This is a genomic window from Pseudochelatococcus lubricantis, assembly GCF_042432495.1.
GTDB classification, from domain to species: domain Bacteria; phylum Pseudomonadota; class Alphaproteobacteria; order Rhizobiales; family Beijerinckiaceae; genus Pseudochelatococcus; species Pseudochelatococcus lubricantis.
Genome location: NZ_JBHLXC010000002.1, coordinates 685,550 through 742,138, shown reverse-complemented (window position 1 = coordinate 742,138; position 56,589 = coordinate 685,550). Strand labels below are relative to the sequence as shown.

50 protein-coding genes (1 of these 50 running past the window's edge) are annotated in these 56,589 nt (G+C 67.0%); 25 read left to right on the top strand and 25 right to left on the bottom strand.

Annotation, left to right across the window (positions count from 1 at the left end; all coding sequences use genetic code 11):
• Positions 1-140 precede the first annotated feature (140 nt).
• Genes dnaN through recQ form a run of 4 tightly spaced genes read left to right on the top strand, consistent with a single transcriptional unit; the run spans position 141 to position 4,939 of the window.
• Entirely contained in the window at positions 141-1,259 is a 1,119-nt protein-coding gene (dnaN, locus tag ACFFJ7_RS06255; RefSeq protein WP_377591207.1) for a DNA polymerase III subunit beta, read from the top strand.
• Positions 1,252-2,397 (top strand): DNA replication/repair protein RecF, encoded by a 1,146-nt coding sequence (gene recF, locus ACFFJ7_RS06250; RefSeq protein WP_377591205.1) that lies wholly within the window; start codon positions 1,252-1,254, stop codon positions 2,395-2,397. The genes dnaN and recF overlap by 8 nt, the downstream gene beginning before the upstream one ends.
• Before the next feature lie 56 nt (positions 2,398-2,453).
• Positions 2,454-3,080, top strand: coding sequence for a LysE family translocator (locus ACFFJ7_RS06245; RefSeq protein ID WP_343042480.1), 627 nt, complete (start codon positions 2,454-2,456; stop codon positions 3,078-3,080).
• Positions 3,077-4,939: a DNA helicase RecQ gene (recQ, locus tag ACFFJ7_RS06240; protein ID WP_166948163.1), complete on the top strand. Its 1,863-nt coding sequence runs from the start codon at positions 3,077-3,079 to the stop codon at positions 4,937-4,939. The genes ACFFJ7_RS06245 and recQ overlap by 4 nt, the downstream gene beginning before the upstream one ends.
• 95 nt (positions 4,940-5,034) lie before the next feature.
• Here recQ and rdgB read toward each other — a convergent pair whose 3' ends face one another.
• Positions 5,035-5,661, bottom strand: a complete 627-nt coding sequence (rdgB, locus tag ACFFJ7_RS06235) for an RdgB/HAM1 family non-canonical purine NTP pyrophosphatase (RefSeq protein ID WP_166948161.1) — start codon at positions 5,659-5,661, stop codon at positions 5,035-5,037.
• Positions 5,661-6,374, bottom strand: a complete 714-nt coding sequence (gene rph, locus ACFFJ7_RS06230) for a ribonuclease PH (protein WP_377592098.1) — start codon at positions 6,372-6,374, stop codon at positions 5,661-5,663. Before rph ends, rdgB begins: the two co-directional genes overlap by 1 nt.
• 188 nt (positions 6,375-6,562) lie before the next feature.
• Between rph and hrcA the strand changes: the two genes are divergently transcribed.
• Entirely contained in the window at positions 6,563-7,657 is a 1,095-nt protein-coding gene (hrcA, locus tag ACFFJ7_RS06225; RefSeq protein WP_166948159.1) for a heat-inducible transcriptional repressor HrcA, read from the top strand.
• A 34-nt stretch (positions 7,658-7,691) separates the two neighbouring features.
• Here the strand turns inward: hrcA and olsB are convergent, their stop codons facing one another.
• Entirely contained in the window at positions 7,692-8,711 is a 1,020-nt protein-coding gene (gene olsB, locus ACFFJ7_RS06220) for a l-ornithine N(alpha)-acyltransferase (RefSeq protein ID WP_377591201.1), read from the bottom strand.
• Positions 8,712-8,912: 201 nt separating this feature from the next.
• On the opposite strand from olsB, the gene hrpB reads away from it, so the two are divergent.
• Positions 8,913-11,411 (top strand): ATP-dependent helicase HrpB, encoded by a 2,499-nt coding sequence (gene hrpB, locus ACFFJ7_RS06215; RefSeq protein ID WP_377592097.1) that lies wholly within the window; start codon positions 8,913-8,915, stop codon positions 11,409-11,411.
• A 118-nt stretch (positions 11,412-11,529) separates the two neighbouring features.
• Here the strand turns inward: hrpB and rpoC are convergent, their stop codons facing one another.
• From rpoC to secE, 8 genes are all read right to left on the bottom strand, one after another.
• On the bottom strand, positions 11,530-15,756 hold the full coding sequence (gene rpoC / locus ACFFJ7_RS06210; RefSeq protein ID WP_377591199.1) for a DNA-directed RNA polymerase subunit beta': 4,227 nt from the start codon (positions 15,754-15,756) through the stop codon (positions 11,530-11,532).
• Between the two features lie 180 nt (positions 15,757-15,936).
• Positions 15,937-20,058 (bottom strand): DNA-directed RNA polymerase subunit beta, encoded by a 4,122-nt coding sequence (gene rpoB / locus ACFFJ7_RS06205; protein ID WP_166948153.1) that lies wholly within the window; start codon positions 20,056-20,058, stop codon positions 15,937-15,939.
• Between the two features lie 355 nt (positions 20,059-20,413).
• Complete coding sequence (rplL, locus tag ACFFJ7_RS06200) at positions 20,414-20,794, bottom strand: 50S ribosomal protein L7/L12 (RefSeq protein WP_166948151.1); 381 nt, start codon at positions 20,792-20,794, stop codon at positions 20,414-20,416.
• A gap of 45 nt (positions 20,795-20,839) precedes the next feature.
• The gene (gene rplJ, locus ACFFJ7_RS06195) at positions 20,840-21,355 is read right to left on the bottom strand and encodes a 50S ribosomal protein L10 (RefSeq protein ID WP_166948902.1); all 516 of its coding nucleotides are present in this window, start codon (positions 21,353-21,355) and stop codon (positions 20,840-20,842) included.
• A 482-nt stretch (positions 21,356-21,837) separates the two neighbouring features.
• Entirely contained in the window at positions 21,838-22,548 is a 711-nt protein-coding gene (gene rplA / locus ACFFJ7_RS06190) for a 50S ribosomal protein L1 (RefSeq protein ID WP_166948149.1), read from the bottom strand.
• Between the two features lie 11 nt (positions 22,549-22,559).
• Positions 22,560-22,991, bottom strand: coding sequence for a 50S ribosomal protein L11 (rplK, locus tag ACFFJ7_RS06185; RefSeq protein WP_166948147.1), 432 nt, complete (start codon positions 22,989-22,991; stop codon positions 22,560-22,562).
• Positions 22,992-23,230: 239 nt separating this feature from the next.
• Positions 23,231-23,764, bottom strand: coding sequence for a transcription termination/antitermination protein NusG (gene nusG / locus ACFFJ7_RS06180; protein ID WP_166948145.1), 534 nt, complete (start codon positions 23,762-23,764; stop codon positions 23,231-23,233).
• Positions 23,765-23,861: 97 nt separating this feature from the next.
• Complete coding sequence (gene secE / locus ACFFJ7_RS06175) at positions 23,862-24,056, bottom strand: preprotein translocase subunit SecE (RefSeq protein WP_166948143.1); 195 nt, start codon at positions 24,054-24,056, stop codon at positions 23,862-23,864.
• Between the two features lie 320 nt (positions 24,057-24,376).
• On the opposite strand from secE, the gene ACFFJ7_RS06170 reads away from it, so the two are divergent.
• Positions 24,377-26,326 carry an AsmA family protein gene (locus tag ACFFJ7_RS06170; protein ID WP_377591194.1) on the top strand — a complete coding sequence of 650 codons (1,950 nt, stop codon included), beginning with the start codon at positions 24,377-24,379 and terminating at the stop codon, positions 26,324-26,326.
• A gap of 115 nt (positions 26,327-26,441) precedes the next feature.
• Here ACFFJ7_RS06170 and ACFFJ7_RS06165 read toward each other — a convergent pair whose 3' ends face one another.
• Entirely contained in the window at positions 26,442-27,173 is a 732-nt protein-coding gene (locus ACFFJ7_RS06165; protein ID WP_166948139.1) for an invasion associated locus B family protein, read from the bottom strand.
• A 550-nt stretch (positions 27,174-27,723) separates the two neighbouring features.
• Here ACFFJ7_RS06165 and ACFFJ7_RS06160 point away from each other — a divergent pair.
• The 3 genes from ACFFJ7_RS06160 to ACFFJ7_RS06150 are packed head-to-tail and all read left to right on the top strand — an operon-like array spanning position 27,724 to position 31,439.
• Positions 27,724-29,565 (top strand): extracellular solute-binding protein, encoded by a 1,842-nt coding sequence (locus tag ACFFJ7_RS06160; RefSeq protein ID WP_377591192.1) that lies wholly within the window; start codon positions 27,724-27,726, stop codon positions 29,563-29,565.
• A gap of 42 nt (positions 29,566-29,607) precedes the next feature.
• Positions 29,608-30,330, top strand: coding sequence for a DsbA family oxidoreductase (locus ACFFJ7_RS06155; RefSeq protein ID WP_377591190.1), 723 nt, complete (start codon positions 29,608-29,610; stop codon positions 30,328-30,330).
• Positions 30,331-30,335: 5 nt separating this feature from the next.
• Complete coding sequence (locus ACFFJ7_RS06150; RefSeq protein ID WP_377591189.1) at positions 30,336-31,439, top strand: hypothetical protein; 1,104 nt, start codon at positions 30,336-30,338, stop codon at positions 31,437-31,439.
• Here ACFFJ7_RS06150 and tgt read toward each other — a convergent pair.
• The 6 genes from tgt to ACFFJ7_RS06120 form a co-directional block, all read right to left on the bottom strand.
• A complete protein-coding gene (tgt, locus tag ACFFJ7_RS06145; protein ID WP_377591187.1) occupies positions 31,396-32,529 on the bottom strand; it encodes a tRNA guanosine(34) transglycosylase Tgt in 1,134 nt (377 codons plus the stop codon). The two genes, ACFFJ7_RS06150 and tgt, sit on opposite strands and share 44 nt — an antisense overlap.
• Entirely contained in the window at positions 32,529-33,629 is a 1,101-nt protein-coding gene (gene queA / locus ACFFJ7_RS06140) for a tRNA preQ1(34) S-adenosylmethionine ribosyltransferase-isomerase QueA (RefSeq protein ID WP_377591184.1), read from the bottom strand. The genes tgt and queA overlap by 1 nt, the downstream gene beginning before the upstream one ends.
• 12 nt (positions 33,630-33,641) lie before the next feature.
• Positions 33,642-34,121, bottom strand: coding sequence for a peptidylprolyl isomerase (locus ACFFJ7_RS06135; protein ID WP_166948129.1), 480 nt, complete (start codon positions 34,119-34,121; stop codon positions 33,642-33,644).
• 125 nt (positions 34,122-34,246) lie between these two features.
• Positions 34,247-34,843, bottom strand: coding sequence for a peptidylprolyl isomerase (locus ACFFJ7_RS06130; RefSeq protein WP_246224966.1), 597 nt, complete (start codon positions 34,841-34,843; stop codon positions 34,247-34,249).
• 187 nt (positions 34,844-35,030) lie between these two features.
• Positions 35,031-35,675: a glutathione S-transferase family protein gene (locus ACFFJ7_RS06125; protein WP_166948127.1), complete on the bottom strand. Its 645-nt coding sequence runs from the start codon at positions 35,673-35,675 to the stop codon at positions 35,031-35,033.
• Positions 35,676-35,679: 4 nt separating this feature from the next.
• A complete protein-coding gene (locus tag ACFFJ7_RS06120) occupies positions 35,680-36,984 on the bottom strand; it encodes a peptide ABC transporter permease (protein ID WP_166948124.1) in 1,305 nt (434 codons plus the stop codon).
• A gap of 290 nt (positions 36,985-37,274) precedes the next feature.
• Here ACFFJ7_RS06120 and ACFFJ7_RS06115 point away from each other — a divergent pair, with 290 nt between their 5' ends.
• A complete protein-coding gene (locus tag ACFFJ7_RS06115) occupies positions 37,275-38,342 on the top strand; it encodes an ABC transporter ATP-binding protein (RefSeq protein ID WP_377591181.1) in 1,068 nt (355 codons plus the stop codon).
• On the opposite strand, the gene ACFFJ7_RS06110 is transcribed toward ACFFJ7_RS06115, so the two are convergent.
• The gene (locus tag ACFFJ7_RS06110) at positions 38,296-40,032 is read right to left on the bottom strand and encodes an ABC transporter permease (protein WP_377591179.1); all 1,737 of its coding nucleotides are present in this window, start codon (positions 40,030-40,032) and stop codon (positions 38,296-38,298) included. The two genes, ACFFJ7_RS06115 and ACFFJ7_RS06110, sit on opposite strands and share 47 nt — an antisense overlap.
• A gap of 12 nt (positions 40,033-40,044) precedes the next feature.
• Positions 40,045-41,025 carry an ABC transporter substrate-binding protein gene (locus ACFFJ7_RS06105; RefSeq protein WP_377591177.1) on the bottom strand — a complete coding sequence of 327 codons (981 nt, stop codon included), beginning with the start codon at positions 41,023-41,025 and terminating at the stop codon, positions 40,045-40,047.
• Between the two features lie 319 nt (positions 41,026-41,344).
• On the opposite strand from ACFFJ7_RS06105, the gene tal reads away from it, so the two are divergent.
• The 4 genes from tal to ACFFJ7_RS06085 are packed head-to-tail and all read left to right on the top strand — an operon-like array spanning position 41,345 to position 45,871.
• The gene (gene tal, locus ACFFJ7_RS06100; RefSeq protein ID WP_377591175.1) at positions 41,345-42,316 is read left to right on the top strand and encodes a transaldolase; all 972 of its coding nucleotides are present in this window, start codon (positions 41,345-41,347) and stop codon (positions 42,314-42,316) included.
• A complete protein-coding gene (gene pncB, locus ACFFJ7_RS06095) occupies positions 42,313-43,605 on the top strand; it encodes a nicotinate phosphoribosyltransferase (RefSeq protein ID WP_166948114.1) in 1,293 nt (430 codons plus the stop codon). The genes tal and pncB overlap by 4 nt, the downstream gene beginning before the upstream one ends.
• On the top strand, positions 43,605-45,008 hold the full coding sequence (gene argH / locus ACFFJ7_RS06090; RefSeq protein ID WP_377591173.1) for an argininosuccinate lyase: 1,404 nt from the start codon (positions 43,605-43,607) through the stop codon (positions 45,006-45,008). The genes pncB and argH overlap by 1 nt, the downstream gene beginning before the upstream one ends.
• Positions 45,005-45,871 (top strand): DMT family transporter, encoded by an 867-nt coding sequence (locus ACFFJ7_RS06085; RefSeq protein ID WP_377591171.1) that lies wholly within the window; start codon positions 45,005-45,007, stop codon positions 45,869-45,871. Before argH ends, ACFFJ7_RS06085 begins: the two co-directional genes overlap by 4 nt.
• Before the next feature lie 118 nt (positions 45,872-45,989).
• On the opposite strand, the gene ACFFJ7_RS06080 is transcribed toward ACFFJ7_RS06085, so the two are convergent.
• Positions 45,990-46,436, bottom strand: coding sequence for an outer membrane protein assembly factor BamE (locus ACFFJ7_RS06080; protein WP_166948897.1), 447 nt, complete (start codon positions 46,434-46,436; stop codon positions 45,990-45,992).
• Between the two features lie 336 nt (positions 46,437-46,772).
• Between ACFFJ7_RS06080 and ACFFJ7_RS06075 the strand changes: the two genes are divergently transcribed.
• The 4 genes from ACFFJ7_RS06075 (at position 46,773) to ACFFJ7_RS06060 (ending at position 50,216) form a co-directional block, all read left to right on the top strand.
• Positions 46,773-47,318, top strand: a complete 546-nt coding sequence (locus tag ACFFJ7_RS06075; protein ID WP_246224965.1) for a ubiquinol-cytochrome C chaperone family protein — start codon at positions 46,773-46,775, stop codon at positions 47,316-47,318.
• 69 nt (positions 47,319-47,387) lie between these two features.
• Entirely contained in the window at positions 47,388-47,927 is a 540-nt protein-coding gene (locus ACFFJ7_RS06070) for a YceD family protein (protein WP_166948108.1), read from the top strand.
• A 126-nt stretch (positions 47,928-48,053) separates the two neighbouring features.
• A complete protein-coding gene (gene plsX / locus ACFFJ7_RS06065; protein WP_166948106.1) occupies positions 48,054-49,115 on the top strand; it encodes a phosphate acyltransferase PlsX in 1,062 nt (353 codons plus the stop codon).
• A gap of 144 nt (positions 49,116-49,259) precedes the next feature.
• Positions 49,260-50,216, top strand: a complete 957-nt coding sequence (locus tag ACFFJ7_RS06060) for a beta-ketoacyl-ACP synthase III (RefSeq protein ID WP_377592096.1) — start codon at positions 49,260-49,262, stop codon at positions 50,214-50,216.
• A gap of 63 nt (positions 50,217-50,279) precedes the next feature.
• Here the strand turns inward: ACFFJ7_RS06060 and ACFFJ7_RS06055 are convergent, their stop codons facing one another.
• Positions 50,280-50,534, bottom strand: a complete 255-nt coding sequence (locus ACFFJ7_RS06055) for a hypothetical protein (protein WP_377591168.1) — start codon at positions 50,532-50,534, stop codon at positions 50,280-50,282.
• 33 nt (positions 50,535-50,567) lie between these two features.
• On the opposite strand from ACFFJ7_RS06055, the gene ACFFJ7_RS06050 reads away from it, so the two are divergent.
• The 5 genes from ACFFJ7_RS06050 to ACFFJ7_RS06030 all read left to right on the top strand — a co-directional run bounded on the left by ACFFJ7_RS06050 (position 50,568) and on the right by ACFFJ7_RS06030 (position 53,983).
• A complete protein-coding gene (locus tag ACFFJ7_RS06050; protein ID WP_166948102.1) occupies positions 50,568-50,885 on the top strand; it encodes an integration host factor subunit alpha in 318 nt (105 codons plus the stop codon).
• A gap of 184 nt (positions 50,886-51,069) precedes the next feature.
• Positions 51,070-51,870 (top strand): MerR family transcriptional regulator, encoded by an 801-nt coding sequence (locus ACFFJ7_RS06045; RefSeq protein WP_377591166.1) that lies wholly within the window; start codon positions 51,070-51,072, stop codon positions 51,868-51,870.
• Positions 51,871-52,080: 210 nt separating this feature from the next.
• Entirely contained in the window at positions 52,081-52,527 is a 447-nt protein-coding gene (locus ACFFJ7_RS06040) for an RDD family protein (RefSeq protein ID WP_166948100.1), read from the top strand.
• Positions 52,528-52,679: 152 nt separating this feature from the next.
• On the top strand, positions 52,680-53,402 hold the full coding sequence (locus ACFFJ7_RS06035; RefSeq protein ID WP_166948098.1) for an arginyltransferase: 723 nt from the start codon (positions 52,680-52,682) through the stop codon (positions 53,400-53,402).
• 140 nt (positions 53,403-53,542) lie between these two features.
• Positions 53,543-53,983 carry a DUF2852 domain-containing protein gene (locus tag ACFFJ7_RS06030; RefSeq protein ID WP_166948096.1) on the top strand — a complete coding sequence of 147 codons (441 nt, stop codon included), beginning with the start codon at positions 53,543-53,545 and terminating at the stop codon, positions 53,981-53,983.
• Between the two features lie 114 nt (positions 53,984-54,097).
• Here ACFFJ7_RS06030 and ACFFJ7_RS06025 read toward each other — a convergent pair whose 3' ends face one another.
• Positions 54,098-54,595: a DUF192 domain-containing protein gene (locus ACFFJ7_RS06025; protein ID WP_377591162.1), complete on the bottom strand. Its 498-nt coding sequence runs from the start codon at positions 54,593-54,595 to the stop codon at positions 54,098-54,100.
• A gap of 130 nt (positions 54,596-54,725) precedes the next feature.
• Positions 54,726-55,307, bottom strand: coding sequence for a cold-shock protein (locus tag ACFFJ7_RS06020; RefSeq protein WP_166948092.1), 582 nt, complete (start codon positions 55,305-55,307; stop codon positions 54,726-54,728).
• A 328-nt stretch (positions 55,308-55,635) separates the two neighbouring features.
• Here ACFFJ7_RS06020 and ACFFJ7_RS06015 point away from each other — a divergent pair, with 328 nt between their 5' ends.
• Positions 55,636-56,406 (top strand): heparan-alpha-glucosaminide N-acetyltransferase, encoded by a 771-nt coding sequence (locus ACFFJ7_RS06015; RefSeq protein WP_377591160.1) that lies wholly within the window; start codon positions 55,636-55,638, stop codon positions 56,404-56,406.
• On the opposite strand, the gene mfd is transcribed toward ACFFJ7_RS06015, so the two are convergent.
• A protein-coding gene (mfd, locus tag ACFFJ7_RS06010) for a transcription-repair coupling factor (RefSeq protein ID WP_377591158.1) crosses the window boundary here: on the bottom strand, positions 56,393-56,589 show its final stretch. 3,334 nt of this gene lie beyond the right edge of the window; 197 of the gene's 3,531 nt are visible here — the last part of the coding sequence; its start codon lies off the right edge, out of view; its stop codon occupies positions 56,393-56,395. The two genes, ACFFJ7_RS06015 and mfd, sit on opposite strands and share 14 nt — an antisense overlap.

The window sequence follows — 56,589 nt, the reverse complement described above, 5'->3', positions numbered from 1 at the left end:
TCCCCAGGGTGGCGGGGAAAGTGCGTGTCAGGGCGGCTCCCCTCTTGCGCTTCAGCGCGTTAAACGCCATTGTGCCGTCCCTGCCTGTCGGATCATGCCGGGCGGGGCGTGTGTGGCGTTGCAGTTGAATGGAAGTGTCGATGAAGGTTACCGTCGAGCGGGCCGCGCTCCTGAAATCGCTCGGCCATGTCCACCGGGTCGTGGAACGGCGCAATACGATCCCGATCCTGTCCAACGTGCTCCTGCGGGCCGAGGGCGGGACGCTGCGGCTGCGCGCCACCGACCTCGATCTGGAGGTGACGGAAACGCTTCCCGCCGACGTCGCGCTCGAAGGCGCGACCACCGTGCCGGCCTACGTTATCTATGACATCATCCGCAAACTGCCGGACGGCGCGCAGATATCGCTCGAATCGGCGCAGGACGGCGCGCAGGTCGTCATCCGGGCCGGGCGTTCGCGCTTCACGCTGCAGGCGCTGCCCGAAAGCGATTTCCCGGACCTCGCCGCCGGCGAGCTGCCGCACACGTTCACCGTGCAGGCGGCCGAATTCAAGAAGCTGATCGACAAGACCCAGTTCGCGATCTCCACCGAGGAGACGCGCTATTACCTGAACGGCATCTACTTCCACGCCTTCGAGAACGACGGCACCGTCAAGCTGCGCGCCGTGGCGACCGATGGCCACCGCCTCGCGCGCGTCGAAATGGATTCGCCCTCCGGCGCGCAGGACATCCCCGGCGTGATCGTGCCGCGCAAGGCGGTGACCGAAATCCACAAACTGCTCGACGGCATCGATGGCGAGGCGCAGGTCGAACTGTCCGCGAACAAAATCCGCCTCACCGCCGGCACCGTGGTGCTGACGTCGAAGCTGATCGACGGCACCTTCCCGGACTACCAGCGCGTCATTCCGCAGGGCAACGACAAGCGCCTCGTGGTCGACCGTGCCGAGTTCGCCACCGCCGTCGACCGCGTGTCCACCATCTCGTCGGAACGCGGGCGCGCCGTCAAGCTCTCGCTGACCGAAGGCCGCATGACGCTTTCCGTCACCAATCCGGATTCCGGCAGCGCGACGGAAGAGCTTGAGGTGGAGTACGATTCGGCGCCGCTCGATATCGGTTTCAACGCCCGCTATCTGCTCGACATCGCCGCCCAGCTCGATGGCGACACCGCCGTGCTGCTGCTCGCCGACCCGGGATCGCCGACCCTCATCCAGGACCGCGAGGGCGCGGCCGCGCTCTATGTCCTGATGCCGATGCGTGTCTGACTCACTGCCCGCGCCGCGCCGGGTGACGCGGCTTTCGTTCGCGGATTTTCGCAGCTACGCGGCGCTCGACCTCGATACCGATGCGCGGATCGTGGCGCTCGTGGGCGAAAACGGCGCCGGCAAGACCAACCTGCTCGAAGCGCTGTCGCTGTTCACGCCGGGGCGCGGCCTGCGCCGTGCGCCGTTCGCGGACATGGCGCGCAAGGGCGGCAGCGGTGGCTTTGCCGTATCCGTTACGCTCGATCGGGCAACCGGCGGCGCGCGGCTCGGCACGGGGCTGGAGCCGTCCGCGACGGGCCGCAAATGCCGGATCGACGGCGCGCCCGTCCCCTCTCCCGCGGCATTTGCCGAATATCTGCGCATCGTCTGGCTGACGCCGGCGCTCGACGGGTTGTTCCTCGGCCCGGCCGGCGACCGACGCCGGTTTCTCGACCGTCTGGTGCTCGCCATCGATGCCGCTCACGGCACACGCACCAGCGCCTACGAACGGGCGCTGTCGTCGCGCAACCGCATCCTCGACGAGGCGCCCACGAATGCCCGCTGGCTCGATTCCATCGAGCACGAGGTCGCGGAACTCGGCGTCGCCGTGGCTGCCGCGCGCCTTGAAACGGTGGCGCGGCTGCAGGCGTTGATCGACGCCGGCCACGACAGCGCCTCGCCGTTTCCCTCCGCGCGGATCGCCCTCGCCGGCACACTGGAGGACGAACTCGGCGCGCTGCCCGCCGTGGAGGTGGAGGACCGTTTCCGCCGCGGGCTGCGCGAGGGCCGCGCGCGCGATCGCGCCGCCGGCCGCGCGCTCGCCGGCCCGCAGACCAGCGACCTCGCCATCCGCCATGCGGCGAAGGACATGGCCGCCGCCCTGTGCTCCACGGGCGAGCAGAAGGCGCTGCTGATCGGCCTCGTGCTTGCGCATGCGCGCCTCGTCGCGGACATGAGCGGCATCGCGCCGCTCGTCCTGCTCGACGAGGTCGCCGCCCATCTCGATCCGCGCCGACGTGCGGCGCTGTTCGCGGCGCTGGAGCGGCTCGGGAGCCAGATCTTCATGACCGGCGCCGACCCTGCGCTGTTCGCGGACCTGCCCGCCTCGGCCGTCACTTGCCTCGTCACGCCCGGACAGGCTATCCATTTCAACGCATGATTTCCCGGCGCGGGCGGATTCGCGCCGCGTATTCTTTTCGCTGTCAGGAGCCTCCCGTGCATGGCATCGACATCACCGCGCTCGCGATATTCGCCAGCGCGCTCGCCATTGCCGCCGCCGTGCCGGGGCCGGCCGTCGCCGCCATCGTGGCGCGGGTGCTGGCACGCGGCACGCGGGGGCTCGCGCCCTTCCTGCTCGGCATCATCATCAGCGATGTCCTCTGGCTGACGGTCGCCGTTTCCGGCCTCGCCGTGCTGGCGCAGACCTTCCAGGGCGTGTTCATCGTCATCAAATACCTCGGCGCCGCCTATCTGCTCTGGCTGGCGTGGCATTTCTGGACGGCACCGGCGACGTCTATCGCCTCCGCACCGCTGGAGGTGGGCGAGGGCGGGCCCGCTGCCTTCCTCGGCGGCCTGATGGTCGGCCTGTCGAACCCGAAGGCGATGATGTTCTATCTGGCGCTGCTGCCGGGCTTCATCCCGCTCGACGCCGTCACACCCGTGACCTTCGCGGAGCTTGCGGCAGTCACCTTCGCCGTGCTGGCGGTGATCTTCTCGGCCTACGTCCTCGCCGCCGCCCGCGCGCGCCGCCTTTTCTCCAGCCCGCGGGCGCTCGCCTTCATCAACCGCGCCACCGGGACGGTGATGGTGGGCACGGCGGTCGCGGTCGCCACCCGCTCATGACACAGGCCGGCGCAGCACAGGTTCAGCCGGTCAGCCCCGCACTCGCGCAGCGTGCGCGGGCTGTGCTGAAGTCGGTGTTCGGCTACGACGATTTCCGCCCGGGGCAGGACGAGGTGATCGCCGCCGTGCTCAACGGCGAGAACGTCTTCGCGGTGATGCCGACCGGCAGCGGCAAATCGATGTGCTACCAGTTGCCCGCCATGACGGACGATGGCGGCATGACCTTGGTCGTCTCGCCGCTGGTCGCGCTGATGCGCGACCAGGTCGGGCAGCTCACGGCCCTCGGCGTGCCGGCGGCCACCATCAATTCCGCCAACACCGACGACGGGAATCGCGAGGCGTGGCGGATGATGCGCCGCGGCGAGCTGAAGCTTCTGTTCGTCTCACCCGAGAAACTCGCGGGCGACAACATGCTGTCAGCCCTGCGCGACATCGGCATTCGCCGCCTCGCCATCGATGAGGCGCATTGCGTATCGCAATGGGGCCACGATTTCCGCCCCGATTACCGCAATCTGCGGCAGGTGCGCGAGCAACTGGGCTCACCGCAGACCATCGCGCTCACCGCCACCGCCGACCGCACCACCCGCGCCGACATCGTTCAGCAGCTTTTTCCGGAGGAGCCGCGCGTCGTCGTGCACAGCTTCGACCGGCCCAACCTCGATCTGCGTTTCGCGGCGAAGGAGCGTCCCGCGAGCCAGCTTGCGGAATTCGTCCTCTCGCACAAGGGGGCGAGCGGCATTATCTACACCTCGGCCCGCAAGCGCACGGAAGAAATCGCGGAAAGCCTGTCGCAAAAGGGCGTGCGCGCGCTCGCCTACCATGCCGGGCTCGATCAGGCGCTGCGCGGCGAGCGGCAGGACCGCTTCCTGCAGGAAAACGACATCGTCATGGTGGCCACGGTCGCCTTCGGCATGGGCATCAACAAGCCGGACGTGCGCTTCGTCGCCCATGCCGACATGCCCGGCAGCATCGAGGGCTACTATCAGGAGATCGGCCGCGCCGGGCGCGACGGCCTGCCGGCGTGGACGCTCACGCTCTACGGCGCCTCCGACATGGCGCTGCGCAGGCGGCAGATCGACGAGAAGGACATCGACGACGAGCGCCGCCGCATCGAGCACCGCAGGCTCAATGCCATGATCGAGCTGTGCGAAACCGCGACCTGCCGGCGGCAGGCGCTGCTCGCCTATTTCGGTGAGGCGAGCGAGCCCTGCGGCGGCTGCGACCTTTGCCGGGGTGGCGTCAGCCTCTACGACGCCACCATCGATGCGCAGAAGGTGCTGTCCGCCATCGCCCGCACCGGCCAGCGCTTCGGCGCGGCGCATATCGCCGACATCCTCACCGGCACGGAGAACGAGGCGGTGTCCCGCCTTGGCCACGACAAGCTCAAGACATTCGGCGTTGGCGCGGACAAGGGCAAGCGGACGTGGCTCACCATCATCCGGCAGTTGTTCGCCACCGGCGCCGTCGGCGAGACGGGCGAAGCCTATTCGGGCTACCGTCTGACACAGAAGGGCGAGGACATCCTGTTCGGCCGCGAGAAGCTGACGCTGCGCGCCGTCGCGGAGGAACCGCGTCGCAGGCGCGACAGCCCGCGCACAGGGGAGGCGGCGTCCCTGCTCACGGAGGCGGAAAACGCCCTGTTCCAGCATCTGCGCAGCCTGCGCCTCGAACTCGCGAAGGCCGAGAACGCCGCCGCCTACATGGTTTTCCCCGACCGCACCCTGGTCGACATGGCCCGCCTCAAACCAACCGACCTGTATGCCATGCGCATGGTGCAGGGCGTGGGCGAGCACAAGCTGGAACGCTACGGCCAGACCTTCGCGGACGCCATCGCCGCCTTCCTGCGCGAGAACCGCTGACTGATACCGGCGCTCCCGTTCTGCGGCCACTCACGTGCGTGCCTTGCCAGGCCCCGCATGGGCTTGACCATCTCCCGATGAGTGGGGCTCAGGTATCAGCCCAGCAGCGCCGCCGCGAGACGGCGGAACGCCCGGGCGCGGTGAGACAATCCTTGCGGATGCGACCAGCCGTGCTTCTGCTCCGACGACATCTCGCCGAAAGTGATGTCGTACCCTTCCGGCTGGAAGATCGGATCGTAGCCGAAACCCCTGTCGCCACGCGCGGGAAACACCAGCTTGCCGAATACGCGGCCTTCGAACAGTTCCTCGTGCCCGTCCGGCCATGCCACCACGAGCGCGGAAACGAAATGCGCCCGGCGCCCGGCGTCGTCCAGCGCGCCGCGCCGTTCGAGTTCCCGCTCGATGCGAGCGATAGCGGCGGGGAAGTCCTTGTCGGGGCCGGCCCAGCGGGCGGAAAAGATACCCGGCGCACCGTCGAGCGCCTCGACGCACAGGCCGGAATCGTCGGCAAAGGCGGGCAGGCCGGTGGCCGTCGCCGCAGCATGCGCCTTCAGCGCCGCGTTCTCGGCGAAGGTGGTTCCGGTCTCGTCCGGCTCCGGCAGGTGGAGTTCACCCGCCGACACGGCCTCGATGTGATAGGGCGCGAGCAGCTCACGCATCTCGCGCAACTTGCCCGGGTTGTGCGAGGCGACGACGAGCCGCCCTTCCAGCTTGCGCACCATCACGATACCGCCAGTTTCTGCAGGCTGACGAGCTTTTCCGTCCCGGCCCTTGCCAGTGCCAGCAGGCGCAGCAGCTCCTCCTCGCTGAAGGGAGCGCCCTCCGCCGTGCCCTGCACCTCGACGATGCCGCCCGTGCCGGTCAGCACAAAATTGGCATCGGTCTCGGCCGCCGAGTCCTCGGCGTAATCGAGGTCGAGCACCGGCGTGCCTCTGTAGATGCCGCAGGAGACAGCGGCGACGTGGTCCTTCAGCGCCTTGGCAGACAGCATGGAGCGCGCCTGCATCCATTGCAGGCAATCGTGCAGCGCGACCCACGCGCCGGTGATGGCGGCGGTGCGCGTGCCGCCGTCCGCCTGCAGCACGTCGCAGTCGACCACGATCTGCCGTTCGCCGATCGCATGCAGGTCCACGACCGCGCGCAGGCTGCGCCCGATGAGGCGCTGGATTTCCTGCGTGCGGCCGGAGGGTTTGCCGGATGTCACCTCGCGGCGCGTGCGCTCCAGCGTGGCGCGCGGCAGCATGGCGTATTCCGCTGTCACCCAGCCGCGGCCCTGTCCGCGCAGCCACGGCGGCGGCCTGTCTTCCAGCGAGGCCGTGCACAGCACGTGCGTCTCGCCGAATTTCACCAGGCAGGAGCCTTCCGCGTAACGCGCCACGGCGCGTTCGAGGGTTACCTTGCGCAGCTCTTCCGGAGCGCGCCCTGAGGGGCGGATGGAGGTATTCACCGAACTTGTCCCTGGAATAATGATCGTCCTGCGCGGCTTGTAGCATCTCGCGCGCCGCCGACAAGCCGATTCCGCAAGGCCTGCCTGCTCCCCCTCTTGAAGCAGCCCCCCCTGTTGCCCTAATCAGGGAGAGGCAAGTCAGGAGCCAAAAACCATACCGTGATGACTGTTTTCTGATGACCATGCCGTATCGAACCGTCCCGACTGCGGACAGCGCGCGCCTCTTTGCGGACCTTGACGAGCGGTCGCGCGAGGTTTTCCGCCATGTGGTAGAGGGTTATCTCGCCACGGGCGAGCCCGTCGGCTCGCGCAATCTCGCGCGCCTTCTCTCCATGCCGCTCTCGCCCGCCTCCGTGCGCAACGTGATGGCGGACCTTGAGCTGGCGGGCCTGCTTTACGCACCCCACATCAGCGCCGGGCGCATGCCAACCGAGCGCGGCCTGCGCTTCTTCGTCGATGCAATGCTGGAAATCGGCGACCTCGATTCGGAAGAGACCAGCCGCATCGAATCGCAGGTGGCCGCGGCGGCCACGGGCACCTCGCTCGACAGCCTGCTGTCGGAGGCCACCGTGATGCTGTCGGGCCTCACGCGCGGCGCGGGCGTCGTCGTCACCGGCAAGCAGAACCCGCCGCTGAAGCACATCGAATTCGTTCGCCTCGATGCCGCGAAGGCGCTCGTGGTGCTGGTGGGCGAGGACGGCGCAGTCGAGAACCGCCTGCTCGACCTGCCGCCCGGCCTGCCGTCGAGTGCCCTGATCGAGGCCGGCAACTACCTCAACGCGCATTTGCGCGGCCTCACCCTGGCGGAGCTGCGCGCGCAGGTTGAGCAGCGCCGCGCCAGTATGGAGCAGGAACTCGACGCGCTCGTCACCGGCCTCATCGACGCGGGCCTCGCCGTCAGCGTCGGCCCCTCGGACGGGCGCCAGCTCATCGTGCGCGGACAGGCGAACCTTCTCGACGATCTCAAGGCGGCGGAGGACGTCGAGCGCATCCGCCTGCTGTTCGCCGATCTGGAGACGCAGAAGGACGTCATCGACCTGCTGTCGCGCGCCGAGGGCGGCGAGGGCGTGCGCATCTTCATCGGCTCGGAAAACAAGCTGTTCTCGCTGTCCGGCTCGTCGATGATCGCCGCGCCCTTCCGCGACTCGCGCCAGACGATCCTCGGGGTCGTCGGCGTCATCGGCCCGACGCGGCTCAACTATTCGCGCATCGTGCCCATGGTGGACTACACCGCCCGCGTCGTCTCGCGCATTCTGGAACGCAAGCGCTGAAGCACGGGCGGAGCGGGATCGAATAGCCCGGGGATCAGGCGGCGTGCCGGTCGGCGGTGGCGCCGAAGTGACCGATGTACCGCGGGTTGATCGCCTTCACCGGCAGCATCACCAGCACGTCCGTGGTGCCGAACTGCCGATCGATCACCGCGCCCTCGCCCACGGTGCCGCCAAGACGCAGATAGCCCTTGATCAGCGGCGGCAGGCTGTGCAGCGCGGCGCGGGCATCGATGCCCTCCTTGCTCATCAGGTCCATGCGCACGAAACGGTCCGGCAGGGCCTTCACGTTCCATTCCTCGGGCGCGCGGGCATAGTGATGCAGGAAGCTCAGCGGCAGCGCCATCTTCGCGGGGTCGGTGCCCTCAAGGCTCGCGCAGCCGAACATCACGTCGATGCGGTGATGCAGCACATAGGTCCAGATGCCATGCCAGAGCAGTTCGACGGTGCGCTTGTTGCGGTAGGGCTTGAGCACGCAGGAGCGGCCGAGTTCCAGAAAGCGCAGTTGCGGGTTGGCGTCGATCACCGGCTGCACGTCGAATTCGCCGGCCGTGTAGAAGCCGAAGGAGCGATCCGCCACCTCCTGCCGCAGCAGCCGGTAGGTGCCCACCACCTTCGGCTTGTTGGGGCGGAACGGCTTGCGCGGCGCGTCGTGATCGAGCACCAGCAGATGGTCGCAGATGGCGTCGTATTCGTCCATGTCGCGCTGCGCGAGCATGCAGGCGGCGTTGGGCACCGCCGACATCTCGTTGTAGAACACGCGGTAGCGCAGGCGCTGCGCCCGGCGAATATCGCGCTTGGTGGTCGCGAGCCGCACTTCGAGGGAGCCGATGCGGCCGAGAACGGGGTCGAGGCCGCCGGTGTCGAGCGGCAGGCCGAACTTGAAGCCGCCGCCGAACTTGCCGTTCTGCACCCAGTTCCACGCCTTGGGGTTGCCCCAGACCTTGGGCTGCAGGAATGCAGGCATCCGCCCGCCCCGCGCCCCGATGAACGCATCCTCCCCGAAAATTCTGGCGCCGGCCGCACTCTTGGCACCCGTATGATTCCTGGCACCCATATAAATTCCCACCCCCGCCCCTCGCGTGACGAACCCGGGCGCACCGCGCGCACCTTGCTCTTTGGCTTCAGGGCCTTACGGATTCGCCCGCCTTATCATCCCGCAAGCAGAGCATAGGCTTTCAACAGTTCGATGACAATGGTGACGTACGGGCGGGAGATGCGCAAGATGTCACCGGAACGAATCACGCAAGCCAGCCGCATGACCGACACCCCGCCTGCCCTGCCCATCGACGAAGTGCTCGCGCCCCTGCGCGGGACGTTGGCGCGCGGCCGCAACGCTGTGCTCGTCGCCCCGCCCGGCGCGGGCAAGACGACGCGCGTGCCGCTCGCCCTGCTCGGCGAGCCCTGGGTCGGCGGGCGCAGGATCGTCATGCTGGAGCCCCGCCGCCTCGCCGCCCAGGGCGCCGCCGCGCGCATGGCGGAAACCCTGTCGGAGCCGGTCGGCGAGACCGTGGGCCTGCGCGTGCGTCTCGGTTCGAAAGTGAGCGCGCGCACGCGCATCGAGGTCGTGACGGAAGGCGTTTTCGCCCGCATGATCCTCGACGATCCGGAACTCGCCGGCATAGCCGTCGTCATCTTCGACGAGTTTCACGAGCGCTCGCTCGACGCCGATTTCGCACTCGCCCTCGCACTCGACGCGCAGGCGGGCCTGCGCGAGGACTTGCGCATCCTCGTCATGTCCGCCACCCTTGATGGCGCGCGCGTCGCCGGCCTGCTCGGCGCGCCGGGCGCTCCAGCTCCCGTCATCGAATCCGAAGGCCGCGCCTTCCCGGTCGAGACGCGCTATCGCGGCCGCGATCCCGCCCGCCGGCTGGAGGAGGAGGTGGCCGCCGCCGTGCGCACGGCGCTCGCGTCGGAGCCCGGCTCCATCCTCGTTTTCCTGCCCGGGCAGGGCGAGATCCGCCGCACGGAGGCGCTGCTGGAGGAGCGGTTCAGCCAGGCGTCCGCCGGTGGACAGGCTGTGGATATCGCCCCCCTCTACGGCCAGCTCGACCGCGCCGCGCAGAACCTCGCCATCCGGCCGAGCCCCGCCGGGCGGCGCAAGGTGGTGCTCGCCACCTCCATCGCCGAAACCTCGCTCACCATCGATGGCGTGCGCGTGGTGATCGATTCGGGTCTTGCTCGCGTACCGCGTTTCGAGCCCGACATCGGTATCACGCGCCTTGAAACGGTGCGCGCCTCGCGCGCCGCCGCGGACCAGCGCCGGGGCCGCGCCGGGCGCACGGAGCCGGGCGTGTGCATCCGCCTGTGGGAGGAAGCCGCCACCGGCGCGCTGGCGCCCTTTTCTACGCCCGAAATCCTCTCCGCCGACCTCGCGCCCCTGCTGCTCGACTGCGCCGCCTGGGGTATCGACGATCCGGCCCGCCTCCCCTTTCTCGATCCGCCGCCGGCCGCCGCCGTGATCGAGGCGCGCAAGCTCCTGCAAGGCATCGGCGCACTCGATGCCCGCCATCGCCTCACCGATACCGGCCGGGCGCTGCAGGCACTGCCGCTGCCGCCACGCCTCGCCCGCATGGTGGTCGAGGCGCGTCGCGGCGGTCGTGGCGCCGAAGCCGCCGAGATCGCCGCCGTGCTGGTGGAGCGGGGGTTGGGCGGCAACGCCGTCGACATCACGGAGCGCGTCGGCCAGTTCCGCCGCGACCGCTCGCCGCGCGCCGGCGACATGCGCAGGCTGGCGCGCAACTGGGCAGGCCCCGCCGCCGACGCGACGCGCGCCCCGGACCCCGGCCCCCTGCTCGCGCTCGCCTTTCCGGACCGCATCGCCCGTGCCCGCGCGGGCGACGGCGCGCGAGACGGCATCTATGTCCTTGCCAACGGCCGCGGCGCGACGCTCGATCCCGCCGATCCTCTTGCGCGTGAAACTTGGCTTGCGGTCGCTGAAATCACCGGCTCGGCCGCATCGGCACGCATCGTCTCCGCCGCCCCCCTCACGCCCGAGGATGTGGAGACGCTTGCCGGTGATATGATCGTCGAGGCGGCGGAGACGACTTTCGACACCAGCGCAAAGGCGCTGCGCAGCCGTCGCACGCGCCGGCTCGGCGCCATCGTGCTCGACCGGCAGCCGCTGCCGGTGAAGCCCGATGAAGCGGCCGCCACCATCCTCGCGCGGGGCATCGCGGGGCTCGGCGTCGCCGCCCTGCCGTGGACGAAGGCGCTCACGCAATGGCGCACGCGCGTCGCCTTTCTGCGCAAGGCGGAAGGCGCGGACTTCTGGCCCGACCTTTCGGACGAGGCGCTCGCGGCCACGGTCGAGACATGGCTCACGCCCCATCTCGTCGGCCTCACCGGCCTCGCGCAGATCGATACCGGCACGCTCGACGCGGCGCTCAAGGCCCTGCTGCCGTGGGATCGGCAGCAGCAGCTCGAACGCGACGCTCCGACCCACTTCACCGCCTCGACGGGATCGCGCATTCCTGTGGATTATAGCGGGGATAACCCTTCCGTCGCCGTGCGGGTGCAGGAACTGTTCGGCCACGCCGGACACCCGGCCATCGCGAACGGCCGATTGCCGCTCACGCTCGAACTGCTGTCCCCGGCGCACCGCCCGATCCAGATCACGCGCGATCTCCCCGGCTTCTGGCGCGGCTCATGGACCGCGGTGCGCGCCGAGATGCGCGGGCGCTATCCCAGGCACGTCTGGCCCGAGGACCCTGCCAGTGCCACCGCCACCACGCGCGCCAAACCGCGCGGGACATGAGGTCAAAATAGCCCTGTGTCAGCCACCTGATTGCTCTCCCCGGTCATGTACCCGGAAAGCCAAGAAAAAACCCGCAGCCGTGAAGCTGCGGGTTTTGCTTTTCGCTCGTTTCAGCGGATCATACATCCGGCTGGGATGTTTCCGAAAACGACGGCGTGGACGCCAGCGGTTCCGGCAGCCCCTGCCCCACGGCCTTCGCCGCCTGCGCGCTTTCGCGCGCACGCTGGCCGAGGATGAGTTCGTCGCGCCGCACCGCGATCTCGCGCAGCTTGGCGGCGACCGCGCCCGTGCCGGCCGGGATCAGGCTGCCGACGATGACGTTCTCCTTCAGCCCTTCCAGGGTGTCCGACTTGCCGTTGACGGCTGCTTCCGTCAGCACGCGCGTCGTCTCCTGGAAGGATGCCGCCGAAATGAACGACTTCGTCTGCAGGCTCGCCTTGGTGATGCCGAGCAGCACCGGCGTGCCCTGCGCGGGACGCTTGTTCTCCGCGATGAGCCGGTCGTTGGCGTCGCGGAAGTCCGTGCGGTCGACCTGCTCGCCATGCAGGAACTCGGAGTCGCCCGGGTCCGTTATATCGACCTTCTGCAGCATCTGGCGAACGATCACCTCGATGTGCTTGTCGTTGATATGCACGCCCTGCAGACGGTAGACCTCCTGAATCTCGTTGACGAGATAGGCGGCCAGTTCCTCCACGCCCTTGATGGCGAGGATGTCGTGCGGCGCGGGGTTGCCGTCGACGATGAAGTCACCGACCTCGATGACGTCGCCATCCTGCAGATGGATGTGCTTGCCCTTCGGGATCAGGTACTCCACCGGCTCCGAGCCGTCGTGCGGCGCCAGCGTCAGCCGGCGCTTGTTCTTGTAGTCGCGCCCGAACTGGATCGTGCCAGACTTCTCGGCGATGATCGCGGCGTCCTTCGGACGGCGGGCCTCGAAAAGTTCCGCCACGCGCGGCAGACCGCCGGTGATGTCGCGCGTCTTGGCGCTTTCCAGCGGGATACGCGCCAGCGCGTCGCCGGCCTTCACCTTCGCGCCCGGATCGACGGCGATGATGCCCTCCACCGGCAGCAGGTAGCGCGCGTCGCCACCGCGCGGCAGCTTGGCGACCTTGCCGTCCGGACCGAGAATGACGATCGCCGGGCGCAGATCGGCCGTGCGGGCGGAGCCGCGCCAGTCGATCACCACGCGCTTGGCGATGCCGGTCGCCTCGTCGATGGTTTCCGACATCGACATGTTCTCGATCAGGTCCTCGAAGCCGATGGTGCCATCGATCTCGGTCAGCACCGGACGGGTATAGGGGTCCCATTCCGCCACACGCTGGCCGCGCTTGATCTGGTCGCCGTCGTCCACCTTCAGCCGCGCACCGTACTGCACGCGGTGCACCGCGCGCTCCTTGCCATCCGGCCCCAGGATGATGACGCCGACGTTGCGGCCCATGACCACGAGATCGCCGTCGGAGTTGCGCGCCACGTTGCGGTTGCGCAGCTTCACCTCGCCCTCGAAGTTGGTTTCGAGGAACGACTGGTCGGCGATGGTCGCCGCGCCGCCGATGTGGAACGTGCGCATCGTGAGCTGGGTGCCCGGCTCGCCGATCGACTGCGCCGCGATGACGCCCACCGCCTCGCCATGGTTGACGGGCGTGCCGCGCGCCAGATCGCGGCCGTAGCAGGTGGCGCATACGCCGTTACGCGACTCGCAGGTCAGCACCGAGCGGATCTTCACCTGCTGGACGCCCGCCGCGTTGATCGCCGGGATGTCCTTTTCCTCGATCATAATGCCGGTCGGCACGATCACATTGCCTTCCGCATCGACGACATCCTCGGCCGCCGTACGGCCCAGGATGCGCGAGGCGAGCGTCGCCACGACCTGCCCGGCGTCGATGATCGCCCGCATCGAGATACCGCGATCCGTGCCGCAATCCGTCTCGCGGATGACCGCGTCCTGCGCCACGTCGACGAGACGGCGCGTCAGGTAACCCGAGTTCGCGGTCTTCAACGCGGTATCCGCGAGGCCCTTGCGGGCGCCGTGGGTCGAGTTGAAGTATTCGAGAACGTCGAGGCCTTCCTTGAAGTTCGAGATGATCGGGCTTTCGATGATCTCGCCCGAGGGCTTGGCCATCAGGCCGCGCATGGCGGCGAGCTGCTTCATCTGCGCAGGCGAGCCGCGCGCGCCGGAGTGCGCCATCATGTAAATGGAGTTCACCGGCTTGTCGCGACCGTTGTCGTCCTTCCGGACGGCGGAGATGCGCGCCATCATCTCGCCGGCGAGCTTGTCGGAGCACTTCGCCCAGGCGTCGACGACCTTGTTGTACTTCTCGCCCTGCGTGATCAGGCCGTCGTTGTACTGCTGCTCGTAGTCCTTCACCAGCAGGCGCGTCTGGTCGACGATCTCCCACTTGTTCTCCGGAACGACCATGTCGTCCTTGCCGAACGAGATGCCGGCCTTGAAGGCGTGGTAGAAGCCCAGCGACATGATGCGGTCGCAGAAGATCACCGATTCCTTCTGACCGCAGTTGCGGTAGACGGCATCGATCATGTTGGAGATTTCCTTCTTCGTCATCAGCTTGTTGACGACGTCGTAGGTGATCTTCGGGTGCTTCGGCAGCAGGCGCGACAGGAACACGCGCCCGGGCGTGGTGTCGTGGATCTTCGAGACCGGCGCGCCGTCCTCGTCCACACCCACCCAGCGGTAGCGAATCTTGCTGTGATACGTGATCACGCCCGCGTTCAGCGCATGCTCGATCTCGTTCTGGTCCGCATAGGCCTTGCCCTGGCCGGGCTCGCCATCGGCCATAATCGACAGGTAATAGAGCCCCAGAACCATGTCCTGCGACGGAACGATGATCGGCTGGCCGTTGGCGGGGTGCAGGATGTTGTTCGTCGACATCATCAGCACACGCGCCTCAAGCTGCGCTTCAAGCGACAGCGGCACGTGCACGGCCATCTGGTCACCGTCGAAGTCGGCGTTGAACGCCGAGCAGACGAGCGGGTGGAGCTGGATCGCCTTGCCCTCGATCAGCACCGGCTCGAAGGCCTGGATGCCGAGGCGGTGCAGCGTCGGCGCGCGGTTCAACATCACCGGATGCTCGCGGATAACCTCGTCGAGGATATCCCACACTTCCGGCTTTTCCTTCTCCACGAGCTTCTTGGCCTGCTTGACGGTGGCCGACAGGCCCTTGGCGTCGAGCCGCGCGTAGATGAACGGCTTGAACAGCTCCAGCGCCATCTTCTTCGGCAGGCCGCACTGGTGCAGCTTCATCTCCGGGCCGACGACGATCACCGAGCGGCCGGAATAGTCCACGCGCTTGCCGAGCAGGTTCTGGCGGAAGCGGCCCTGCTTGCCCTTCAGCATGTCGGCAAGCGACTTCAGCGGCCGCTTGTTGGCGCCCGTGATCACGCGGCCGCGCCGACCGTTGTCGAACAGCGCGTCGACCGCCTCCTGAAGCATGCGCTTCTCGTTGCGGATAATGATGTCGGGTGCGCGCAGCTCGATCAGCCGCTTCAGGCGGTTGTTGCGGTTGATGACGCGCCGGTACAGATCGTTGAGGTCGGACGTGGCGAAACGGCCACCATCAAGCGGCACCAGCGGGCGCAAATCCGGGGGAATGACGGGGACGACCGTCATGATCATCCATTCCGGCTTGTTGCCCGACTGCTGGAACGCCTCGATGATCTTGAGGCGCTTCATCAGCTTCTTGGGCTTCAGCTCGGACGTGGTGGTCGCGATCTCTTCCTTGATTTCCTGCGCGGTCTTCTCAAGGTCGAGGTTGCGCAGGATCTCGCGGATGGCCTCCGCGCCGATCAGCGCGGTGAAGCTGTCGTCGCCATATTCCTCCTGCGCGCGCAGATGCTCTTCCTCCGTGAGGAGCTGAAGCATCTTCAGCGGCGTGAGGCCGGGCTCCAGCACCACGTAGGACTCGAAATACAGGATGCGCTCAAGATCCTTGAGCGTCATGTCGAGCAGCAGGCCGATGCGCGAGGGCAGCGACTTGAGGAACCAGATGTGCGCGACCGGCGCCGCCAGTTCGATGTGGCCCATGCGCTCGCGCCGTACGCGCGCAAGCGTCACCTCGACGCCGCACTTCTCGCAGATGACGCCCTTGTACTTCATGCGCTTGTACTTGCCGCACAAGCATTCGTAGTCCTTGATCGGGCCGAAGATACGCGCGCAGAACAGGCCGTCGCGTTCCGGCTTGAACGTACGATAGTTGATGGTCTCCGGCTTCTTGATTTCACCGTAGGACCATGACAGAATTTTCTCAGGGCTCGCGATCGAAATCTTGATCTGATCGAACGTCTGTGCGGGAGCCTGAGTATTGAAGAGATTCATCACCTCTTGATTCATCGCCGTCTCCTCAAGTCTGCGTGAGTCCCGCGCCTCCGGGTGAACTCCCGCCGGCACCTGCCCTGCCGCCCGCAGCGCGATGCCTTGAAACTGGAAATATATCGGCGACACCCGGCTGTTTTATGGCCGGATGCCGCCTTGATCTTCAATGCCGCGTATGGATGCGCGCACCCCGCCCGCTCATTCGGCCGCCTCCGCGGGGAAGTCATCCTCAGGTACCTGCTTGGACGACAGCAGCTCCACGTTGAGGCCGAGCGACCGCATTTCCTTGACCAGCACGTTGAAGCTCTCCGGCACGCCGGATTCGAATGTGTCGTCGCCGCGCACGATGGCCTCGTAGACCTTGGTGCGGCCGGCGACGTCGTCCGACTTCACCGTCAGCATCTCCTGCAGGGTATAGGCCGCGCCATAGGCTTCGAGCGCCCACACCTCCATCTCGCCGAAGCGCTGGCCGCCGAACTGCGCCTTGCCGCCCAGCGGCTGCTGGGTGACGAGCGAGTACGGGCCGATGGAACGCGCATGGATCTTGTCGTCGACCAGGTGGTGCAACTTGAGCATGTAGATGATGCCCACGGTCACCTTGCGGTCAAACGGCTCGCCCGTGCGTCCGTCATAGAGCGTGGACTGGCCGGACGGGTGAAGCCCCGCCTCCTCCAGCATGTCCTCGATATCGCTCTCCTTGGCGCCGTCGAACACCGGCGTCGCGATCGGCACACCGCGCCGCAGGCTCTCGCCCAGATCGATGAGATCCTCCGGCGTCAGTTCGTCCGAGACCGCATCCTCGCCATAGACCTGGTTCAGAGCCTGCTTCAGCTGCGCCGTGTCGTGCGCCCGGCGGTAGACATCCACCGCCTGCCCGATCTGCCGGCCGAGGTTGGCGCAGGCCCATCCCAGATGCGTTTCGAGAATCTGCCCGACGTTCATGCGGCTCGGCACGCCGAGCGGGTTGAGCACGATGTCGGCGTGCGTACCGTCCTCCAGGAACGGCATGTCCTCGATGGGCACGATGCGCGACACGACACCCTTGTTGCCGTGGCGGCCGGCCATCTTGTCGCCCGGCTGAATCTTGCGCTTCACCGCGACGAAGACCTTGACCATCTTCATCACGCCGGGCGGCAGCTCGTCGCCGCGCTGCAGCTTCTCGACCTTGTCGAGGAAGCGCTGTTCGAGCCGCTTCTTCGATTCGTCGTACTGCTTGCGCATCGCCTCCAGCTCCGCCGTCACGGCATCGTCGGCGACGGCAAACTGCCACCACTGCGAACGCGGGATGTCCGCCAGCACCTGGCGTGTCAGCTCCGTGTCCTTGCGGAAGCCCTTGGGGCCGGCGATCGCCGTCTGGCCGATCAGCACGTCCGCGAGGCGCGCGTAGGCGTTGCGGTCGAGGATCGCCTGCTCGTCGTCGCGGTCCTTGGCGAGGCGCTCGATCTCCTCGCGCTCGATGGCCTGGGCGCGCTCGTCCTTGTCGATGCCGTGGCGGTTGAACACGCGCACCTCGACGATGGTGCCCGTCACTCCCGGCGGCACGCGCAGCGACGTGTCGCGCACGTCAGAGGCCTTCTCGCCGAAGATGGCGCGCAGCAGCTTCTCTTCCGGAGTCATCGGGCTTTCGCCCTTGGGCGTGATCTTGCCCACCAGAATGTCACCCGCCTGCACCTCGGCGCCGATGTAGACGATGCCCGCCTCGTCGAGGTTCTTCAGCGCTTCTTCCGAGACGTTCGGAATATCGCGCGTGATTTCCTCCGGCCCGAGCTTGGTGTCGCGGGCGGAGACCTCGAACTCCTCGATGTGGATCGAAGTGAACACGTCTTCCTTCACGATCCGCTCGGAGAGCAGGATGGAGTCCTCATAGTTGTAGCCGTTCCACGGCATGAACGCGACGAGCACGTTGCGTCCGAGCGCGAGTTCGCCCAGCTCCGTCGAGGGACCGTCGGCGACGATGTCGCCCTTCTTCACGAAGTCGCCCACCTTCACCAGCGGCCGCTGGTTGATGCAGGTCGACTGGTTGGAGCGCTGGAACTTCATCAGCCGGTAGATATCGACGCCCGACTTGGTCGGGTCGAGATCTTCCGTCGCGCGGATAACGATACGTGTGGCGTCCACCTGGTCGACGATGCCCGTGCGCCGCGCCGCGATAGCGGCGCCCGAGTCGCGCGCGACCACCGCCTCCATGCCCGTGCCGACGAAGGGCGCATCCGCCTTCACCAGCGGCACGGCCTGGCGCTGCATGTTCGAGCCCATCAGCGCGCGGTTGGCGTCGTCGTTCTCAAGGAACGGGATGAGCGCCGCCGCCACCGACACGAGCTGCTTCGGCGACACGTCCATATAGTCCACGCGCTCCGGCGGCACCACGACCACGTCGCCGGCCTGGCGGCAGACGACGAGGTCCTCGGTCAGCCGGCCTTCCGTGTCGATCGCCGCGTTGGCCTGCGCCACGGCATACTTCATTTCCTCGGTCGCCGAGAGGTAGTTCACCTCGTTCGTTACCTTGCCGTCGCGCACCCGCCGGTACGGCGCCTCGATGAAGCCATACTTGTTGACGCGCGCGAAGGTGGCGAGCGAGTTGATCAGGCCGATGTTCGGCCCTTCCGGTGTCTCGATGGGGCAGATGCGGCCGTAGTGCGTGGGGTGCACGTCGCGCACCTCGAAGCCGGCGCGCTCGCGCGTCAGGCCGCCCGGGCCAAGCGCGGAGAGGCGCCGCTTGTGCGTCACTTCCGACAGCGGGTTCGTCTGGTCCATGAACTGCGAGAGCTGCGACGAGCCGAAGAACTCGCGCACGGCCGCCGCCGCCGGCTTGGCGTTGATCAGATCCTGCGGCATCACGGTGTCGATGTCCACGGAGGACATGCGCTCCTTGATTGCGCGCTCCATGCGCAGCAGGCCAAGCCGGTACTGGTTCTCCATCAGCTCGCCGACGGAACGCACGCGGCGGTTGCCGAGATGGTCGATGTCGTCGATCTCGCCACGGCCGTCGCGCAGGCCGACCAGCGCCTTGACGACCGCGAGCATGTCTTCGCGGCGCAGGATACGCACGGTATCCGCCGCGTCGAGGTCGAGGCGCATGTTCATCTTCACGCGGCCGACAGCCGAAAGGTCGTAACGCTCGGGATCGAAGAACAGCGAGTGGAACATCGCCTCCGCCGTATCCAGCGTCGGCGGCTCGCCCGGGCGCATCACACGATAGATGTCGAACAGCGCCGATTCGCGCGCGCTGTTCTTGTCGATCGCCAGCGTGTTGCGGATATAGGGACCGATGTTGACGTGGTTGATGTCGAGAACGGGGATCTCGAAGACGCCGGCCTCATCGAGTTCCTTCAGCACCTTCTCGGTGATTTCCTCGCCAGCCTCGGCATAGATCTCGCCCGTCTGCGGGTTGACGACGTCCTCGCCGATATACTGGCCGAACAGGTCCTCGTCCGCCGCCCGCAGCGCCTTGACGCCGGCTTCCACGAGCTGGCGCGCGCCGCGCACCGTCAGCTTCTTGCCGGCCTCCAGCACGACCTCGCCCGAATCGGCGTCGATCACGTCGGCGCTTGCCTTGAAGCCCTTGTAGCGCTCGGGGTCGAAGGGCACGCGCCAGCCGTGGTCGTCGCGCGTGTAGGGCACCTTGTTATAGAACGTGTCGAGGATTTCCTCGGAGTCGAGGCCCAGGGCATAGAGCAGTGTCGTCACCGGCAGCTTGCGGCGGCGGTCGATACGCGCGTAGACGATGTCCTTCGCGTCGAACTCGATATCGAGCCACGAACCGCGATAGGGGATGATGCGCGCGGCGAACAGGATCTTGCCGGAGGAGTGCGTCTTGCCGCGGTCGTGGTCGAAGAAGACGCCCGGTGAGCGGTGCATCTGAGACACGATCACGCGCTCGGTGCCATTGACGATGAAGGTGCCGTTGTCGGTCATGAGCGGCATGTCGCCCATGTACACGTCCTGCTCCTTGATGTCCTTGACGGAGCGCGCGCCGGTGTCCTCGTCCACATCAAACACGATGAGACGCAGCGTCACCTTCAGCGGCGCGGAAAAGGTCATGCCGCGCTGCCGGCACTCGTCGACATCATACTTCGGCGGCTCGAACGTGTACTTCACGAATTCCAGAAGCGAAGTACCGGAGAAGTCCGAAATCGGGAATACCGACTTGAACACGGACTGCAGCCCCTCGTCAGGCCGTCCGCCTTCCGGCTCATCGATCAGCAGGAACTGGTCATAGGACGCCTTCTGAACCTCGATCAGGTTCGGCATCTCCGCAACTTCCCGGATCTTGCCGAAGAACTTGCGAACACGCTTGCGGCTGGTGATCGTCTGGGCCATGTGGACTCTTGCTCCTCAACGCACGCCTGACCGGGCGGTCCTCGGGCGCCACTCCGGCAAGGGTTGCTCGGAGGGCCGCCGGGTCAGGCGGGCCGCTATCCCGCGGCAAGGTCAGCGAACGGTTCCGCCGCTCAACGGCCGAAAAGGCGACCGCCACGAACGGCGATGGCGTTTTCGGACGACGATGCGGTCCCGGGAGAAATCTCCCGGAACCGCAATTTCTTCAGATTAGGTTAACGGTGCGCGCGCTCAAAGACCTGCTCAGAGTTTCGATCCGTCCAGCAGCATGCGATCAGCCTGTCCGAAAAAACACCGCCAGGGCCGGGCGACTCCGGCCCCGCCGATCCATCCGAACTTACTTGAGTTCGACCTTGGCGCCGGCCTTCTCAAGCTGCTCCTTGAGCTTGTTGGCCTCGTCCTTCGGAATGCCTTCCTTGACAGGCTTGGGAGCGCCCTCGACGAGGTCCTTCGCTTCCTTGAGGCCAAGGCCGGTGATGGCGCGGACTTCCTTGATGACTTCGATCTTCTTGTCGCCGATGGCGGCCAGAACAACCGTGAATTCGGTCTGCTCCTCGGCAGCCGGGGCAGCGGCGCCACCACCTGCCGGAGCGGCGGCAACGGCGACAGCGGCAGCAGCGGAAACGCCCCACTTCTCTTCGAGAAGCTTGGCGAGTTCGGCAGCCTCGAGAACGGTAAGGCTCGACAGTTCGTCGACGAGCTTGGTCAAATCAGCCATGATAATAATCCCTGTATCGGTTCGTCAGTTTGTTGGTAATCGGCCTTACGCCGCATCTCTGTTGGCATAGGCTCCGAACACGCGGGCCACCTTGGCGGCGGGCGCGGTGACAACCTGGGCGATCTTCGTCGCGGGAGCCTGGACAAGGCCCACGAGCTTGGCGCGCAGTTCGTCGAGCGACGGCAGCGAGGCGAGCGCCTTCACACCGTCGACGTTCAGAGTGGACTTGCCCGACGCGCCACCGAGAATGACGAGCTTGTCATTCGTCTTGGCGAAATCGGTCACGACCTTGGCCGCTGCGATGGGGTCGCTGGAATAGGCCAGCAACGTCGGCCCCTTCAGAAGGGGCGCGATTCCGGCAACGTCCGTGCCTTCGAGAGCGATCTTGGCGATGCGGTTCTTTGCGACCTGCACCTTGGCGCCTGCCTGCTTCGCTTCCTGACGGAGCTTCTGCATTTCAGCGACCCTCAGGCCGGCATAATGAGCAACAACGACGACGCCTGAAGTGCCGAACACTTCGCCAAGCGACGCCGCAAGCTCAGCTTTCGCCGTTCTATCCACGGGGCTCTCTCCAATAGACGGATAGACAGATGCCCATCCGCCAGCTACACATACCGCCCTCGCGATACCGACTACCATCAGGCCCGGCACCGAAAGGCGGCGCTTGTGAGCCCTGTCCCCGCTCCACGGCAGAAGCCGCGACGCGGATGCGAAGGTACGAACCAATCCCGTTTCACCGGCGATACCGACGGCTACCGACATCAGCCTTACCCGTCTATGCAGGCCCCAGGACGGGATTAGACCCGGCGCATATCGCCGGGCACCTGCAGTCTCGGACAGGACACCGACGGCCCCGAGGCGTCGCCCGGCGGAGATTTTCCCCGCTGGGCACACCCTGGAACCGCCATCTTCACGATCGTCAGATCGGAATTCCAGAAAAGTCTTGACCCGGCTTCCCGGATCAACCAACCTACATAATCTCCCTGCGCCCAAAACGCAAGGGCTGAGCCGCATGGCAGTCCGCCACGCGGCTACATCCGGGATTACGCTGCGCTGGCCACCGCGAACACCGACGAGGGATCGACCTTCACGCCCGGGCCCATCGTCGAGGAAATGGCGATGCGCTGGATGTAGGTGCCCTTGGCGCCCGACGGCTTGGCCCTCGCCACCGCATCGGCGAAGGCACGGATGTTCTCGATCAGCTTCTGCTCATCGAACGAAGCCTTGCCGATGCCGGCGTGGACGATGCCGGCCTTCTCGACGCGAAACTCCACAGCGCCGCCCTTGGCCGCCGAAACGGCGCCAGTGACGTCCATCGTCACCGTGCCGACCTTCGGGTTCGGCATCAGGCCGCGCGGGCCAAGGATCTTGCCGAGACGGCCGACGAGCGGCATCAGGTCCGGCGTCGCGATGCAGCGGTCGAAGTTGATGTTGCCGCTCTGGATCTGCTCCATCAGGTCCTCGGCGCCCACCACCTCGGCACCGGCTTTCTTCGCCTCATCGGCCTTCGGGCCACGGGCGAACACGGCCACGCGCACCGAACGGCCGGAGCCGTTGGGGAGCTGGCAGACGCCGCGCACCATCTGGTCCGCGTGACGCGGATCGACGCCGAGATTGATGGAGACCTCGACCGTCTCGTCGAACTTCGCCGTGGCGCGTTCCTTGATGGTCTTCACGGCCTCGTCGATGCCGTAGAGCTTCTTGCGATCGATGCCTTCGCGAGAGGCGATGACGCGCTTTCCAACATGTGCCATGCGTGCCTCCCTCAGCCCACGACCTCAATGCCCATCGAACGGGCAGAACCTTCGATCATCGTCGCAGCCGCCTCGATCGTGTCCGTGTTGAGATCGGACATCTTCGCCTGGGCGATTTCGACAACCTGCGCGCGCGTGACCTTGCCGACGGAGCCACCCTTGCCGGGCGTCTTCGAGGCGCTCTTGAGGCCAGCGGCCTTCTTCAGATAGTACGAAACCGGCGGCTGACGGGTCTCGAACGTGAAGGAGCGGTCCTGATAGGCGGTGATGATCACCGGAATCGGGGTGCCCTTCTCCATCTGCGCCGTCTTGGCGTTGAACGCCTTGCAGAATTCCATGATATTCAGACCGCGCTGACCGAGCGCGGGACCGATCGGCGGCGACGGATTGGCCGCGCCCGCCGGAACCTGAAGCTTCACGTAGCCCGTGATCTTCTTTGCCATGATGGCTGCTCCCAAACAGAACGGCAACCGGGAGCGCCGGCTGCCATAGTTGCAGTCCGCGGTTCGAGCCGTTCTCCCGGCAGGCTGGCCGGGCGGGTCTCCCGCGTTCGTGAATCGTCATATAAAATAAACGAAGGCGCTTCTTTACAGCATGCCGATGTCACATGCAAGAGGCGCCTGATGCAAATGGCGCGCCAGCCCGCCGCTGCAGACAGGCGGGCAGGACCCTTCCCACAGCCTCAGATCTTGGCGACCTGCCCGTACTCCAGCTCCACCGGCGTGGCGCGGCCGAAGATCGACACCGCGACCTTGACCCGGGCGCGGGCGTCGTCGACCTCTTCCACGATGCCGTTGAAGGAAGCGAACGGCCCGTCGGACACGCGCACCTGCTCGCCCACCTCGAAGCTGACCGACGGCTTGGGATGTTCGACGCCTTCCGCCACCTGGCCCTTGATCCGCTCCGCCTCGTAGTCCGGGATTGGCAGCGGCTTCGACTTGTCGGCGCCCAGGAAGCCCGTCACCTTCGGCGTGTTCTTGATCAGATGATAGACATCGTCCGTCAGGTCGCATTTCACGAGGACATAGCCGGGGAAGAACTTGCGCTCCGTATCGACCTTGCGCCCGCGGCGCACCTCGACCACCTTCTCGGTCGGCACCAGAATTTCGTCGAACTTGTCCTCAAGCCCGCGCTGCGCCGCCTGGTCCCGCAGCGACTGGGCCACCTTGTTCTCGAAGTTCGAATAGGCGTGGACAATGTACCAACGCTTGGCCATCAACGACTCTCCCCATGGCCCGCGGCGCCGCATGAGCCAGCCGGACCGGATAACCTTCACATGAAATCAGCCCCCGCGCCCGCGCGGCGGCGGCGCCTCAGCCGAGGCCCAGCAGGGCGCCGATGCCGAGCTGGATGAGCTGGTCGACGACGAAGAAGAAAATACTCGCCACAAGCACCATCACGAAGACCATGGCCGTGGTGACCAGCGTCTCCTTGCGGGTGGGCCATGTCACCTTCTTCGTCTCGGCACGGACCTGCTGAAGAAACTCGACCGGATTCGTCTTCGCCATCGTTGCTCCAAGGCCCGGTTCAGCGGGCCGCCCTTGCTGGATATCGCCGGGAACTCAGCCGCGCCCGTCGCGAATCGCGCGCCCGAGGCTTTCTGAATTCAACCAGCACAAAGCATGCCCGCGCCTTCGGAAGCACGGACACTGAACTTCCTCATTACTTGTCCACAACGGGAAACGCAAGTCCCCCCGCGCCGCGCGTTCTCCCGCATGCGGCATTTCCTGGATGCATTCACAGCCCGGCTTAAGATATACCGGCGCCGGAATTCATTATAGGGTATGATCCCGCAGGGTGGCGGGGTGCATCGTAACATGCGGGTTATATGGCCATACGTCGACGCTATATCATCTTCGCGCTTGTCGCTCTGGTCCTGATCGCCGCCGGTTCCTTCCACTGGCCCGTGACGCATTTGCCGCTCACGCAGCAACTGGTCGGGCGCATCGGCGAGGCGACGGGTCTCGCGATCCGCGTCGAGCGAGCCTCGCTGCGTCTGCTGCCGACACCGCGCATCAAGATGTCGCGGGTGTCGCTGGACGCGCACCCCGATGCCGCGCCGGAGACAGCCCTGCTGAGCGCACGCGAGGTCCGGGTCGGCCTCGGCCTGCTGCCGCTTCTGCTTGGCCGCGCCGAGCCGGTGAGCATCACGCTCGTCAATCCCAACATCCGCTGGTTCGGGCCGGAACAGCCCCGCCAGCTCTGGACGCTGGCGCGCCGGCATCTCACCGCGTTGATAGAGGCCAGAAACATGGAAGGGGAACCGGCGCCTGGCGACACGACCATCCCCCACCACGTGCAGGTGTTGGCGCAGTCGCTGCCCGGCCGCCTCGTCATCAGCGAAGGCGCGGTCCTCTACCGCAACGGCAACCGCCGCCTGCTGCACCGGCTGAACGCGACTGTCGACTGGCCGTCCACGGGCCGGCCGCTCGATCTCGCCGCGTCGGCGCTGTGGCGTGGCGAGCCCGTCGACCTGCGCATCGAGAAACTGCGGCCGGCATCCCTCGCCGCCGGTTTCGACTCCCCGCTCGCGCTGCGCCTGTCGGCCCGCCCCGCAACCTTTTCATTCATCGGGCGGATTTCGGCGGACGAGGTGCCGGAACTCAGTGGTGACATGAGCTTCCGAACGAGTTCGCTGCGGCAGACGGCCGCATGGCTGCGCACGCCGCTCGCCTTCGCCGACGCCGTGGGGCCAGTGACGCTCAAGGGCGGCGTCAGCCTTTCCGGCCAGGGCCTTTCGGTTCCCGATGCCCGCATCGATGCCGGCGGCGGCGTGCTCGAAGGGGCGCTCTCCGCGCGGATCGCCGACAACGGGCGCATGCGCGTCTCCGCCACGCTCGATGCCGCAACGCTCGACTTCAATCGTTTTCTCGCCGCCGACCGTCGCATCGGGCCGGCCAGGCCGCCCGGTGGCGTATCGGAATGGTCGCGCGCGCCGCTCGTGCGCCGGCCGGGCGAGGCCGACTTCCCCCGCAACGATCTCGATATCCGCCTGTCCGTCGCCAGGGCCGCCATCGGCCCGCTGTTACTTTCCGACGTCGCGGCGGGCATCCTGACCTCGGGCGGCAGGCTGGAAATCGCCCTCAACCAGGCGAAGCTGGACGATGGTCTCGTCAGGGGGCGCCTGCAGCTCCTTCCGGAGCAGGACGACCTTTCCGCCCAGCTCACGGGAACGATCGACGGAGTCGACGCGCGCAAGACGCTGCGCAGCCTCACTAGCGCGCCCCTCATCTCCGGACGCGCCGGCGGGCAGGTCACGCTCAGGGGCAACGGCAACTCCCTCAACGCCATCATGCGAAACCTCGCGGGCGTCGTATCGGCGCGAATCACGGACGGGGAGCTGTCGGCGGTGGACCTGAACAACGTCGTGGAGCGTATGGAGCAGCGTCCGCTCGCCACCGCGCTCGACTGGCGGGGCGGGCGCACACCCTTCGACACGATCGACGCGACGTTGAAGATCGAGCGCGGCTCCGGCGAGCTGGAAGGGGAACTGCGCGCCGGAAACGGGCTTTACGGCGTCATGTCCGGTGTCATCGACATCGCCCACAGGACGCTCGCCCTGCGCGCGCTCGCCATGACGTCCGAGCCGAACGCGGACGCGGCCGGCTCGCAGGGCTCCGACGGCGAATCGCCAGCCGCCTTCCCGATCGAGATCGAGGGTTCGTGGGACTATCCGGTGGTGACGCCGGACATCCGCTCGCTGATCGAACGATCGAGCGCCGCCGTGCCGCTTGCTCCCGCCCACACGCCCGCCTCCTCCCGGCCGGACGCGCCGTAATGGCGCGCATGAAAAACCCCGGCACAGCGGCCGGGGTTCTGTTTCCGTATAAAAAGCCCGAGCGAGACTTGCGCGCCCGGCCAAGTAGTCGGGCGCGCAGGCATTGCCGCTGCCTTTACTGCTGCGCGGGAGCAGCGGGTGCCGCCGGAGCGCCGCCCTGCCCAGGCTGTCCGGAGCGCTGGCGCAGCTCTTCCGAGCGCTTCTGGAGCGCTTCCTGAAGCTGCCGCTGCTGCGCCTCCAGCGCCTGCGGGTCGATCGGCTTGCCGTCGAAGCCCTTGGTGAAGCCGGCGAGCGGCACGGCGAACGTCACTTCGCGGCCCATCTGGTTCTGCGCGCTGACGTTGAGGATGTTGCCGCGCTTGAGCGAGTTGATGAAGGCGTCCGGCACCGGCGCCTCGGCGAAGCAGCCGTTCGGGAAGCAGATAGCGTACTGCCCGGCGACAGGGTCGTTCTTGTCCACGAAGAAGCGCAGGCCCGGCCGCAGCAGCAGGCCGAGCGGCATCAGGAAGCGGACGATTTTCGTCGCGTCGCCCTTCACGTCGTAGATGGCGACCGCCAGCACGGGCTGGCCCTGCTCGCTGACGAAGTCGCGCGTGGTGTAGCAGATTTCCTTGTTGGCGCCTTCGTCGCGGCCACAGACCTTGGTCCAGTCCGCCTGCGACGGCTCGGCCTTCAACTGCACGAGGGAGGGGCCGGCCGGCGGCTGCTGGCCCTGCGCGGGGGCCGTCTGGGCCGGGGCATTCTGGGCATATGCGGCGACCGGCGCCAGCGCGCTTATCCCGGCCACCAACGCCATCGCTATTCCGCTGGCAGCCCGCAGCGGCGCCGATTGTTTCACGCGGCTCATCGACTGATCCTCTTTCCTGATTGGCAGATACACGACTATTCTACCCCGACCTTCTGGCAACAGACGCCCGTAAACCCGCTGGTCCCCCGACGCAAGCATGCCGTCCGCAAAAACTGCGGTCATCCCGCAATCCGCAATTTTTCCGCCCTGCCGCCCGCTTCATCCACGCGGCCGGCCAGAGTCTGCGGCGCCCCCGGAAACGGGGGCGATGCGGATGCGGGCTGCGCGCACCGGCGGCCTCCCCGGCAGGAAAAGCTTACCGTGCTGGCGCGAAAGGGAAAACGTCCGGCGGCATCGAACCCGACCAATTCCCTCTCCCTGATTCGCGTCACGCAAGACGTCGGGGTGACGCCACCCGGCCCGGTGTTTACCTTGTCTCGCGGCTGCTTTCCAGCATCGTTCACGAATTGGTGCGGTTCTCGGGCGATAAGTGTCCTGCGCGCCCGACCGGGGATCGCATAAACTTCACCGCGAATCGCCAGAACCCGCGCCATGACAGGCGCCAATGGCAAGCGCCATGATAGAGACCATGTCAGGATCGTCCGTGCCCATGATGTCCCTTGCATCGTTCGCCGTCCCGGCGGCCCGCGCATGCCGCGGCGCTCTCGCCGCGCTGCTCGTCGTGGGCCTCTGCGCGCTGCCCGCCCTCGCCGGGCAGGAAGACTGGCAGAGCCTGCCGCGCCGCGAGGCGCTCGCCATGCACGGCGAGCCGCGGCTGCCCGCGGGCTTCGCGTCGCTGCCCTATGTCAATCCGGATGCGCCGAAGGGCGGCCGCCTCATCCAGAGCATCATCGGCACGTTCGACAACCTCAACCCCTTCGTGCCAAAGGGCATCGCCGCACAGGGCATCACCACGCTCGTGTTCCAGCCGCTGATGGCGCGCTCTGCCGACGAGCCCTTCTCGGTCTATGGCCTCATCGCCGACGCCGTGCGCATGCCGGAGGACCGCAGTTTCGTCGTGTTCCACCTCGATCCCCGCGCGCGTTTCTCGGACGGGCATCCCGTCACCGCCGCGGATGTGCTGTTCAGCTTCGAGCTGCTGCGCGAGAAGGGGCAGCTCTACTATCGCAGCTACCTCGGCCAGGTGGAGCGGGCGCAGGCGCTCGATCCGCTCACGGTGCGTTTCGACCTGAAACCCGGCAACCGGGAGACGCCGCTGACTCTCGCCCAGCTGCCGGTGCTGCCCGCCCACCTCATCGACCGCGACACGTTCGAGCAGACGACCTTCCGGACGCCCGTCGGCTCCGGTCCCTATGTCGTGGCGGCCGTGGATGCCGGACGCAGCATCACCTTCCGCCGCAATCCCGATTTCTGGGCGAAGGATCTGCCGGCGACGCGCGGCCTCTACAATTTCGACGAAATCCGCTTCGACTATTACCGCGACGTCAACACGCAGTTCGAGGCGTTCAAGGCCGGCCTCTATGACGTGCGCGTCGAGACGAGCGCCTCGCGCTGGGCCATCGGCTACGACTTCCCCGCCGTCCACAGCGGCGCCGTCCTGCGCGAAACGCTGCCCGTGGGCACGCCGCGCCCCATGTACGGCTTTGCCCTCAACAGCCGCCGGCCGCCGCTCGCCGACGTGCGGGTGCGAGAGGCGCTGGGCTACTTCCTCGACTTTCCGTGGGTCAACCGCAACCTGTTCTACGATCTCTACAGGCGTACGGGCAGCTATTTCGCCGGTTCGTCGCTATCGTCGGCAGGCCGGCCGGCCTCGGCTGGCGAGCGGGCGCTGCTCGCGCCCTTCCCCGGCGCGGTGCGCGCCGACATTCTGGAAGGCACCTGGCGCCCGCCCGAGGCCGATGGCTCCGGGCGCGACAGGGCGATGGCCCGCAAGGGACTCGACCTGCTGGAATCAGCCGGCTTCGCCCTGCGCGACGGTGTGTTGCGCCACGATGGCGGCGCGCCGCTCGTCTTCGAGATCATGGTGGTGTCGCGCGATCAGGAGAGGCTGGCACTCAATTTCGCCCAGTCCCTCAAGCCCGCCGGCATCGTGGCGGACGTGCGCCTCGTCGACGAGGCGCAATACTGGAAGCGGTTGCTGGCGGCGGATTTCGACGTCATACTCTACACTTGGAACGTATCCGCGTCGCCCGGCTCGGAACAGTCGAACCGCTGGTCCTCGGCCGCCGCCGACCGGCCCGGATCGCTGAACATCACCGGCGCGAAGTCGCCCGCCGTCGACGCCACCATCGACGCGCTGCTTGCCGCCCGTACCATGGAGCAGTTCACCGATGCCACGCGCGCCTTCGACCGCGCGCTGCTGTCCGGCTTCTACGTCGTACCGCTGTTCCATGCCGACGGGCAGTGGGTGGCGCGGCGGGCGGAGATCGACCGGCCGGAAAAGGTGCCACTGTTCGGCCCGGTCATCGACAGTTGGTGGCGAAAGCCGTAAACGTCGATGCAGGACAACCGCACGTAAGCCGGAACCTTGCCCATGACCACAGCGCCTATGACGACAGCGCCCACGAACGCTACTGACAGCACCGCCCGCAGGCCCATCACCGTCGATATCGTCTCCGATGTCGTGTGTCCGTGGTGCTACCTCGGCTCGGCCCGCTTGGCGCACGCCATCGCCGCGCGGCCGGCGCTCGATGTCGCCGTCCATTGGCGACCGTTTCAGCTCGACCCGACCGTCCCGGCCGGCGGGCTCGACCGCGCCGCCTACATGCTGCAAAAATTCGGCGGCGATCAGGCGCGTCTCGACGCCATCCACGCGCACCTCGTCGACCTCGGCCGCGAAGAAGGCATCGACTTCCGCTTCGACCGCATCACCCGCGCCCCCAACACGCTCGATGCGCATCGCCTGATTCGCTGGGCACAGCCGTCCGGTGCGCAGGGGGACGTCGCGCGGCGCCTGTTCGCGCTCTACTTCACCGAAGGGGCCGACATCGGCGACGCCGCCGTGCTGCGGCAGGTGGCGGAGGACGCGGGGCTCGACGGCGAGGTCGTCGCCAACCGTCTCGCGGGCGACTGGGACAAGCAGGACGTCATCGACGAGATCGCGGTCGCCGCCCGTCTCGGCGTCACCGGCGTGCCGTTCTTCATCCTCGACGGACGCTACGGCATCGCCGGCGCGCAGTCGGCCGAGGTGCTGGCCGACGCCCTCGACAAAGCCGTGAACGATCCGGTTGCGGATGACCCGGCCGCGCGTGCCTGACAGGGATGCGGCATTCTCTCCCCTGGCGGCGCTTCCTGAAGACCTTCCTGCTGGCCCTCGTGCTGGCGGGAGCGGCGCTCGCCGGCTTCGTCGCCACGGTCGATCCCTATGGCATCCGTGTCAGGGCGGGCGATGCGCCGCGTCCCGTCGTGGATATCAACCAGCGGTACATGTATCCGCAAATTGCCCGCTCGCGCCGCTACGACGCCGCCATCTTCGGCACCTCCTCATTGCGCCTGCTCGATCCGGAGGAACTCGATCGCCTTTTTGGCACGCCGGAGAAGCCCGTGCATTTCGCCAATCTGGCGATGAACGCCGCCACGCCCTGGGAGCAGATGCAGCTTGCGCGCCTGTTCGTGAAGGTGGAACCCGCGCCGCGCGTGCTCGTCTTCGGGCTCGACCGGGGCTGGTGCGACGCCGATGCCGACGCACCGGAAAGGCGACTCACCTTCCGCGCCTTCCCAGTCCGCTTCTACGACGACGACCCCTGGAACGACTGGCGTGACGCCTTCAGCCTGAACACGCTGGAGATCGCGGGCCGCCTCGTCTCCCACCGGCTTGGCCTGCGGGGCGTGAACCTGCGCGACGACGGTTACGGCGTCTTCGTGCCACCTGACGCCGCCTACGACCTTGAGCGCGCCCGCGCGCACATCTGGCACGAGAACCTTGCCGCCGGGCTGCCCGCCGCCGTCGTGCCCGTGGAGCCGCCCGCCGTTCCCACCGCCGCGGACAGGGCCGCATGGCACTTTCCCGCCGGCCAATGGCTCGACGGCCTGCTCGCCGCGCTGCCCGCAGACACGCAGACCTTCCTCGTGTTCCCGCCCGCGCACGTCGCCGCCCAGCCCCGCCCAGGCTCGCTGGCCGAGGCGATGGAGCAGGCCTGCAAGCGGCATTTCGCGGAACTTGGCGCACGCCACAACGCGACCGTGCTCGACTTTCGCCGCCCCTCCGCCGTCACGCGCGAGGACGCCAATTTCTGGGACCCGCTGCACTACCGCCTGCCGTTCGCAAGCCGCATCGGGGAGGCGCTGGCGAACCCGCAGCCCTCAGACGACTTCTACGTCGTCATGCATCGCCGCGCGCCCAGCCTTCCTTCGTCCGGGCAATGAAGTTGTCGAGCCTGCCCGCGGCTATCGCCGCCCGCAGTCCCGCCATCAGTTCCTGATAATAGGCCAGGTTGATGCCGGTCAGCAGCATCATGCCCAGAATCTCGCCCGACTTGACGAGATGGTGCAGGTAGGCGCGCGAATAGGTGCGCGTCGGTTCCCACGGCGACGCCTCGTCGATGGGGCGCGGATCGTCCGCGTGGCGGGCGTTGCGCATGTTGATCTTGCCGAAGCGGGAAAACACCTGTCCGTGCCGCCCCGCCCGCGTCGGCATGACGCAGTCGAACATGTCGACGCCACGCCGCACCGATTCCACGATGTCATCCGGCGTGCCCACGCCCATCAGGTAATGCGGCTTGCCGTCCGGAAGATGCGGCATCACGGTATCGATCATGGCGAGCATCACGTCCTGCGGCTCGCCCACCGCGAGCCCGCCGATGGAATAGCCCTCGAAATCCATGCCGGCGAGCGTGCGCGCGCTCTCCACCCTCAGGTCCCGGTTCGCGCCGCCCTGCACGATGCCGAACAGCGCCCGGCCGTGCTCCACACGCCCCGGCTGGTCGCCGAACGCCGTCCGGCAGCGCTCCGCCCAGCGCAAACTGAGCCGCATGGCGCGCGCGGCTTCGGCGTCGGTGCATGGCAACTTCACGCATTCATCGAGCTGCATCTGGATGTCCGAACCCAGCAGCCCCTGAATCTCGATGGCGCGTTCGGGCGTCAATTCATGACGCGCACCGTCGATGTGCGACTGGAAGGTCACGCCCCTCTCGTCGATCTGCCGCAGCTTGGCGAGCGACATCACCTGAAAGCCGCCTGAATCGGTTAGGATGGGGTGCGGCCAGTTCATCAGCCTGTGCAGGCCGCCGAGCCGCGCCACCCGCTCCGCGCCCGGGCGCAGCATCAGGTGGTAGGTATTCCCGAGCAGCACGTCGGCGCCGAGCGCCTTCACCTCGTGCGTGTGCATGGCCTTGACAGTCGCCGCCGTGCCCACCGGCATGAAGGCCGGCGTGCGGATCGTGCCGCGCGGCAGCCTGATCTCGCCGGTGCGCGCCGCGCCGTCGCGGGCCGCGATGTGAAAGGAGAACGCTGCCATCACGCCGCCCCGTCATTGCGGAACAACAGGCTTGAGTCGCCATAGGAATAGAAGCGGTAACCGGCCGCCACCGCATGAGCATAGGCCGCCTGCATGGTGTCGAGCCCCGCGAATGCGCTCACCAGCATGAACAGCGTGGAGCGCGGCAGGTGAAAATTGGTCATCAGCACATCAACCGCCCTGAAGCGATAGCCGGGGGTAATGAAGATCGACGTGTCGCCGGAAAACGGCGCGACGGTGCCGTCCTCGCGCGCCGCGCTTTCCAGCAGCCTCAGCGCCGTGGTGCCGGTGGCGACGATGCGCCCGCCCGCCGCCCGCGCCGCGTTGAGCGCCTGCGCCGTCTGGGCGTCTATCTCGCCCCATTCCGCATGCATCGCATGGTCGCGCGTGTCTTCCGTCTTCACGGGCAGAAAGGTTCCCGCGCCCACATGCAGCGTCACGAAATGGCGCTCGATGCCCGCAGCCCGCAGCCGGGCGACGAGATCGTCTGTGAAGTGCAGCCCTGCCGTGGGCGCGGCGACGGCGCCGTCCCGCTTCGCGTAGATCGTCTGGTAATCGGTAAGGTCGGCCGCATCCTCCGCCCGTTTCGAGGCGATATAGGGCGGCAGCGGCATGTGGCCGAGCCGCGCGACGGCCTCATCCAGCGCCGGGCCGGAAAAGGCGAAGCGCAGCAGCACCTCCCCGCCATCGCCCTTCTCGACAATCTCGGCGTCGAGCGAGGCGAGTTCGCAGGCATGGCTTTCGTTCCCGTCGCCGAAGCGAATGCGCTCGCCCGCACGCAGCCGCTTGCCGGGCCGCGCGAACGCGCGCCACGAATCAGCCGATTCGCGCTTGTGCAGCATCACCTCGACGTGCGTCACCGCTTCCCCGCGCACGCGGATGCCGTAAAGGCGCGCCGGGATGACGCGGGTATCGTTGTGCACCAGTACGTCGCCGGGCCGCAGCAACGACGGCAGATCGCGCACCGTGCGGTCCGCGAGGCTCTCACCGGCCGCGGCCTGCGGCCGCACCACCAGCAGGCGTGCGCTGTCGCGCGGGGAGGCCGGACGCAGGGCGATGGAAGCTTCCGGCAAGGCGAAATCGAACAGGGAAACGTCCATCGCGGAAAGAGCTTAAGCCTCGATATCGGCGGCGATGCGCGCCGTGACGATGGAATCGGGATCGCGCACAGGTTCGCCGCGCTTGATCTTGTCGACGTTCTCCATGCCCTCGATCACCTTGCCCCACACCGTATACTGCTTGTCGAGGAAGCGGGCGTCGGCGAAGCAGATGAAGAACTGCGAGTTGGCGGAATTGGGGTTCTGCGCCCGCGCCATGGAAACGGTGCCACGCACGTGCGGCTCGGCGTTGAATTCCGCCTTGAGGTCGGGCAGGTCGGAGCCGCCGGTGCCGGTGCCGCGCGGGCATCCGGTCTGCGCCATGAAGCCCTCGATGACGCGGTGGAACACGATGCCATCATAGAACTTCGCCCGCACCAGCTCCTTGATGCGCGCCACGTGCAGGGGCGCGAGGTCCGGGCGCAGCGCGATGACCACGCGGCCCTTGGTCGTTTCGAGAACGAGTGTGTTTTCCGCGTCGACGGTGGCCGTCATGATGATTCCTTTCTCTATGGCATGTTCCCGGAAGGCGGATGCCCGATCGGATGGATGGACGGGGACAGTCGCCCCGATCCGGGAAGCGCGTGCAGGACAATACGAAACAGGCGTCGGATATGGGCTCACTTGCCGTCGGAAGCAAGGCGCATCCGGGTGATCTTGTCGGGATTCGTGACCGCGCCGTTGTTGGCGCTGGTGCCGGCCTTGATCTTGTCGACCGCATTCATGCCCGAGATCACCTCGCCGATGACCGTATACTGACCGTTGAGAAACGAGGCGTCGTCGAAGCAGATGAAGAACTGCGAATTGGCGGAATCGGGATCCTGCGCCCGCGCCATGCCGACAGTGCCGCGTTTGAACGGCGCGTCGGAGAATTCGGCTGGCAGGTCCGGCAGGTCGGAGCCGCCGCGCCCGGTGCCCGTCGGGTCGCCGGTCTGTGCCATGAAACCGGGAATGACGCGGTGGAACACCACGCCATCATAAAAGCCCTTGCTCGCCAGCGCGCGGATGCGCTCGGCATGCCGGGGCGCGAGGTCGGGACGCAGCCGGATGGTGACGCGGCCATGAGCCGTATCGAGCAGCACGACATTCTGCGGATCAGCCTGCTGTGCCTGCGCGACCAGCACCGGCCGGTCGGCGGAAGCCACCGCGGCGGGCTGCGCGAGGGCCGGCAGCGCGCAGGAGGCGAGGATACAGGATGCAAGCATCAGGGAGCGCATGAACAATCTCCGCGAGCGCCGGGGCAGGACAACTTGCGCGGCCTTGCCCGCCAGCCCGCCCGGCCTGTGTTGGATGCAAGGCCTCGAGGGACGCTGGATAGCATCTTGTACGCGAATGCTCCAGAGCGCGCCGCCCGAAATGCGGATGCCGGCCTGTGGACGACGCGGCGTCTCGCCGCAGCCCGGCTCAATCCGTCACGCGCAGCTCTTCGTAGGAGACCATGACATGCTCGCGGAATGCGGGTCGCGTCGTGAGCGTGTCGTAATAGCGGCGCAGCACCGGGCGGTCCTGCCGCTCGATCGGGATATCGAAATAGCGGTACAGGACATGGCCGAGCTGGATATCCGCCAGCGTGAAGTGGTCTCCGGCAAGGAAGGCGCCGCGGGAGAGTTGCGCCTCGGCGATGTCGAGCAGTCTGTCGAGCGCGACGATGGCCTGGGCGATGGCGGCGGGATCCTGCTTCGACGGAGCCGTCCGCACCACCCGCGAGAAAATGGGCCCTGAAAACGCCAGCGTGACGTTGATCTTCGCCCATTCGGCCCATTTGTCGACCCGCGCCCGCGCCAACCCCTCGGCAGGCCAGAACGGCGCGCTGCCGTAGCGGCCGGCCAGATAGCGCAGGATGGCGCCGGTTTCCCACAACGGCTCGCTGTCGCCGTCGCGCAGGACGGGCACGGTGCCGTTGGGGTTCATGGCGAGAAATTCCGCCGTGTCGTTGCCGCCGTAGCGATGGCCGACATCGTGCCGCTCGTAAGGCAGGCCGAGTTCCCCGACGCACCACATCAGGGCCTGCACGTTGGATGAGTTTTTCCGTCCCCAGATGGTCAGCATGCGATCACGATCCCTTGTATCCTGCCGTTCCGGTGGCCCGCGCCTGGGCCTGGGCGGAGGCGGGCGACGGGCTTTCCCCCGCCGGCTTCGCGCCCGCCTTGGGGCGGCGGGTGCGGAACTGGCCCCGGGTGATGGCGGCGAAGGAAATGACGACGACGGCAAGCGTCGTCATCCACCACGGAAACGCCATGCCCACGCCAAGCACCGACAGCGTGAAAGCCGACGCGACGGCGGCCGTCAGACCCGGCACGAGCTGCCCGGAACCAGCCGGCCCTGCCGACGTCTCGTCGAGCCGCCGCACCACGAAATAGAGCACCAGCGCCGCCAGCGCGGCGCCCACCGCGCCGAGTTCGTACCAGATCTCGAACGGAAAGCCGTAAGGGGTCGCGGCCGGAATCGTGCCGGCCACGCGCGCCGCCAGCGCCGTGTCGAGCCCATGACCGATGAGGAAACTGCCGGGCGCGGCCAACACGAGCGCATGCCACGCCGCGATTGCCTCGCGCACCACGCTGCCCTCGACGAACAGCAGCGCGACCGCCGGCGACAGCAACACCGCGAACAGCGGCGCGCCGAGCAGGATGCCCGCCGTTCCCCAGGCCGTGACCCGGTTGCCTGCAACCGGACGCCAGGCCGTCAGGCCGTAGATCGCCGCCGCGACCGCGAAACCGATCAGCGGCGTCCAGACGCGGGCCGCCACGAGCGCGGCCGCCGTCGCCGCGCCGAGTGCCGCCGCAAGCCCCCTGCGGCTGCGCGATTCGAGCCAGGCGATGGCCGGCCACACGACAAGGGCGAGCGCCGTGAGGCCGCGTTCGAAGATCGCCGTATCGTTCAGCAGCGCATCGCGCGAGCGCGTGGCCAGCAGCGCCAGCGCCAACAGCGCGGCCAGCGCGGCGCCGATGCCGGTCAGATAAAGGTTCGAGGCCCGGACGCGCTCGGGCAGGGTGGTGACGCCGAGCAGCGCGAGCAGGACAGCCTGCACGATGTTGAACAGCTTGTCGCCCGCCTCCCCGCGATCCGGCGACCAGAAGACCGACAGCGCCGACCACACCAGCAACAGGATGCCGGCAATGCCCGCGGGGCTCCTTGCCAGGGCGGCGAACACCCGCGCGAGGCCGCGCGGAGGCGCCTCGATGACGCTCGACAGAATCAGCAGCGCCACACCGATGGGCGCCAGCACGATGGTCGCCCTGCGGGACAGGAATGTTGCAACGGGCAGCACGACGACCAGCAGCGCGAAGCCGAGACGGCGCAGCAGCGCCGCCGCATCGGCGGCGGGGTCGAGCGGGGATGTTTGAGGGCGCGTGACCATTCCCGTGGCGCTTCTTCCGGTACAAGCGCGCCCGATGCACGCCCAACGCACGTACCCTAGCCTGTGCCGGGCGCGGATACTGTAGAAGGAATGCAACACTTACCAAGATGTAACATTTCCAGAATTGCGGGTTGCCGCACGACGCTTTCACGAAAACGTCACGCGGAAGGCGCAGAGAGGGGCGATGTGGACGACGTTCGCCTGTCGTCCGACCAACGGATGATCGCCGCCGTATCCGATGACGCCTGAACTCCCCGCATATCCCGATTTTCTCATGCCTGAACTCGCCCATGCTTGAACTGTCGCACGTCAGTCGTCGCTACGACGCCGTCGTCGCGCTCGACGACGTGAGCCTCACGGTGGCGGACGGCGCCTTCCTGGCGCTGCTCGGACCCTCGGGCTGCGGCAAAACGACGCTGCTGCGGCTGATCGCCGGCTTCGAGAAAGTATCGTCCGGCACCATCGCCTTCAACGGCCGCACCGTCGCCGGCCCCGGCCTGCACGTGCCGCCGGAGGACCGGCAGGTGGCGATGGTATTCCAGTCCTATGCCCTGTGGCCGCATATGAGCGTGGCGGAGAACATCGCCTTTCCGCTGTCGGTCGCCGGCGTGCGGCAGGGCGAAATGGCCCGGCGCGTCGGCGAAGCGCTCGAAGCGGTCGGCCTCGCCGGGCTCGCCGCGCGCCGGCCGGAGGCGCTTTCGGGCGGCCAGCGCCAGCGCGTGGCACTCGCCCGGGCGCTGGTGCAGGATGCACCGGTCATCCTGTGCGATGAGCCGCTCGCCAATCTCGACATCCACCTGCGCGCCGCCATGCTGGAGGAGTTCCGCCGCCTGCACCGCGACACCGGCCGCACCTTCATCTACGTCACCCACGACCAGGCGGAGGCACTGGCGCTCGCCACGGACGTCGCGGTGCTGGATCGCGGCCGCCTGTCGCAGCGGGCGGCGCCCGAGGTTGTGTATAGCGAGCCGGCGAACATCTCGGTGGCGAAGTTCGTCGGCGAGGGCGCGATCGTCGACGCCGTGGCCGAGGCGCCTCCTGCCGGCGGCAAGGTCCGGGTGCGGCTTGCCGGCCGCGCGCCGGTTTTCCGCGCCCACGCCGGCGTCAGCGCCGGCCCCGTGCATGTGCTGGTGCGGCCGGAGGCGGTCGGCATCGGAAACGCTTTCGAAGCGTGCGTCCTGTCGACGATCTACAAGGGCGCGTTCCACACGGTGACGGCGGAGCTGGCGGACGGCCAGCAGCTGCAACTCCATCTCCCGTCCGCCCCCGCGCCCGGCACCGCCCTCGGGCTGACCATCCACGACGGCTGGGTCATTCCCGCCACGGCAGAATCCCCGGCGGCAGGCGGCGGGCGCTGACGTCGAGCAGCCCCATGATCACCGCCACAGCCACCACCGCCGTCAGCGCCACGGCGGCGGCGGGCGAGGCGAAACCGGCTTCCTCAAGGCTGAACAGCGCCACGCCAATCGTCTCCGTGCCGGATGACCACAGCAGCGCCGACACCGTCAATTCATTGAAGGCAATGAGGAAAACCATCAGGCCGCCGGCCATCGCCGCCGGCAGCACGATGGGCAGCACAATGCTGCGCAACCGGCGCGAGAACCCGGCGCCACAGGCGCGCGCCGCTTCCTCCAGCTCGACGGGCAATTGCGCCACCGCCGCGCCCGGCGCCTTCAGCGCCACCGGCAGGAAGCGCGCCATATAGGCGAACAGGATGATGAACGGCGTGCCGTAGATGCTGACGCCGATAAGCGGCAAAGGCTTCAGGAACAGCAGGATGCAGGCGATTGCCAGCACGACGCCGGGCAGCGCATAGGGAATTTCCAGCACCAGTTCCAGCGCGCCGCGAAACCGGCCGGACCGCCGGTCAAGCGCATAGGCCAGCGGCACCGCGCCCAACGCCAGCAGCACGGAGGCCGCGAGCGCAAACAGGAAGGAGTTGCGGAAGGCGCGAACCGTAACATCCTGACGGACAAGGACTTCCACGAAATTATCGAGCGTCGCCGTCGCCCACGACAGCGGCACCCCATAGGAAGGCACGAGCGCGGAAGCGAGCAGGGCGGTGAGCGGCAGGGCCAACACCACGGCGACCACGAGCCAAAGCACAGCTTCCACAAGCGCACGGCGCTTCAGAGACCACACCACACCGATGGCCCTGCCACGGCTGAAGCGCGCCGACCGGCCGCCCAGCATCCAGGCGCCCAGAAGAACGCCCGAGCCGGCGATAAATGCCACCAGCACGGACAGCGCCGCCGCGTCCGCAATGACGGAAGGGCCGAAGCTCACCATGCGGCGATAGATCAGCGTCGGCAAGGTCAAGTAATTCACCGGCACGCCGAGCAGCGCGGGAATGCCGAAGTTGCCCACCGCCGCCACGAAGGCGAGCGCGGCGGAGGCCACGAAATAGGGCCGCAGCAGCGGCAGGATCACGGTGCGCAACACCCGCAGCGGACGTGCGCCCGCCACCAGTGCCGCCTCGGCAAGATCGGCCGGGACGGTACGCAGCCCCGCGCGCATGGTGACGAACACCAGTGGCGCGTGGTGCAGCGCGAGCACGGCGATGATGCCTTCCCGGCTCATCAGCGGATTGTCGCTGCCGGGCGGCGGCGCGAGGCCGAAGGCGTTCAGCAGCGGCGACGACGGGCCGGCCAGCGTGAAATAGGCGAGTGCCACCACCTGCGGCGCGATCATCATCGACAGCAGGAAACAGAACGCGATGACGCGCTTGCCCCGCACGTCCGTCAAGGTCAGCGCCAAGGCCATGCCCGTGCCGAGCGCCAGCGCGAGAAACGCGGAAACCACGCCGGTTTCGAGACTGTGCCACGTCGCCCTAAGCGCCGTCCGCCCGCCGATCTCGGCCAGCGCCGGCGCGAGATCGAACGCCCCGCCGGGAGCAACCGCCGCAAGCACCAGCCGCCCGAACGGCAGCGCGGCGAACAGCAGAACGGCCGCCGCCAGCAGCACCAGCACCCACCATCCATCCGGCAGGCGGCGCGGCCGTGCCGCGTCGCCCTTGTCGGCTATCCGTTCACGGATGACGTCCGTCATTCAGACCGTCGGTCACTGGCCGAAAATGTCGGCGAACGCCTTCTTGTTCTTCGCCTCGTCCTCAAGCGCCTTCGCGGCGTCGAAGCTCAGCACCTTGATCTTGCTGCGGTCGGGGAAGCCTTCCGGCGGAGCGACTTCCGGATGCGCCGGCAGGTAGCCCTGCTTGCTGGCGAGTTCCTGGCCGTCCTTCGAGAGGATGAAGTCGACGAAAGCCTTCGCGGCATCGGGGTTCTTCGTCGTCTTCAGGATAGCGACCGGCTCGGTGACGGCGGAGACGCCTTCCGTCGGGAACACGAACTCGACCGGCGCGCCCTTGGCCTTCTCGCGGATCGGCATGTAGTCGACGATCACGCCGTAGAGCTTCTCGCCGCCGGCGACCGACTTGAGCACGGCGCCGTTGCCGCCGCCGGCAATCGCGTCGTTCTTCTTCAGCGCCTCATAGTAGCCCCAGCCTTCCGGCAGGTTCCCGGTGAGGGTGGCGGCGTGGATGAGGGCAGCGCCTGACGACAGCGGGCTCGGCATGGTGAGCTGGCCCTTGACCTCCGGCTTCGTCAGATCTTCCCACGACTGCGGCTTGAAGCCGGCCTTGGTATTGTACGTGATGCCGGTGGTGATCAGCTTCGTCGAGAACCAGTACTTCTGCGGGTCGTGCGTGCCGGCCGGGTAGGCGGAAACGTCCGCGCCCTCGTGGGCGGCCAGACGGCCTTCCTTCTTGAGCCCTTCCATGGTGACGCTGTCGGCGATCAGTAGCACGTCGGGCTGCGGCTGGCCGGCCTCGAACTCGGCGCGCAGCTTCGCGAGCAGCGGCGGCGTGCCGTCGCGCACAAAGCTGATGTCCACGGCAGGATGCTTCGCCTTGAACGCATCGATGGTCTGCTGCGCGTCGGTGTTGGGCTGGCTGGTATAGAGCACGAGCTTGCCGGACACATCGGCGGCGAGAGCGGCTGCCGGCGCAAGGGTCGTGGCGAGAATGGCGGCGAGGATACGTTTCATGGAACAGCGCTCCTGAACGGGACGGAGACGGACCGGACGACGGATCCGCCGTCGCGCGGACCGTCGAAAATGATGAACCTGTTGCCTAGACTTCCGCCGTGACGCTGATATGACGCACGGGGCGCGGGACCATCCCGCCGGGGCGGGTTCGGCCCGTTTTACGGGTACTTGCGCCTTTTGCGGACACTTGCGACTTTTGTGGACACTTGCGCCTTGCACTGACGCAACGTCCGTGGTCCAAACGACTGACGCGGGCAAACGCCGCGCACGGATCGGGAAACGGGCCGATGCGCCCGAGAGGAAAGCCTGGGGAAAGACGATGCCGACGAAACTCGATCAGTTGAAAGCCGTCACCGTTGTCGTCGCCGACACCGGCGATATCGAGACCGTGCGCCGCCTTCAGCCGCAGGACTGCACCACCAACCCCACGTTGCTGCTGCGCGCGGTGCAGTCGGGCAGCCATGCCGCCGTCGTCGACGAGGCGCTCGCCTTCGGTCGCACGCTCGGCGGCTCGCGCGACACGATCGTCTCCCGCGTGGCGGACCGGCTCGCGGTAAACTTCGGCACCGAACTCGCGCGCATCGTGCCGGGCCGCGTCTCGACGGAGGTGGACGCCGACCTGTCCTTCGACAAGGACGCGACGGTCGCCAAGGCCCGCGCGTTCATCCGCGACTACGAGGAGCGCGGCATCGGCCGCGAGCGCATCCTCATCAAGATCGCCGCGACGTGGGAAGGCATTCGTGCCGCCGAGATTCTGCAGAACGAGGGTATCGACACGAACCTGACGCTGCTCTTTTCGCTGGCGCAGGCGGCCGCCTGCGCGGACGCGGGCGTGTTCCTGATCTCGCCCTTCGTCGGCCGCATTCTCGACTGGCACGTCAGGAACGGCGGCGGCCCCTACACGGGCGAGACCGATCCCGGCGTATTCTCCGTGCGCACCATCTATGCCTATTACAAGCGCCACGGCATCGGCACCGTCGTGATGGGCGCCTCCTTCCGCAACCTCGGCGAGATCGAGGCCCTTGCGGGCTGCGACCGGCTCACCATCTCCCCGGCGTTCATCGATGAACTCGCCGCGAGCGAGGGCGGGCTGCCGCGCGCCCTGTCGCCGGACGACACCGGCCATGCGCCCGAGCGCCTGCATCTCGACGAGAAGGCGTTCCGCTTCGCCCTCAATGAGGATGCAATGGCGACTGAAAAGCTCGCCGAGGGCATCCGCGCGTTCGTGAAGGATCTGCGCACACTGCGCGCGCTGGTCGACGACCGCCTGGCCGCGGGAGGCAACGCATGACGGACATCGCCACCCGGGTCTACAACCATAGCTGGAAGATAGACCCGATCGTGCGCTCGCTGCTCGATACGGATTTCTACAAGCTGCTGATGGCGCAGATGATTTTCCGCCGCCAGCGGGACGCGCGTGTCACGTTCTCCATCATCAACCGTTCGAAGCACGTGCGGCTCGCCGACCTCATCGACGTCGTGGAGCTGCGCGAGCAGCTCGATCATGTGCGCACGCTGTCGCTGACGCGCGGGGAATCGACCTGGCTGCGCGGCAACATGTTCTACGGCCGCCGGCAGATGTTCGAGCCGGACTTCATCGCCTGGCTGGAGAGCTTCCGCCTGCCGCCCTACGAGCTGGAGGAGAAGGACGGCCAGTACGAGCTGACCTTCGAGGGGCCGTGGGTCGAAACCACGTTCTGGGAAATCCCGGCGCTCGCCATCATCACCGAACTGCGCTCGCGCGCCTCCCTTAAGCATATGGGACGTTTCGAGCTGCAGGTGCTTTATGCGCGCGCCATGGCGCGGCTGTGGGAGAAGGTGGAGGAACTCAAGACCCTCCCCGATCTCCAGATCGCCGATTTCGGCACGCGCCGCCGGCACGGCTTCCTGTGGCAGGACTGGTGCGTGCAGGCCCTGCAGGAGGGCCTCGGCGGCGCCTTCACCGGCACCTCGAACTGCCTCATCGCCCTGCGGCGCGAGGTGGAAGCCGTCGGCACCAACGCGCACGAGCTGCCGATGGTCTACGCCGCCCTCGCGTCCGACGACGAGAAGCTGCGGCAGGCGCCCTATCAGGTGCTGAACGACTGGCAGGAGGACTACGACGGCAATCTGCTCGTCATCCTGCCCGACACCTACGGCACGACGGGCTTCCTGCGGAACGCGCCGCCGTGGCTGTCGACATGGACGGGCATCCGCATCGATTCCAAGGACCCCATCAAGGGCGGCGAAGAGGCCATCGCCTGGTGGCAGGCACGCGGCGCCGACCCACGGGACAAGCTGATCGTCTTTTCCGACGCGCTCGACGTGCCGGTGATCCAGCAGATCCATGCCCACTTCCGGGGGCGCGTGCGCTTCGCCTTCGGCTGGGGCACACTGCTGACCAACGATTTCCGCGGCTTCGCGCCCGATGCCCTGCTCGATCCCTTCTCCATCGTCTGCAAGGTGGTGTCGGCCAACGGCCGGCCGACCGTCAAGCTGTCGGACAACCCCGCCAAGGCGCTCGGACCGCCGGAGGAAATCGAGCGCTACAAGCGGATTTTCGAGGTGGGCGAGCAGACCGTGCGTGAGGTGATTGTGTGATGTCGGAAGGTAGCGGGAAGAAAGACCAGTCGAACGCGATGTGGGGCGGGCGTTTCGCCGCCTCCCCCGCCGCGCTGATGGAAGCGATCAACGCCTCCATCGGCTTCGACAAGCGGCTGGCGGACCAGGACATCCGCGGCTCGCTCGCACACAGCGACATGCTCGCGGCGCAAGGCATCATCGGGCACGACGACCGCGACGCGATCCACGCCGGGCTCCGGAAGGTGCAAGCCGAGATCGAGGCAGGCACCTTCGATTTCAGGACGGCGCTGGAAGACATTCACATGAATGTCGAATCGCGGCTGAAGGAGATCGCCGGGGAACCGGCCGGGCGCCTGCATACCGCGCGCAGCCGCAACGACCAGGTGGCGACCGACGTGCGCCTGTGGGTGCGCGAGGCACACGACCGCGCCGTCGCCCAGATCACCGGCCTGATGCGCGCGCTCGTCACGCAGGCGGAGCGAAACACGGATACCGTGATGCCGGGCTTCACGCATCTGCAGAGCGCCCAGCCCGTCACCTTCGGCCATCATCTTCTCGCCTATGTCGAGATGCTGGGGCGCGACCGCAGCCGTTTCCGCGATTCCCGCAGCCGGCTGAACGAATGCCCGCTCGGCGCGGCCGCTCTTGCGGGCACCTCGTTTCCCATCGACCGCCACGCGACAGCGCTGGCGCTTGGCTTCGACGGGCCGACGCGCAACTCGCTCGATTCGGTATCGGATCGCGACTTCATTCTGGAATATCTGTCCGCCGCCTCGATCTGCGCGATGCACCTGTCACGCTTCGCCGAGGAAATCGTGCTGTGGATGACGGCCCAGTTCGGTTTCGTGCGCCTGTCTGACCGTTGGACCACCGGCTCCAGCATCATGCCGCAGAAGAAGAACCCGGATGCGGCCGAGCTGGTGCGCGGCAAGACGGGGCGCGTCTTCGGCTCGCTCGTCGCGCTGCTCACCGTGATGAAGGGCCTGCCGCTGACCTATTCCAAGGACATGCAGGAGGACAAGGAGCAACTGTTCGACGCCGCCGATACGCTCGAACTGGTGCTCGCCGCCACGACCGGCATGGTGGAGGATCTGCAGCCGGTGCCCGCGCGCATGGCCGCCGCCGCCGGCGCCGGCTTCTCCACAGCCACCGACCTCGCCGACTGGCTGGTGCGCAGCCTTAACATGCCGTTCCGGGAGGCGCACCACGTCACCGGGCGGCTCGTCGCGGAAGCGGAGCGGCGCGGCGTCGGCCTGGAGGAACTGCCGCTCGACGCATTCCAGGCGGTGGAAGCCGGCATCACGGCGGATGTCCGTGAGGTACTGGGCGTGCAGAACTCGGTGCGCTCGCGCAGGAGCTTTGGCGGCACCGCTCCGGAGCAGGTGGCGGCGCAGGTCGCGTGGTGGAAAGACCGTTTATGAGCCCCGCCCTCGCGCGCGCCGTTCCGGCGTTCTTCGTCGTCATCTGGGCGACGGGCTTTATCGTTGCCCGGCTCGTGGCGCCGCATGCCGATCCGATGACGTTCCTCGCGTTGCGCTGTGCGCTGGCGGCGGCGGTATTCATACTGATCGCGCTCGCGGTCGGCGCCAGATGGCCGACGACGCCACGCCACTGGTTCAACGCCTTCGTCGCCGGCGTGCTGATGCAGGGCTGCTATCTGGGTGCGACGTTCTGGGCCACCAAGCACGGCCTGCCCGCCGGCATCGTGGCGCTGATCATGGGGCTGCAGCCGCTGCTCACGGGTATCCTGTCCGTGCCGCTGTTGGGGGAGCGGGTTTCCGGCCAGCGCTGGTTCGGCATCGTACTGGGCTTCGCCGGCGCGCTGCTGGTGCTGTTTCCCCGCATCGGGGAGGCCTCCGCCCTGCCGCCTGCGGCAATGCTGGTGGCCCTCGCCGGCATGGTCTCGATGACGCTCGGCACCGTCTGGCAGAAGCGCACCGCCGCGTCGTCGGACCTGCGCACCAACGCCGCGGTCCAGTTCATCGGCGGTGTCGCGTTTCTGCTGCCGCTGGCGCTGCTGACCGAGGATTTGCGCCTCGACGGCACGACGGAGATGTGGATCGGCCTTGTGTGGGCAGTGCTGGGCCTTTCCGTGGGCGCCATCACGCTGCTGCTCTTCCTGATCAGGCAGGGCGCGGTCGCGGGCGTCGCCGCCCTGCTCTATCTGGTGCCGCCAGTGTCGGCGCTGATGGCGTTCTTCCTGTTCGGGGAAACGCTGGAGACCGTCCAGATCGCCGGCATGGCGATATCCGCCGTGGGCGTCGCCATCGCCAACCGGCCCTGAACCCAGCAGTGCGGGGCTAGAATCTGTCCTGTTTACGTTGAAACAGGACAGATTCTCGATTCCTTATTTTGAGCGAGTTCTGATCGATCAGATGAGTCCATCTGATCGGAGCGCGCTCTCAGAGGCCGAGGCCGGGCGTGAAGGAGGTGCCGCCGCCGCGGAACAATTGGCCGAGGAAGCTCTGCTCGGAGCCGCTGGTCGGCGTGGTGCGGCTGATGAAATCGAAGACGACGCCATCCTTCAGGCCGTAGTGGGCGACGCGCTCCACCTTGAACGCCTGGTTGAAGTAGATCGCCACCACACGCTGGTCGACGATGCGCGGCTCGATGAACTGCACGGTGCGCTGCAGCTTCTGGCTGATGTAGTAGAATGTCTTGTTGCCGACGGTCGAGACGGTCGAGGGCGTGCCGAGAATGGTGAGCACCTGCTCGACGCTGGTGCCGGGCGTGATGCGGGCCAGCGCGCTTTCGTCGATGACATAGCCGCGCGAGATCGTCTCGCTGCTGCCGCAGGCGGCAAGCCCGCCTGCCAGGGAAAGGGCCAGCACCGCCGCCGACAGGTGCATCAGCCGCAGGCGACGCTTCGCCGGGACACCGCCTGCGGCCGCAGCGCGCGCGGTCGTCGAACCGTTGGACTCGGAATCTCGGGACACGGAATCTCGGGACACGGAATCTTGGGACGCGAAATCTTGGGCCGAAGAGTTGCTCACCCGATGGTCTCCTGACTGTTACGCGGCTGACGCCGGATGCCCCCGCTCGACCGCACCGTCCCTGTGGACCGCGCGCGGGTGCGGCGCAAACCGCGCGGGAGGCGCGTTGCCCCGGCGCGAGGCATGCGGCATTGTGCTTGCATAATACCTCGCACATGCCGTAACCCGCGTGTTGAGGATTTGCAAGGCAGGATGAAACTGCGGGGGGAGATGTTTTTCGGATTGTTCGGCCGCAAGCGCGACGCCGGCGCCGTTGAGGCGCTTTACCGGCGCATCTCGGACGCTTCCCGCGCGCCCTTCCTCTACACGCATTTCGGGGTGCCGGATACGCTGGAAGGGCGATTCGATTCGCTGACCCTGCACACGGTGCTGACCATGCGCCGGCTGCGCGGCCTGCCTCCGCCGGCCGCCGACGTGGCGCAGGATCTTGTTGATATCCTGTTCCGGGAAATCGATCGCAGCCTGCGCGAAATCGGCATCGGCGACCTGTCCGTTCCAAAGAAAATGAAAGTCTTTGCCGAGACTTTCTACGGCCGCGCACGGGTTTTCGAGAAGGCGCTGGCGGCGGCGGACGACGAGGCGCTGCACGCGGCGCTCTCGCGTCCGGCAGGGGAAAAGGCGGGAAATCTCGCTGACTTCGCCCGCCATATCCGCCATGCTGATGCAACAATGACCACCTACGATCTGGCGTATATTATGTCCGGTGCGCCCCTTTTCCCAGACGCACCCCGAAGCTGATCAGCCGGCGCCCGCGACTGCCGGCGCCACCGGGCCGCCACGGCGGCCGTTTCCCGATGGAGGTCCACGATGACGGACACCGAATCATTCCCCCTGCAGCGCGTGTTCAACGTGGCCGACCTCAAGCCGGAGGGTGTGGACTTTACCGTGGAGACGACCCCGGAAGAGCGCGCGGCGCTTGCAGCGTTCCTTGATCTTCCCGCCATCCATGCGCTGACGGGCGCCTTCCACCTCTCCGGCAACGACCGGCGCGTGACGGTGCGGGGCGACGTGCGCGCGGCGATCGTGCAGACCTGCACGGTCTCGCTGGAGCCCTTCGATGCCTCCGTGCATGAAGAGGTGGAGGTCATGTTCGCCGATCCGGAATTGCCCCAGGCCGAACCGCGCGAGCCGCGCGATCCCGAATCGGAACTCGACGCTCCCGACGACCTGATCGACGGACAGATCGATCTCGGCGCCCTGACGGCGGAGTTTCTGGCTCTGGGGCTCGATCCCTACCCCCGCAAACCTGGCGTGGAATTCTTGTATGACGACGGCGTTGCGGGGAACGAATCGCCCTTTGCCGCCCTCTCGGGCTTGAAGCAGGCCGTTTCCGGCAATAAGGAATAGAGCTGCGGCGCATGATGGGTTCTGGCGCGCCAGCGCGCATCCCTTCGCCGCCGCCGGCCGTGCTTCCCGGTCGGCTGCGGCAACTCGGCTTTTGTGGTCGCCATTCTGGAGTTTGACACGTTCATTATGCCTGCATCGATCACGATTGCGCTTGACGCCATGGGCGGTGACTTCGGCGCTGCCGTTGTCGTTCCCGGCGCGGCCATCGCGCTGGAGCGGCGGCCGGACGTCCGCTTCCTGCTCTACGGCGACGAGAACGTCATCGCGCCGCTGCTGGCCAAGCATCCCGCGCTGCGGGCGGCGTCCGAAATCCGCCACACCGACGTCTTCGTCCGCATGGACGACAAGCCTAGCCAGGCGCTGCGGGCCGGGCGGTACAAATCTTCGATGTGGCAAGCCATCGAGGCGGTGAAGAACGGCGAAGCGCGCGCGGCGGTCTCGGCCGGCAACACCGGCGCGCTGATGGCGATGGCGATGTTCTGCCTGAAAACCATGGCGCCGGTGGACCGCCCGGCGATCGCCGGCATCTGGCCTACACTGCGCGGCGAGAGCATCGTGCTCGACATCGGCGCGACCATCGGCGCGGATGCCCGCCAGCTCGTCAACCTCGCCGTGATGGGCGCGGCCCTTGCGCGCGCCGTTTTCGACATCGAGCAGCCGACAGTCGGCCTCCTCAATGTCGGCGTGGAGGAAATCAAGGGCAACGAGGCGGTGAAAGAGGCCGGCCGCATCCTGCGCGAGAGCGCATCGGAGCAGTTCGCCTATCACGGTTTCGTCGAGGGCGACGACCTGGGCAAGGGCACAGTCGACGTCGTGGTAACGGAAGGTTTTGCTGGCAACATCGCGCTCAAGGCCGCGGAAGGAACGGCGCGGCAGGTGTCGGCTTATCTGCGCAGCGCTATCGAGCGCTCGCTGATGGCGCGCATCGGCTATCTGTTCGCGCGCGGCGCGTTCCGCGCGCTGCGGGAAAAGCTCGATCCACGCCGCTCCAACGGCGGAATTTTCCTCGGCCTGAACGGCATCGTCATCAAGAGCCACGGCGGCACCGATGCGTTCGGATTTGCGGCTGCGGTGGAACTTGCTTACGACATGTCGCGTTTCGGCCTGATCGATCGTATTCGTGACAGCGTGACACAGACACGGCCAATCGCGGCGCCAGCGCTTTCCGAGTCGGACGGAATCGTCTGACCGGCCTGAATCCGTTCCAGGCATGAATGGCGGAACATTCGACGATTCGGCCCCGGCCGGTGAATGGTCCAATACATAATCCGGCGCCCCGAAGCGCCCAGTGAGGGAGTTTTTTCGTTGCATCTCGCCAATCTGAGATCTGTCGTGCGCGGTTGCGGCGCCTACCTGCCGGAGCGCGTCCTGAGCAACGACGAATTGTCTCGCATGGTTGATACGTCCGATGACTGGATCGTCAAGCGCACCGGAATCCACCAGCGTCACATCGCGGCGGAGGGCGAGACGACGTCGCAGCTCGGCACGAAGGCGGCGCAGGCTGCGCTCAATGCGGCGGGACTGACCGGTAGCGACATCGACCTCATTATCTGTGCCACGTCGACGCCCGATTACACCTTCCCCGCCACCGCGACCCAGATCCAGCACGCTCTCGGCATCGATCACGGAGTCGCCTTCGACCTGCAGGCGGTCTGCTCCGGCTTCGTTTTCGCGGTGGCGACAGCGGACAAGTTCCTGACCTCCGGCTCGCACAAGCGCGCGCTGGTCATCGGCGCGGAAACCTTCTCGCGCATCCTTGACTGGGAGGACCGCGGCACCTGCGTGCTGTTCGGCGACGGCGCCGGCGCGATCGTGCTGGAGGCGCAGAACGGCACCCAATCCATCATGGACCGCGGCGTGCTGACATCGCATCTGCGTTCCGACGGACAGCACCGCTCAAAGCTGTTCGTGGACGGCGGGCCGGGGTCCACGCGCACCGTCGGGCACCTGCGCATGGAAGGGCGCGAGGTCTTCCGTTTCGCTGTCGGCATGATTACCGACGTCATCGAGGATGCGCTGAACGCGCTCGGCATCAGCGCGAGCGACATCGACTGGTTCGTGCCGCATCAGGCCAACCGGCGCATCATCGACGCCAGCGCGCAAAAGCTCGGCATCGCGCCCGAGAAAGTTGTGGTTACCGTCGACCGGCACGGCAACACTTCGGCCGCGTCCATCCCGCTTGCCTTGTCTGTCGCCGTGGCGGACGGGCGCATCCGGGAGGGCGACCTCGTGCTGATCGAATCGCTCGGCGGCGGCTTCACATGGGGCAGCGCCGTCATCCGCTGGTAGATGCCGCCGGCAGACGGGCCGCGATACGCGGCGCAAGATCGTGATCCTTGATCGTTACTGTCGTCATATGGCCGTAACATTGTCCGATTGCATCCATAAACTGCTATAGGCAACAGGCGATTGAGTTGATTTGCGCCATTGACCGGCGCTGGCGATATGAATAGCGTGAAAAATCATGGTTGAAGCGACGCGCCCGGTTTTGCCGGGCGGATTGCTGCTTTCGCCGTGCAGTGGGCCGGTTCGATAAAGGCGTGCCTGCGGCAGGCGGCGTGCGAAACGGCGTGTATCGATGGATTGCGGGCGGGCGGCCTGCTGCACAGGGGGCGTGCGGTTGACGCGCGAAGGAAGACGATGGCAGGACGGACAGTAACACGAGCGGATCTTTGCGAGGTCGTCTATCAGAAGATAGGCCTGTCGCGGACGGAATCGGCGGCACTGGTGGAATCCGTGCTGACCGAAATCTCGGACACCCTCGCCCGGGGCGAGACGGTGAAGCTGTCCTCTTTCGGGTCGTTCATCGTCCGCGACAAGGGCCAGCGCATCGGCCGCAACCCGAAGACCGGCGTCGAGGTACCGATCGAGCCGCGCCGCGTGATGATCTTCCGCCCGTCCAACGTCCTGCGCGCCCGCATCAACGGCGAGGAGCCGGGAGTGAAGGATAAGGACTGATCGCAGCCGGCCCGCCGCGACGACGCGCCGTGGCGGATGCCGCCGGGACGGGCTTAGGACAGCCTGGCGACAGTTTCGCGTGTCATATCGGATTTACGCAACTCCCGAGCAGCGCAATACTGATGCGCGGGGCGATCCCGGGCAGGCGGCCCTGGATTCGGATTGTTGCGTGAAGGAGTGACAGGTGACCAAGGGACCGGACGCCTTCCGCACCATCAGCGAAGTCGCGGAAGAGTTGAATATTCCCCAACATGTGCTGCGTTTCTGGGAAACGCGGTTTGCGCAGATTCGGCCTGTGAAGCGCGGCGGCGGCCGGCGCTTCTATCGGCCGGAAGATGTCGCGTTGCTGCGCGGCATCCGCCATCTCCTGTATGGGGCGGGATACACCATTCGCGGCGTGCAGCGCATCCTCAGGGAACAGGGCGTCGCCCACGTTCAGGGGCTGGTCGCGCAGGCGCAGGGCTCGTCACGGCCAGTTTCGGATGCCCTCGCAGCAACGCCGGCCGGGCATGCGGCGGGGTCTCACCTTACCGGCGAGGGGTTCACGGCGGACGGGCACGATCCCGGCGCGCCCTCCTTCACCGGCGGCGAGGACGATGCGGATGCGCAGGCATGGCGGCCCGCCGACGACCCGGATGACCAGGTCGATGCCGCCGGCGATATCGTTGACGACGATCCCCCGGCACCGACCGATGACGCTGATTTCGCCGGCCACGCCGCCCGGATACCGGAGGCGGACGAGGCGGAGTTCAATGCGGGCGCATCGGCGCAAATCGATGCCGTCATAGACCGTTACGCCCCCGGGCCGCTGTCGCTGCGTGCGCGCAGGAACAATCCACAGGGAAGCCCGGCGGTGATCAACCGGATGATCGAGCCGAGCTATCAGCTAGCGGGCAGCACGCGCGAGCAGCTTCAGGCCGTTGTCGACGAGCTGCGCGAGTGCCGCCGCCTGCTCGCCAGCGCGCTGAACCGCCAGTCCGAGTAACGGCGGCGCGTTGCCACGCCACAGGGAGCGTGACGGGGCGGGGATGACAGCACCGCGGGCCGCACCTATATCGCATACGACCGGGCGCCGGAACGGTTCATGTCTTCGCGGAATCGCCCGGCGGCACGCTGCCCGTTCCGCGCCATTCCGGAGGGAAGCGGGCTTCGCGCTTTTCCGGGAGCGGTTTGATACGATGGTGGGGAGGCATTCATGACTCAGGTTCCGGCACCGTTGCGGCCGAGATTCGACACGCGAGGCGTGCTGACGGGGCGGTTTTTCGCCTACCTCGTCGATGCCGTGATTATCTTCATGCTAACGATCGCGCTCGGCTGGGTCATCGCGCTTCTCGGCATCGTGACCTTCGGCGTCGCCTGGCTGCTGTTCCCGTTGCTGGCGGGCACCGGCGTCATTTATAGCGCGATCACCGTAGGGGGCGAGGCACAGGCGACCATCGGCATGCGCTGGCTGGGGCTGCGTGTCGTCGGGCCGGACGGCGCGCGCGTCGACTTCCTCATCGCCGCCGTCCACGCCATCTTTTTCTATATCGCGATCGGGACGTGCATCCTTTTCGTGCTCGACGTGCTGACCGCCCTCGTGCGCGACGACCGGCGCATGCTGCACGACGTCCTTACCGGCGTCACGGTCACCCGGTCCTGACGCGACGTGTGGGATGCGCCCGCGCGCCCCTTGAGTTGCGCGGGCGGCATGCTATCCTTGTCCGAAGGGTCATATGACCGCATCGACCGGGTATGATGCACTTTCCGGACAAACCTGTCGCCCCCGAAACCCGATATCGGTGATCTCCCGCCGTGACGACGCAACCGCGCAATGCTCCGCAATTCTATCTGACGGCGCCGGCGCCATGCCCCTACCTGCCGGCGCAGCAGGAGCGGAAGGTGTTCACCCACCTCATTGGCCGGCGCGCGGGGGAAATCAACGATGTGCTGACCCAGGGCGGCTTTCGCCGCTCGCAGACCATCGCCTATCGTCCCGCATGCGAGGGCTGCCGCAGTTGCGTCTCCGTCCGGGTGGTCGCGGACGATTTCCGTACCACGCGCAGCTTCCGGCGCGTCATCAACCAGAACCGCGATCTCGCCGGGACGATGGTGCTGCCGCATGCATCGTCGGAGCAGTACGGGCTCTTCCGCGCCTATCTCGACGCCCGCCACGCGGACGGCGGCATGGCGGATATGAGCGTTCTCGACTATTCCGTGATGGTGGAAGATACGCACGTTACCACGCGCCTTATCGAGTACCGGCGCGAGAACGACGAACTCGTCGCCGTGGCGCTGACCGATATCCTGAGCGACGGACTGTCGATGGTCTATTCGTTCTACGAGCCCGATGCTCCGCATCGCAGCCTCGGCACCTATCTCATCCTCGACCATATCGCCCGGGCGCAGATCCTCGGCCTGCCTTACGTCTATCTGGGATATTGGGTCGATGGCTCGCGGCGCATGGGCTACAAGAGCCGCTTCCATCCGCAGGAGCGCCTGCTGCCGGAGGGGTGGGTGCGCTACGACGGCGAATAGCGCCGCCGGACCGGCGGTCCGGTTCCGCCAGGCGCCTCCTCTTGTTTACACGCCGACGTTTACTATTTCTCCGACAGGAGACCTTGTGCCGCGCGGCACGGCGCTGATCGCCGGGCGTGTCACGGCTCCCGGAGACGACTATGACGCAACATGATCATCGTTCAGTGCTGCGTGACTGGCGCCCCGCCGAGCTGGCGGCGCTCGTCATCGGCTTCATCATCTACTGGCCGCTGGGTCTCGTGGTGCTGGCGTGGAAATACTGGAACGACCGCTCGCGTTCTCCCCGCAGCCTTGATGACGTGGTGACGGAAGGCTTCTGCCGGGTGCGCGCCGGGCTGCGCGACGTGTTCGGCGGCGGGACGCCCGCCAGCAGTGCGGACGAGGACTTTTTCGCGCCTACCGGCAACGATCGGTTCGACACGCACGTGAGCACGGAATTGCAGCGCATCAATAACGACCGCGGCAAGCTGGCGGACGAGGTGCGGGCCTTCCGCGCCTTCCTCGATCAGGAACGGGCCGGCGGCGCGGACGTTTATGAGCGTTTCCGCCGGCAGCGCGGCGACGCCGATCCGACGCCATAACATCATTCCTCGATGAGCCTGCTCATCGAGGAATGCTCAAGCCAACGCGGCGCTTAAGCGAAACCCGCACGGGAGCGGCCGAAGACCGGGAGCGTTGGCATGACGCCCCGCCGTTCACCGGCCCGGCGCGATGAACGAAAGCTCGACCGAATCCCCGACGGCGGCGCCAATGCGTGCCGCCGTTCCCGCGTTCAGCTCGATTACCGCGCGCACCGGCCCTCCCGAGGGAATGATGCGGCGCGACAGCGGCTCCGTCCGCTCGGCGATGCGCACAATCCGGCCCTGTGCGTCGACGAACAGCATGTCGAGCGAAATGAACGTGTTTTCCATCCACATCGCCACGGGCTGCGCGTCAGTATAATCGAAGATCATGCCGCGATCGGCGGGCAGGTAGCGCCGGCCCATCAGGCCACGGGCCTGTTCCTCCTGCGAGCGTGCCACTTCCACCACGAAGCTGTGCCGCCCGGAGGCGGTCACGATGGTCAGCGGCTCCGTGGGGAGAATCGATGGCGCCCGCGCGACTGCGGCGGGCGACAGCGCAAGACCAACCGTCATCAACAGGCCGGCCAGAAAAGCCCCCGCATCCCGTCTGCTCAGTTTCGTGGTGCTCATTCCTGGCCGGACCATGTTCTGCAAGTTGCGGTAAAATATAAAAATTGGAGCGCACGATCTGATTCCATCAGAACACGCTCAAAATAAGGAATCGAGAATCTGTCCTGTTTCAACGTAAACAGGACAGATTCTAGTGCGAAACCGGCGCATGGCTGATGTCCGGCAGGCGCACCTCCGCCACCATCCGGCCCTTGGGGCCATCGCCATAGCGCACGAGCAGCGCCTGCCCCGGCACGAGTTCCATCAGGCCGTAGCGGCGCATGGTCTCCATGTGGATGAAGATGTCCGGCGTGCCCTCGCCGCAGGTCACGAAGCCGAAGCCGCGCTGGCGGTTGAACCACTTGACGACCACCATCTGGAAGCCGCCTGTCGGCACCACGGAAACGTGGGTGCGCACCGGCAGCTCGGACGGGTGAGGCGCGGTGGAGACATCAATGGAGCGGATGCGGAAGACCTGCAGCCCGCGGTCGCGGCGCATGGCGTCGCAGACAATCGTCGCCCCTTCCACCGCCGTCTCGTAACCGTCGCGCTTGAGGCAGGTGATGTGCAACAGCACATCCGACATGCCGTTGTCGGGGACAACGAAGCCGAAGCCGCGCGACGTATCGAACCATTTGATCCGGCCTCTGATCTCTATCAAATCACAGGAAACGCCGTCCGCCTCGCCGCGCTCGGCCGCCACGCGCGCACCAGAATGCGTCTCATCCGTCATGGTTCACTGCACCCGAAAAATACGAATCCGATATGGTTAACGATAACACCAACAAAAGTCGAAAACAGGCGCGAATCTGCCATCTTTGTGATTCACGCACAGCCTTTGTGGCCGCAACTGCATCGACGCCGACAGCAACGCCTCCCCCGCGCTTGCGGCCGCGACCGCCGGCACACGCCCTGATCCGGTCAAGGTGCGATTGCCGCATCGTGCACCTCGCCGTCCGTACCTTTGTTTCACGCCACGCTTGCGAGTCTAGTCCGAATGCCGTTACTTCGGAATCGAAAACGTCTTCTCCCATACCATGCGAAGATGAAGGTCACGCTGCATGACAGGCCGACGCCCCGCTCCGTCCGGTGAACGCGCGCCCGGGCGCATCCCCGCGCTCGACGTTGCACGCGGGCTCGCGATTGCGGCGATGATCTCCTACCATCTCGCGTGGGACCTGTACTTCACCGGCTTTTCCGATATCAACGCCGCCACCGATCCATGGCTGCGCCTTTACGCGAAGACGATCGCCGGCTCCTTTCTCGCGATTTCCGGGATCGGACTGGTACTGGCGCATGGCGGCGGCATCCGCTGGTCAACGTTCCTGCGTCGCCTCGCGGTGATCGCCGGCGCGGCGCTCGCCGTCACCGTGGGGTCGTGGTTCGCCTTTCCGCAAAGCTTCATCTTCTTCGGCATTCTGCATTGCATCGCGCTTTGCAGCGTGCTTGCCCTGCCGTTCCTGCGCGCACCGCTGTGGCTGGTGGCCGCCGCCGCGCTGGCGGCGCTCACCCTGCCGTGGGCCGTCGCCTCACCCGCCTTCGAGGCGTGGTGGCTGTCGTGGCTCGGCCTCGGCGTCATCCCGCCCCTCAGCAACGACTATGTGCCGGTGTTTCCCTGGTTCGCCTTCGTGCTCGCCGGCATCGCGGTCTGGCGATGGCTGGCGCCCTATATCCCCGAGGAGGGGGGCGCATGGCGTGCAGAAGGTGCCATCGGGCGCCTTCTCGTGTTCGCCGGCCGCAACAGCCTCGTCATTTACCTGACGCACCAGATCGTGCTGCTCGGCGCCCTCACCGGCCTTGCCTATCTGCTGAACAGCCTCACGCCGCCTTGATCGCGCGCTCCGCGATGCGCACCAGATTCTTCAGGATCGTGGAAGCGCCCTTCAGCCGCTGTTCGGCGTTGTCGAACGAATCGATGAACACGACGCGCATGTCCGGCCGCACCTTGGCGAGCGACCCGTGCCCGGCCACGTAGGACACGAGTCCAGCCGGGTTGGCGAAAGCGTTGTTACGGA

What these genes read in the sequence shown, in the direction of transcription:
- dnaN (WP_377591207.1), top strand. Translation starts at nt 141, where the DNA reads ATGAAGGTTACCGTCGAGCGGGCCGCGCTCCTGAAATCGCTCGGCCAT.
- recQ (WP_166948163.1), top strand. Translation starts at nt 3,077, where the DNA reads ATGACACAGGCCGGCGCAGCACAGGTTCAGCCGGTCAGCCCCGCACTC.
- rdgB (WP_166948161.1), bottom strand. Translation starts at nt 5,661, where the DNA reads ATGGTGCGCAAGCTGGAAGGGCGGCTCGTCGTCGCCTCGCACAACCCG.
- hrcA (WP_166948159.1), top strand. Translation starts at nt 6,563, where the DNA reads ATGACCATGCCGTATCGAACCGTCCCGACTGCGGACAGCGCGCGCCTC.
- olsB (WP_377591201.1), bottom strand. Translation starts at nt 8,711, where the DNA reads ATGGGTGCCAGGAATCATACGGGTGCCAAGAGTGCGGCCGGCGCCAGA.
- hrpB (WP_377592097.1), top strand. Translation starts at nt 8,913, where the DNA reads ATGACCGACACCCCGCCTGCCCTGCCCATCGACGAAGTGCTCGCGCCC.
- rpoC (WP_377591199.1), bottom strand. Translation starts at nt 15,756, where the DNA reads ATGAATCAAGAGGTGATGAATCTCTTCAATACTCAGGCTCCCGCACAG.
- rpoB (WP_166948153.1), bottom strand. Translation starts at nt 20,058, where the DNA reads ATGGCCCAGACGATCACCAGCCGCAAGCGTGTTCGCAAGTTCTTCGGC.
- rplL (WP_166948151.1), bottom strand. Translation starts at nt 20,794, where the DNA reads ATGGCTGATTTGACCAAGCTCGTCGACGAACTGTCGAGCCTTACCGTT.
- rplA (WP_166948149.1), bottom strand. Translation starts at nt 22,548, where the DNA reads ATGGCACATGTTGGAAAGCGCGTCATCGCCTCTCGCGAAGGCATCGAT.
- rplK (WP_166948147.1), bottom strand. Translation starts at nt 22,991, where the DNA reads ATGGCAAAGAAGATCACGGGCTACGTGAAGCTTCAGGTTCCGGCGGGC.
- nusG (WP_166948145.1), bottom strand. Translation starts at nt 23,764, where the DNA reads ATGGCCAAGCGTTGGTACATTGTCCACGCCTATTCGAACTTCGAGAAC.
- secE (WP_166948143.1), bottom strand. Translation starts at nt 24,056, where the DNA reads ATGGCGAAGACGAATCCGGTCGAGTTTCTTCAGCAGGTCCGTGCCGAG.
- ACFFJ7_RS06170 (WP_377591194.1), top strand. Translation starts at nt 24,377, where the DNA reads ATGGCCATACGTCGACGCTATATCATCTTCGCGCTTGTCGCTCTGGTC.
- ACFFJ7_RS06165 (WP_166948139.1), bottom strand. Translation starts at nt 27,173, where the DNA reads ATGAGCCGCGTGAAACAATCGGCGCCGCTGCGGGCTGCCAGCGGAATA.
- ACFFJ7_RS06160 (WP_377591192.1), top strand. Translation starts at nt 27,724, where the DNA reads ATGATGTCCCTTGCATCGTTCGCCGTCCCGGCGGCCCGCGCATGCCGC.
- ACFFJ7_RS06155 (WP_377591190.1), top strand. Translation starts at nt 29,608, where the DNA reads ATGACCACAGCGCCTATGACGACAGCGCCCACGAACGCTACTGACAGC.
- ACFFJ7_RS06150 (WP_377591189.1), top strand. Translation starts at nt 30,336, where the DNA reads ATGCGGCATTCTCTCCCCTGGCGGCGCTTCCTGAAGACCTTCCTGCTG.
- tgt (WP_377591187.1), bottom strand. Translation starts at nt 32,529, where the DNA reads ATGGCAGCGTTCTCCTTTCACATCGCGGCCCGCGACGGCGCGGCGCGC.
- queA (WP_377591184.1), bottom strand. Translation starts at nt 33,629, where the DNA reads ATGGACGTTTCCCTGTTCGATTTCGCCTTGCCGGAAGCTTCCATCGCC.
- ACFFJ7_RS06135 (WP_166948129.1), bottom strand. Translation starts at nt 34,121, where the DNA reads ATGACGGCCACCGTCGACGCGGAAAACACACTCGTTCTCGAAACGACC.
- ACFFJ7_RS06130 (WP_246224966.1), bottom strand. Translation starts at nt 34,843, where the DNA reads ATGCGCTCCCTGATGCTTGCATCCTGTATCCTCGCCTCCTGCGCGCTG.
- ACFFJ7_RS06125 (WP_166948127.1), bottom strand. Translation starts at nt 35,675, where the DNA reads ATGCTGACCATCTGGGGACGGAAAAACTCATCCAACGTGCAGGCCCTG.
- ACFFJ7_RS06120 (WP_166948124.1), bottom strand. Translation starts at nt 36,984, where the DNA reads ATGGTCACGCGCCCTCAAACATCCCCGCTCGACCCCGCCGCCGATGCG.
- ACFFJ7_RS06115 (WP_377591181.1), top strand. Translation starts at nt 37,275, where the DNA reads ATGCTTGAACTGTCGCACGTCAGTCGTCGCTACGACGCCGTCGTCGCG.
- ACFFJ7_RS06110 (WP_377591179.1), bottom strand. Translation starts at nt 40,032, where the DNA reads ATGACGGACGTCATCCGTGAACGGATAGCCGACAAGGGCGACGCGGCA.
- ACFFJ7_RS06105 (WP_377591177.1), bottom strand. Translation starts at nt 41,025, where the DNA reads ATGAAACGTATCCTCGCCGCCATTCTCGCCACGACCCTTGCGCCGGCA.
- tal (WP_377591175.1), top strand. Translation starts at nt 41,345, where the DNA reads ATGCCGACGAAACTCGATCAGTTGAAAGCCGTCACCGTTGTCGTCGCC.
- pncB (WP_166948114.1), top strand. Translation starts at nt 42,313, where the DNA reads ATGACGGACATCGCCACCCGGGTCTACAACCATAGCTGGAAGATAGAC.
- argH (WP_377591173.1), top strand. Translation starts at nt 43,605, where the DNA reads ATGTCGGAAGGTAGCGGGAAGAAAGACCAGTCGAACGCGATGTGGGGC.
- ACFFJ7_RS06085 (WP_377591171.1), top strand. Translation starts at nt 45,005, where the DNA reads ATGAGCCCCGCCCTCGCGCGCGCCGTTCCGGCGTTCTTCGTCGTCATC.
- ACFFJ7_RS06080 (WP_166948897.1), bottom strand. Translation starts at nt 46,436, where the DNA reads ATGCACCTGTCGGCGGCGGTGCTGGCCCTTTCCCTGGCAGGCGGGCTT.
- ACFFJ7_RS06075 (WP_246224965.1), top strand. Translation starts at nt 46,773, where the DNA reads ATGAAACTGCGGGGGGAGATGTTTTTCGGATTGTTCGGCCGCAAGCGC.
- ACFFJ7_RS06070 (WP_166948108.1), top strand. Translation starts at nt 47,388, where the DNA reads ATGACGGACACCGAATCATTCCCCCTGCAGCGCGTGTTCAACGTGGCC.
- plsX (WP_166948106.1), top strand. Translation starts at nt 48,054, where the DNA reads ATGCCTGCATCGATCACGATTGCGCTTGACGCCATGGGCGGTGACTTC.
- ACFFJ7_RS06050 (WP_166948102.1), top strand. Translation starts at nt 50,568, where the DNA reads ATGGCAGGACGGACAGTAACACGAGCGGATCTTTGCGAGGTCGTCTAT.
- ACFFJ7_RS06040 (WP_166948100.1), top strand. Translation starts at nt 52,081, where the DNA reads ATGACTCAGGTTCCGGCACCGTTGCGGCCGAGATTCGACACGCGAGGC.
- ACFFJ7_RS06030 (WP_166948096.1), top strand. Translation starts at nt 53,543, where the DNA reads ATGACGCAACATGATCATCGTTCAGTGCTGCGTGACTGGCGCCCCGCC.
- ACFFJ7_RS06025 (WP_377591162.1), bottom strand. Translation starts at nt 54,595, where the DNA reads ATGAGCACCACGAAACTGAGCAGACGGGATGCGGGGGCTTTTCTGGCC.
- ACFFJ7_RS06020 (WP_166948092.1), bottom strand. Translation starts at nt 55,307, where the DNA reads ATGACGGATGAGACGCATTCTGGTGCGCGCGTGGCGGCCGAGCGCGGC.
- ACFFJ7_RS06015 (WP_377591160.1), top strand. Translation starts at nt 55,636, where the DNA reads ATGACAGGCCGACGCCCCGCTCCGTCCGGTGAACGCGCGCCCGGGCGC.